The sequence below is a fragment of the Actinorugispora endophytica genome (assembly GCF_004363075.1).
In the GTDB taxonomy this organism is placed as follows: domain Bacteria; phylum Actinomycetota; class Actinomycetes; order Streptosporangiales; family Streptosporangiaceae; genus Actinorugispora; species Actinorugispora endophytica.
Map to the genome: position 1 here is coordinate 114,007 of NZ_SNYN01000001.1, position 56,941 is coordinate 170,947.

The following is a 56,941-nucleotide window of genomic DNA, read 5'->3' on the forward strand; positions in this document are numbered from 1 at the left end:
TGTTCCTCAAGCAGCTGCGAGGCGCGCTCGGCCCGCGCGATGTCCTCGGCGTCCGGGGTCTTAAACTGCCGACCCTGCACCTGGCCGTAGCAGTGGACGCAGCGGTACTCGATGCCGTACATGCGGTGCTTCGGCGGCTTCGCCAGCAGCGGGGCGAACTTGAACTTGTCGCCGCAGTAACGGCAGGTCGCCGTGCCGCGGTAGGTCGAGCGCTCCTTGAGGTCGTGATCGCACTCAGGACAGCGAGGTGCGGAGCTCTTGTCGACCTCGCGCAGGGCATTGCACCCCGGGCAGTGGTATACCTCGCGGGGGTGGCGCACAGCCTCGGCCAAGCGCAGTCCGGGGAACAGGTCGACGTTCTCACCGCAGGACGGGCAGGCGCACGTCTTCACGAGGTGGGCATACTTCACGTCAGCCGGCTCCGAACAGATCGTGCAACTAGTGCGGTAGAGATCGCCGATCTGGTTGCGCACGTCATCCATGACCTTCTCGGCCTCACGCTGGAAGCGGTCAAGGCCGAGCGGCGAGACTGCCTGGCGCACGGTCCAGTAGGCCATGGGATTCACGTCGCCGCCGACAACGCTCAGACCCAGGCGAGCCGCTTCGAAGACCGTGGTGCCACCGCCCATGAACGGGTCGGCGATGATGCCTCGCACGTCGTGACCGCTGAAGTAGTCAGCGGACAGGGACTGGTCACCGAACTCGGAGAGCAGGAGCGAGCGGAAGACCGAGCCCGGGCGTCGGGCGAACCACTTGTGGATCTGGATGATTGGGCGATAGGACTGCTGGACCTGCTTCTCGCGCAGTGCGAGGCGTGCCACGAAAGTCGGATCATAGCGGCTCTCCAGGCGGTCAACCGGCTCAGTGGGGTTCTCGGTGGTCAGAGCAACTTCGATCGTCATGCTCGAATCCTAGGCAGGGCCTCCAACAGTCGGGGTGTCACTTCTTGTTGCTCCCAGAGGTTGGTGCGTGCCGGAACTCCACCACGTCGCCGTCTGCCATCACGTACTCCTTGCCTTCGATGCGGACCTTCCCGACGGCTTTCGCCGCCTGCATCGAGCCGGCTTCGACCAGGTCGTCGAAGGAGACGACCTCGGCCTTGATGAAGCCGCGCTGGAAGTCGGTGTGGATGACACCGGCCGCCTCGGGGGCCGTGTCGCCCTTGTGGATGGTCCAGGCGCGCGCCTCCTTCGGCCCGGCCGTCAGGTAGGTCTGCAGGCCCAGGGTGGCGAACCCGACGCGCGCCAATTGGGCCAGACCGGATTCGGTCTGCCCCATCGACTCCAGGAGCTCGGCCGCCTCGTCGTCCTCCAGCTCGGCGAGCTCGGACTCGATCTTGGCGTCGAGGAAGATGGCCTCGGCCGGGGCCACCAGGTCGGACAGCTTGGCGCGCAGCGCCTCGTCGCCGAGCTCGTCGGTGTCCAGGTTGAACACGTAGATGAACGGCTTGACGGTGAGCAGGTTGAGCTCTCGCAGGTGGGCCAGGTCGATCCCGGCGGCGGGGCCGCCCGACGACAGCGGCTTCCCCTCGTCCAGGACCCGCTGGGCGGCCTCGGCCGCGGCCAGGAGCTGCTGCCGGTCCTTGTCCTTGGCGTTGGTCCTGGCCTCCTTGGCCAGCCGCGGCAGCGCCTTCTCCAGGGTCTGGAGGTCGGCCAGGATCAGCTCGGTGTTGATGGTCTCGATGTCCCGCGAGGCGTCGATCTCCCCGTCGACGTGCGTCACGTCCGGGTCCTCGAACTCCCGGATGACCTGGCAGATCGCGTCGGTCTCGCGGATGTTGGCGAGGAACTTGTTGCCCAGCCCCTCGCCTTCGGAGGCGCCGCGGACGATTCCCGCGATGTCCACGAAGGTGACGGTGGCGGGCAGGATCTTGGCGGAACCGAAGATCCCGGCCAGGGTGTCGAGTCGGGGGTCGGGGACACCGACCACACCGACGTTGGGCTCGATGGTGGCGAACGGGTAGTTCGCCGCCAGAGCGTCGTTCTTGGTCAGGGCGTTGAACAGGGTGGACTTGCCGACGTTCGGCAGGCCGACGATCCCAATAGACAGACTCACGGAGTTCGAGTGTAGGCGGTCGCGCCCCCGGTCCACCCCCGTTGCTCCCGCGACCGGGGGAAGATCCCCCTTTGTCCCCCTTCGCCTGCGCGTCGGACCAGGTCAGGAGTAACGTCCTGGAGAGTGGTTCGGCCGCGGGCCGCGCCGCTCTCACCCGACCGGCAGGGGCCGGGCGGCCACTTGGGGGGTAAGGGTGGTTCATGATCCTGTGCGGGCGTTCGTACATCGCCATCCGAACGTTCGCTATGCAACAAGACAGATCCGTTCGCGTCTTCCACAGTTCCTGGGTGGAATCGATCCGGAACTCATTCCGCCCCGGGTCCGCTCCTTCGACCTGCCGCTCCCCCGGCGCGCGGGCGGCGACGCGCTGGGCCCCGGGTCGGTCGCCGTCCGCGTGCCGGGCGACCTGTCCGTGCCGCGCCGCCTCCACGAGGCGGGGGTCGCGGGGTACGAGCCGCGGGCCCTCGCCTGCTTCCTGGCCGTCCTGGAGCACGCCCCGGCGGGGGCCGTCCTGGACGTCGGCGCGCACGTCGGCCTGTACGCGCTGCTGGCCGCCGCGCGGAGCCGCCGCCGGGTCTACGCCTTCGAGCCGACGGCCGAGGTCGCGGCCGCCGCGCGCCATCGCCGAGGAGAACGGGCTGCGGGTGCGGGTGGAGGAGGCCGCCCTGAGCAACCACACCGGCACGGGGACGCTGCGGCTGTCCGCGACCGGCGAGGCGTCCAACTCGCTCGCGGCGGGCTTCCGGCCCGAACTCGGACGCGTCCCGGTCCGGGTGGACACCGCGTCGCGGTGGCGTGAGCGGGACAACATCGTTCCGGCCGTCCTGAAGATCGACACGGGGCCGACGGGCCCGGACGTGGTGGCGGGCGCCCTGGAGGTCATGCGCCGCTTCCGCCCGTGGGTCCTGTGCGAGGTGCCGCCCGACCGGGGGCTGGAGGAGCGGCTGATGGCGCTGCTGGAGCCGCTCGACTACACCTGGCACCGCGTCGACGGCGATCCGCCGTACCCGCCCCGCGCCCGCATCCGGGAGCCCGGCACCGGCGACCCCTTGTGGCTGTTCGCCCCCGGCCTTCCCGACGAGGGGTTCTGGGAGACCGCCCGGCTCTGGAACGAGGCGGTCCTCGGCTGCCGCCCGCCGGCCGGCGACGCGGGACCGGCCGGCGGGAACGTCCCGCGCGCCCGGGCCGGACGCGGCCGGAGCCGGTGACGCGGGCCTCCCGCGTGGCGCGGAAGACCTCCGCCCTCCGGGCTTGAGAGCATGGCCGACTATGGCTATGGACGGGTTTTACGTGTTCCTCGCACTACTGGTGGGTCTGGCCGTCGGCGCGGCGCTGGGGTGGTCGCTGGCACGGGCGCGCTACGCGGGGGCGGAGGCGCGGGCCCAGGCCGCCGACGAGCGGGCCGCCTACGTCGAGGAGCAGCTCGCCGAGCGCTTCCGGTCGCTGTCGGCGCAGGCCCTGGACGCCACCAACCAGCGCTTCATGGAGCTCGCCGAAGGGCGCCTGCGCGCGGTGAACCAGGCGGCGGGCAACGACCTGGACCAGCGCCGCCAGGCCATCGAGCACCTGGTCGCGCCGCTCAGGGACACGCTGGCGCGGGTGGAGAGCCGGCTGCGCGAGGCCGACGCGGGGCGACGCGCCGCGCACGCCGAGCTCGCCAAGCAGGTCGAGATGGTCCGCGAGGGGTCGGACCGGCTGCGCGACGAGACCAGCGCGCTGGTCACCGCGCTGCGGCGGCCCGAGGCCCGGGGCCGCTGGGGCGAGCTGCAACTGCGCCGGGTCGCCGAGCTGGCCGGCATGGCGGCCCACTGCGACTTCGAGGAGCAGGTCGGCGCCGCGACCGACGACGGCCTGCAGCGCCCCGACATGGTGGTGCGCCTGGCCGGTGGCAAGAGCATCGTCGTGGACTCCAAGGTGTCGCTGGCCGCCTACCTGGAGGCGGTGGGGAGCGACGACCCCGCCGTGCGCGCGGACCGGCTCGGCGCGCACGCGCGGCACGTGCGCGCGCACGTGGACCGGCTCGCGGCCAAGGCGTACTGGGCGGCGTTCGCCCCGGCTCCCGAGTTCGTGGTGCTGTTCATCCCCGGGGAGGCGTTCCTGGCCCCCGCTCTGGAGCGCGACCCCGGGCTGCTGGAGCACGCGATGGCCAGGCGGGTGCACATCGCCACGCCCACCACCCTTATCTCACTGCTACGCACCGCCCAGTACGCATGGCAGCAGGAGGCGCTCAGCGAGAACGCCCGGGAGGTGTTCGAACTGGGGAAGCGACTGCACGGCAGGCTCTCGACGCTCGGCGGGCACATGGACGGGCTCGGCAGGGCGCTGTCCCGGACCGTCACCGCCTACAACCAGACCGTGGGGTCCCTGGAGAGCCGGGTCCTGGTGACGGCCCGCCGGTTCGAGGAGCTCGGGCTGGTGGAGGAGGAGCTGGCCGCGCCGCGCGGCGTGCACGAGCAGGCGCGGGTCCTGACCGCCGCGGAACTGGCCGGAACCGCCGCGGCGGAGGCCGGCGGCCGCGACGGTGACAGGTCTCACACACCGGTTGACCTGGGCGACGGGGTGCCGGATCGCGATCGGACGGGCCTCGACCGCGACACGACGTCCGAGAAAGAGCAGATTTTTCACATGAAGTGACATAGTCGGTGCTGTGAGCCACACGAGGGAGTATGCGGTGATGACGACACGTGACGCGCGCGGTGCCCGCGCGCCGCACCGGTCGGGGCCGCCGCGCCGCCGCGGCGGCGGCAGCGCACCCGTCCACACCGGGCCGCCGCTGCGCCTCACCGCGCGCGGCGCGATCGTCGGCGTCACCCTGGCCAGTTTCGCCTCGACGATGCTGGCCGACGCCGTGGAGCGCCCTATCGTGAGCGGGATCGGCTTCGTGGCCGCCTGCGTTCTGGCGGCCCTGCTGGTACGCGCCGCCGACCTGCTGACCCTGAGCGTGAGTCCGCCGCTGGCCTACTTCGTCGCGGCGCTGACCGCCGAGATCGTCCTGACCCTGGGGACCGACGGCTTCGCCCGTGGCGTGTCCATCGGCATCGCCACCCGCCTCGCCGACATCGCGCCCTGGCTGTTCGCCGGGACCGCGCTGGTCCTGGTCGTCGTCATCCCGCGCGGGCTGGCCCGCAACGTCCGCGCCCTGGGCGACGAACTCAACGGCCGCAACCGCCGCCGCCCGTAGGAAGGCTTTCCCCGCCGATCTTGACGTTTCCGGGGTCTCAACCGTCTCCGAGACCCCGGAAACGTCAAGATCGGCAGGGAAACCTCTACTAGGCCGGGGAGAGCGGCAGCAGCTTGTGGGCGATGGAGCCGTCCTTGCCGCGGCGGGCGCGCAGCTCCTTGGGGAGGGCGAAGGTGAGCTTCTCCCGCTCGGTCTCGATCTCCTCGACGTCGCCGAAACCGTGGCCGGCGAGACGCTCCAGGAGCTCCTTCACGAGGATCTCGGGCACCGACGCGCCGCTGCTGACGCCGACGGTGCGCACGCCCTCCAGCCACTCGTCCTTGAGGAAGGTGGCGTTGTCGACCAGGTACGAGGCGTTGGCCCCCGCGTCGAGGGCGACCTCCACCAGGCGGACCGAGTTGGAGGAGTTGGCCGACCCCACCACGACGAACAGGTCGCACTCGGGGGCGATCTCCTTGACCGCGGCCTGGCGGTTGGAGGTGGCGTAGCAGATGTCGTCGCTGGGCGGGTCGATCAGGTTGGGGAACCTGGCCCGCAGCGCCTCGACGGCGGCGTTCGTCTCGTCCACCGACAGCGTCGTCTGGGACAGCCAGGAGACCCGGTCGGGGTCCCGGACCTGGATGTTCGCGACCTCGTCGGGACCGTCCACGATCTGGATGTGCTCGGGCGCGTGTCCGCTGGTGCCCTCGACCTCCTCGTGACCGGTGTGTCCGATCAGGATGATGTCCAGGTCCTCGGCGGCGAAGCGCTGCGCCTCCTTGTGCACCTTGGTGACCAGCGGGCAGGCGGCGTCGATGGTCTTGAGCCCGCGCTCGGCGGCCTCGGAATGCACCATGGGCGAGACGCCGTGTGCGGAGAAGACCACCGTCGCGCCCTCGGGGACCTCGGAGGTCTCCTCGACGAAGACGGCGCCGCGCTCCTCCAGGGTGCGCACGACGTGCGTGTTGTGCACGATCTGCTTGCGCACGTAGATCGGTGCGCCGTACTGCTCAAGGGCCTTCTCGACCGTGATGACAGCGCGGTCGACCCCGGCGCAGTAACCTCGGGGCTTGGCGAGCAGGACACGGCGGCGATTCGTCGCAGTCATGCCACCATCCTATGGGCCGTGCGCCCCACCCCGCCCAAAGCGGGTCGAACGGACCCCGGCCGCGGTGCGCGGACCGGTCCGCGCACCGCGGCCGTCCCGGGAAGGGCCGCAGGTAACGCCGGGAACTCACCCCGGTCCCGAGGTGGCGAATTCGGGGCGGCGGCACCTGCTCCGAGGAGTCAAACTCCCCTATTCTGGCTATCTCTCAATCGAAGCGCCGTCGCCGTTCCCGGCAGTCCACTTCCCCGGGCCCGCAGGATGCGTCCGCACCACGTCCCAGACCGTGAACCTCAGGAGCCTCCGAGTCATATGTCCAAGCCCTCGATCGCCAGTAAGCTCACCGGCGCGTTCAAGCGCGTCTTCGGCAAGACCACCCGGCCGGTGGCCTCCAGCAAACCGGAGGACATGGCCGCCGGTGACGCCGTGGTGCACGACCCCGACGCCCCGACCGAGACGACCCCGGCGGACGCCTCCGCCGCGGACGCCGCCGGGGAGTTCGCCACCGAGGCCGCGTCCGCCCAGGAGCAGCAGCCGTTGGAGACCCCGGCGTCCCCGGAGGCCGCCGAGGCCGTCCGGACCGAGCCCGTCGAGACCTCCGAGACCGCCGCCGAGGAGCCCGTCCAGGACGAGGCCGACCTGGTGAGGCCCGAGGAGAAGGCGGAGATCGCCGAGACCCTGAACGTCGCCGAGGCCGAGACCGTCGCGGCCCCGACCAAGGCGTTCGTCGAGGCGCGGGCCGCCGCCGAGGGCGGCTCCTCCCCCGAGGGCGGCGCGCCGCCCCTGCCCAACTACGACACCCTGACGCTCCCCTCCGTCCGGGCGCGGCTGCGCAAGCTCACCATCGAGCAGGTGCGCGAACTGCGCGCGTACGAGTCGGCCAACGCCAACCGTCCCGAGTTCGTGCGCATGTACGACAACCGGGTGGCCAAGCTGGAGGCGGAGGCCGCCGAGTAGCGGTTCCCGGCACGGGCGCGACGGCGCGGGGCCGGGCGCGCGCACGGGGGCGGGATCGCGGCCGTGACCGCCCGCTGGCCGGCGACGGCCCGCCCCGGCGGCTCGCCGGCACCATGTTCGAGGGCCGGTCCTGCCCCCGCTCGGGATGGTCTTGAGCTTTCCGCCCTTCCAGGCCCCGAAACGGGCGGAAGGCTCAAGACCGTCAACGAAACCCTCGCGCGGCGGACATCATGGGCGCGGCCTCGTCAGGCCTCTCCCCGGAGCAGGAGGATCATCCGGCCGACCCACCGAAACACCTCCGCCCCGGAGACTCCCTCCGGCCGGGCACTAGGCTCGGCTGTCATGGGGATGGAGAGCACGCCCGAGTCGCCGCAGCCGGTACGCGTGGTCCTGCAGGCGGTCGGCGGGTGGGTCGGCCGCCTCGGCCGGATCTGGGTCGAGGGGCAGATCGCGGAGCTGAACCGGCGCGGCGGCATGGCCTACATCACGCTGCGCGACCCGGTGGCGAACGTGTCCGCGCGGGTGACCTGCCCGGTCCGGGTCCTGGAGGCCGCGGCCCCCGCGCCCCAGGCCGGCGCCCGGGTGGTGGTCCACGCCAAACCCGACTTCTACGTGCCGCGCGGCACCTTCGCGCTGCAGGCGCTGGAGATCCGCCACGTGGGCCTCGGCGAGCTGCTGGCACGGCTGGAGCAGCTGCGCCGGACCCTGGCCGCCGAAGGGGTGTTCTCCGACGCGCGCAAGCGGCGGCTTCCGTTCCTGCCCGGCACGGTCGGGCTGATCTGCGGCCGCGACTCCGCCGCCGAACGGGACGTGCTGGAGAACGGGCGGCGGCGCTGGCCCGCGGTGCGCTTCGAGGTGCGCGAGGTCGCCGTCCAGGGCGACCGCGCGGTGGGCGAGGTGCTGGCCGCGCTCGAGGAGCTGGACGCGCGCGAGGAGGTCGACGTCATCGTCATCGCGCGCGGCGGCGGCTCCATGGAGGACCTGCTGCCGTTCTCGGACGAGGCCCTGGTGCGCGCCGTCGCGGCGACGCGCACACCGGTGGTCAGCGCGATCGGGCACGAGCAGGACGTCCCGCTGCTGGACCATGTCGCGGACGTGCGGGCCTCCACGCCCACGGACGCGGCCAAGAAGGTCGTGCCGGACGTCGGCGAGCAGACGCGGCTGGTCCGCCAGCTGCGGGACCGGGCCCGCCGGGTGGTCCGGGGCGGGATCGCGCGCGAGGAGGCGTGGCTGGCGGGGATGCGCTCGCGCCCGGTGCTGGCCAGCCCGCTGCGCGAGCTGGACCGCCAGGCCGAGCAGGTGCTGGGCCTGCGCGACCGGGGCCGCCGGGCGCTGGCGACGGCGCTGGACCGGGCCGGCGACGACCTGACGCACACCCGCGCCCGGTTGCACGCCCTGTCCCCCGCGACGACGCTGGCGCGGGGCTACGCGATCGTGCAGCGCGGCGACGGGGCGGTGGTGCGCTCGGCCGCCGAGGTGGCGGCGGGAGAGGAGCTGCGGGTGCGGTTCGCCGAGGACGGCCTGACCGTGACCGCCGGAGACAGGACCGATGAGCAGGGGGAACGATGAGCGACGCCACTGACACCACGGGCACCGCGGCGCCCGAGCCCGAACTGGGCTACGAGGAGGCCCGGGAGGAGCTGAACACGGTCGTGCGCAGGCTGGAGTCGGGCGGCCTGACCCTCAAGGAGTCCCTGGCGCTGTGGGAGCGCGGCGAGGAGCTGGCCAGGACCTGCGAGTCCTGGCTGGAGGGCGCCCGCGCCAGGCTCGCGGTGGCCCTGGCCGAGGACGCCCCCGAGACCGGGAACGGGAACGACACGCCGTTCTGACGACGGGCCTCTGTCCGCGGTGCCCGCTTTTCCCGCTGATCTTGACCTTTCCGGGGTCTCGACCACCTCTGAGACCCCGGAAAGGTCAAGATCAGCGAAGAAACCACCGTCCTCCGCGGTCCTGGGCCCCGACCACCGCGCTCACTCCTGGGGCGGCTCCTGGGGCTCCAGCGCCGCCGCCAGCGTCTCCAGCTCCTCGTACGAGGCCCCGCCGCTGACGACGAGGGTGGCGTCGTCGGCGCGCAGCACGAGGGACCGCTCGTTCTCGGCCTCGTTGTACCGGCGCTCCCACGTCCGGCCGTCCACGGCCGACTCGCCGTCGGGTTCGCCGTTCATCCCGACCTCGGCGACGAACTCGTCGGGGTCGGCGTCGCTGATGCTGAAGGCCGCGTGGCGGTCCTCCGGGGTCGCGAACCCCAGGGTCCAGCGGATCGGCTCCGTCGGCTCCTCGCCCGGCAGCGTGCCGCCGGTCTCCAGGCGCGAGCTCGTGGGGGTCCACCCCTCGGGCAGCCCTTCGGGCGCGTAGGAACGGTACGGCGCGATCTCGCTGAGCGAGAGCGCGTCGGCGGTGTAGTCGACGCTCGGGATGTGCTCCTGCCTGCGCGCGTCCACCACCAGCGCCATCGCGCCGACGATCAGCGCGATCGCTCCCAGCACGATCGCGTATCCGGTGAGGGTGCTGTTGGCGCGGCCGCCACCACTGCTCATGCGGCTTTCCCCGCTTCGTCACTGCGTCCGGTCATGATGGACCCAGCTTGCCCGATGCGCGCGGGTCACTCCGACCGGGGTGGGGTCAGGCGGCTCAGGCGGTCCACGACCTCGTCGGCCAGGGCGCGGGCGTCGTCGGGGTCCTCGCGGCACACGACCTCGCTCACGGCGAGCGAGATCGACCCGCTGACGACCAGCAGCAGCGCCTCGTCCACCGGTTCGTCGGCCTTGCGGAACAGGGCGACGTTGCGGTCGGTCCACTCGCGCAGCCGGGTGCGCATGGTGGCCTCGAACCCGGGAGGGCTGTCGCCGCTGAAGAAGAGCCAGGTGATCTCCCGCTCCTCGATACACCCCTCCAGGTAGGCCCGGGCCGCGGTGTTCATGAGCCGGTTGGGGTCGGTCTCGCCCTCGGCGCGCGCCCGCGCGACCGCCTCGCGGGTGCGGTCCTGCTGGCGCTGCTGGAAATCCTCGTACAGGGCGATGAAGAGGTCGGCCTTGCCGGTGAAGTGGTGGTAGAGGCTGCCCACGCTGGCTCCGGCGTGGGCGACGACCTGGCTGACCCCGGCCCTGTCGAAGCCGACCGTGCGGAACACGTGCGACGCGGCCTCCAGCAGCGCGCTGCGCGTCGCCGCGCCCCGCGGCGACACCCGCACCGGCTTTTCCAGCTTCTCCACAGTCAACCCAATCGTCCTCAATCGCGCGTGAAGGGCTCGCCTAGGGTTGAAAGCGTACGCCAGCGGGTTCCGGACAACCCAGTGACCGGTGAAGCTGAGAGGATCAGTGAATCCCTCACATTGATCGGACACCCGAGCCGAATCCGAAAGGGCCCATCATGACCACTGCGAACGCTCCCGTCCCGATCCCCGACGACGCCCCGGACCGCAACCTCGCCCTGGAGCTGGTGCGGGTCACCGAGGCCGCCGCGCTGGCCGCCGCGCGCTGGGTGGGCCGCGGTGACAAGAACGGGGCGGACGGCGCCGCGGTGCGTGGGATGCGTCACCTCATCAGCACCGTGTCCATGGACGGCACGGTCGTCATCGGCGAGGGCGAGAAGGACAACGCGCCCATGCTGTACAACGGCGAGCGGGTGGGCGACGGCTCCGGCCCCGAGTGCGACGTCGCCGTGGACCCCGTCGACGGCACCCGCCTGACCGCGATGGGGATGCCCAACGCGGTGGCGGTGATCGCGGTGAGCCCGCGCGGCTCGATGTTCGACCCGTCCGCCGTGTTCTACATGGAGAAGCTCGTCACCGGTCCGGCGGCGGCGGGCGCGGTGGACATCAACGCCCCCGTCGCCGACAACATCCGCGCGGTGGCCGCGGCCAAGGGCGGCGGTCCGCAGGACGTCACGGTCGTCATCCTGGACCGGCCCCGGCACGAGCGGCTCGTCCACGAGGTGCGCGAGACCGGCGCCCGGATCAAGTTCATCATGGACGGCGACGTGGCGGGCGCGATCATGGCGGCGCGCGCCGGGACCGGCGTGGACCTGCTGCTGGGCGTCGGCGGCACCCCCGAGGGCATCATCACCGCGTGCGCCATCAAGTGCCTGGGCGGCGTGATCCAAGGCCGGTTGTGGCCAACCGGCGACGACGAGCGGCGCAAGGCCGAGGCCGCCGGGCACGACCTGTCCAGGGTGCTGACCACCGACGACCTCGTCTCCTCGGAGGACGTCTTCTTCGCGGCGACGGGCATCACCGACGGCGAGCTGATCAACGGCGTGCGCTACGCCGACGGCGGCGCCACCACGGACTCCCTGGTCATGCGGGGACGCAGCGGGACCATCCGCCGGGTGGCGAGCGAGCACCGGTTGAGCAAACTCGCCACGTACAGCGGCGTCGACTTCAAGAACGCCAACTGACGCCCCGCGTCGGCACGGGTCCCGCCTCGGCGGGGCCCGGTCACTTTTCGGGAACGAAGACGGGCCCCGGGGAACCCGGAAGCTGCGGATTCGGTCGAATCCGCATTGATAGCGTCTAAAGGAACTCCCCCCGCACGCCCGGAGGATCGATGTCCTACCCCGACCAGCCGAACCAGCCGCCCCAGTGGGGGCAGCCGCCCTCGCAGGGGCAGCCCGTGTACGGGTACCCGCCCCAGGGGCCTCCAGGCACCCCGTACCCGCCGCAGCCGGCGCAGGCCGGGCCGCCACCGCGCAGGAGCCGGGTCTGGATGATCCCCGTCGCCGTCGTCGCGGCGCTGGCCCTGATGGCGACGATGGTGTGGGCGTCGACCTCCGTGGTCGACCGGCTGTTCGGCGGTCCGCAGCCCGAGACGGTGCTTCCGGGCTCCGCGCTGGTGTTCGCCAAGGTCGACCTCAAGCCCACGGGCGGGCAGTGGGCCTCCTACACGCAGTTCTACGACCGGCTCCCCGACACCGTCAAGGACGAGCTCGGCGGCGAGGAGGAGGACTTCGCCAAGACCCTGGTGGAGGAGGAGTTCGACTACCTGGACTACGAGACCGACGTGGAGCCGTGGCTCGGCCAGCGCTTCGGTGTCGCGGCGTGGGAGAGCACCGACGGCGAGCCCGCCTTCGCGATCGCCATCGCGGCCGAGGACGAGGACCGGGCCGCCGAGACCCTGGCCCGGGCGCAGTCCCAGGAGGAGGAGCTCTACTACGTCGTCGAGGACGGGTTCGCGGTGATCACCGACACCCAGGCCTCGCTCAACGACCTGGACTCCCAGGTGGCCCGGTACGGGACGCTGGACAAGAACGAGACCTTCGCCGCCGACATCGACGAGATCGGCTCCGGGATCGCCAACATGTGGATGGACGTCGGCGCGTTCGCGCAGTCGTCGATGGCCTCCTCCAGCGGTGAGTTCGGCAGCGACTTCGACGACATCGAGGGAGTGGGCGAGGTCACCGGACGGGTCGCCGCGGTCCTGCGGGTGGAGAGCGAGTACCTGGAGTTCCGGGCCGACAGCTACGACATGAGCGTCGACGGCGTCACCACGTTCGCCGAGGACGTCCCCGAGGGGGGCATCTCCGCGCTGGGCGACCTCCCGGACAACTCCGTCATCGCCGTCGGCGGCGACGGGCTGGACGGCGTCGCCCAGTCGCTGTGGGACGCCAACCGCGAGAGCATCGAGGGCGCGCCCGACTACGCGGACTTCGACGGGGTGATGCGGGAGATGGGCGTCACCCTGCCGCGCGACTTCCACAAGCTGATCGGGACCAGGACCGCGGTCGGGTTCACCGACTTCGAGAGCCTCGACTTCTTCGGCACCGGCGACGTGTCCTTCGAACTCCGGTTGGACGGCGCCGACCAGGCCCTGTGGTCCGACTTCTCGAACGAGATGGGCGCCGACGGCTACGGCGGCGGTCCGGCCGTCACCACCGACGGCGACACCACGGTGCTCTCCATGGGCACCGCCGGGACGGGCCTGCTCGGCGACGACGCCGTGTTCCAGCAGACCATGAGCGGGCTGGAGAGCTCGCACCTGGGCTTCTACATGGACCTGCGGTTCGCCGCCGAGGAGGGCGGGGAGGCGTACCCCGAGCAGTGGGGCGGCCTGGGCGGCGCCATCGAGTTCAGCGAGAACGGCGGCTCCTCGACCGTCCTGCGCTGGGTGCCCAACCCCAGCTAGGCGGTGTCGGACCACCGATGGGCGGACCCCCCGGGGGTCCGCCCATCGGCGTTCTCCGGCGGCCGCCGGAAGGACCACCGCGTCAGTCGATCAGGCGCCGCCGCATCTGGAGGACCGCCAGGAACCACACGACGGCGGTGAACAGCGCGATCGCGGCGAAGTGCCCGAGGGCCGGGAGCAGCCCGATCCCGAAGGCCAGCCCCCGCACCAGCTCCACGCAGTGGTAGAGCGGGTTTGCCGCGGCCGCCGTCTGCGCCCAGGACGGCAGCTGCTCGATCGGGAAGAAGGTCCCCGCGACCAGGAACAGCGGGGTGATGATCCCGGAGATGATGTAGTCCATCATCCGGATCGACGGGATCAGCGCCGAGAGCAGGATGCCCAGCAGGGCGAACCCGAACCCGGTGACCAGGCCGATGAACGGCACGAGCAGCATCGCCGGAACGGGCTGCAACCCGAAGGCGAACGCCACCAGGAGCGGCGCGCAGCCGTAGACCCCGGACTTCAGCGCGATCCAGAGCGCCTCGGCGGTGACCAGTTCCCGCACGTCGACCGGTGCGGCCAGCATGCCCTCGTAGGAGTGCTGGAACTCGCGCCGCACGAACGTGTTGATCAGTCCGGGGAACATGGACGAGAACAGCACCGACATCGCGACGATGCCGGTGCCCAGGAACTCGATGTAGCTGTAGCCGCCGATGCCGCCGATCAGCGCCCCCATGCCCAGCCCGAAGGCGAGCAGGTACAGGACCGGTTCGACGACCGCGGAGAAGGTGATGGGCGCCCAGGTCCGCCGGTACAGCGCCCACTCCCGGGCCAGCACACCGGTGATCGGGGCGAGTTCGAAGCGTCCGGGGCGGGCGTACCGGTCGGACCTCCGGGCCGTCGCCACGTTCTCACTCATCGTCGTCATTCGACCTTCTCCCCCGTCAGCGTCACGAAGACGTCCTCCAGATTGCCGGCCCGGCGCGTCCCCGTGCCGAGCCGGTCGCGCAGCGAGTCGGGGAGCTCCTCGGCGCGCAGCACCGACAGCGCCGAGCCGGTGCGCCGCGTGGTGAACCCCTCGGCGTGCACGGTCCTCTCCAGCTCCTCGATCCCGTCGGGGCCCGCCGCGTACTCCTCGACCGTCTTTCCGGCGAACTCGGCGATCAGGTCGGCCGGGGCCCCGCGGTTGACGATTCGTCCCTTGGCCATGAGCGCCACCTCGTCGGAGAGCCGTTCCGCCTCCTCGATGTAGTGCGTGGACATCAGGACCGTGACTCCGTCGGCGCGCAGCGCGGTGATCAGGCCCCACAGTTCCTGGCGCACCTGCGGGTCCAGGCCGACGGTCGGCTCGTCCAGCAGCACCACCTGGGGGCGGTGCACCAGGCCGCGGGCGATGAGCAGGCGGCGGCGCATGCCCCCGGACAGCTTTCCGGTGAAGGCGGTGCGGCGGTCCCTGAGGTGCGCGAGGTCCAGGGCCCGCTCCACGGCGGCGGCGCGCTCCCCGCGCGGCACCCGGTACAGGTGGGTGAAGACCCGCAGGTTCTCCTCGACGGTGAGCTCCTCGTCGAGGTTGTCGTGCTGGGGGACCACGCCCATGAGGGAGCGCGCCCACTTGGACTCCTGCGGGATGCGGTGGCCCAGGATGCTGATCTGCCCGGAGTCGGCGCGGCTCTGGGCGGTGAGCATGCGCATGGTGGTCGACTTCCCCGCGCCGTTGGGGCCGAGCAGACCGAGCACGATCCCCTCGGGGACGTCGAGGTCGAGTCCGTCCACCGCGGTCAGGGAACCGAAGCGCTTGACCACTCCACGCAGGGAGATCGCGGGCGGGGACTGGCTCCGCGACGGCTCTGATGTCGACTGGTTCAGCCGTGGCGACGAAGTCATGGACCCCACCGTAGACGCGGGGTCCGGCAGTTTTCCAGCGGTTTTACGGCGGGCCGGGCACCAGGGCGGGACACCGCCGGGTTCTGCGTCGAATCCTTCGATGATCTCGACGCCGGCGTTCTACACAACGGACATCGTGGAACGCCGGCGTCGAGATCATCGAAGGCGGCGGGGCGGCCGCGGTCCCGAAGGCTCGGCCCTACTGTCCGCCCCCGGCAAGAAGTACCTTTGGTCGTGTGAACGAGCGAGTACCACCCGCCCGGCTGCGCGCCTCGGACGCGGACCGCGAGCGTGTGCTCAGGGCGCTGCGCGAGGCGGCCGAGGACGGCCGCCTGGACCTGGAGGAGTTCAGCGAGCGAAGCGACCGGGTGCACGAGGCGCGCACGCTCGGCGAACTGCCGGAGGTCACCAGGGACCTGCTGCCGCCCGAGCGGCAGCCGCTGCGCCTGGACACCGCGCCCGTCTCCGCGCTGTTCCGCAACGACGGGCGCGCCGGGCGGTGGGTGGTGCACGGCGATCAGGTCGTGTACGCGCTCTTCGGGTCGGCCGAGGTCGACCTGTGCGACGCGTTGCTGACGCGCAACACGGTGCGGATGACCGCGTCGGCCCTTTTCGGCCGGATCGAGATCCGGGTGCCCGAGGGGATGGAGGTCCGGGTGCGCGGCTGGTCCTTCCTGGGCCTGCGCACGACCTCGACCCGCCCCTCCCCCGTTCCCGACGCACCGGTCCTGGAGATCGAGGGGTTCTCCCTGTTCGGCTCCCTGCGCGTCAGCGCCCCCAGACGCCGGCGCCGCTGGCTCCGCCGCTCCCCGAAACCGCGGGAGCTCGGCTAGTGTCCCGGGTCCGTTCTTCTCGCCGATCTTGACGTTTTCGGGGTCTCAACCGGCTCCGAGACCCCGGAAAGGTCAAGATCGGCGGAGAGAGCACATCGTTGTCAGACCAGTTCCCAGCCGTAGAGCACGCCCCCCGCCGGGACCGCTCCGACCAGGAGGAGGGTCCCCGCGAGTGCGACGGCCGCCAGGACGGTCCCCGCGATCGCGAGCCCGGCGGGGTGGCCGAGGTTCATGGTCTGCCCGATGCCCATGGAGCGCTTGGGGACCCACAGGGCGGGGTCCTCGCGGTTGACGTAGACCGTCCCCGCCAGGCGCCAGAAGCGGTCGTCGTCGCGCTGGACGTAACCGGTGGCCTCGTCGGCGGGCACTCCGCTCCGCAGCCGCCAGCCGCTCTGGCCGGCGGCCAGGAGGACTCCGAGGAGGCCCAGCGCTCCGAGGACTCCGGGGGCCAGCACGAGGCCGGCCAGCACGCCGTCGGTCATCGTCCCCGTCCACACCAGCGCCGCGAGGCCCGCGAGCGACGTGTTCAGGGCGAGGACCGCGGCCGCCAGACAGCGGGCGGAGATCCGCAGGTAGCGACGGTACTGCTCCGAGGACCGGTGCGGGGCCGCGGCGTCGATGTCGGCGCGCGAGCGCAGGAGCAGCCGGAGCAGTCCCGGGAGTCCCACGCTCAGCAGCGCCTGCGCGAAGACCATGGGAAACGCTGTCCACACCGACGTCGCGGCGGTCTCGATCCGCGTCTCCCCGGCGGTGTGGCGCACGGCGACGACCAGCTCGGGCGGCAGCTCCGGGTACAGCACGGCCCCCGCGACCGCGGTTCCGGCGGCGACCAGCGCCGACGGCAGTATCCACGGCCACGGCAGCCGGACCGGATCGGTGCGCAGCCCGATGTCCGAGGCGACGGCCTGGCGCTTGCCCTCGTACCACCGGCCCCGCTCCTTGGCGGCGCGCAGCGCCCGGAAGGCGCGCACGTGCAGGGCGGTGTGGCCGACGGCGAGCAGGACCGAGGCCGGCACCAGGGCGATGTCCGGCGACAGCACCAGGGACAGCAGCACCACGGCGGCCAGAACCCCCGCGCCGAGCACCAGGACCGCCCTGCGGTACCCGTCCGCGACGTGCGCGACGGCGGGGTCGCCCGCGCGGTCCGGTGGGATCCGGACCCCGAACGGGACGGTCGGCCGCCCCAGGGCCGGCGCGGACCACGCCGCGGCGGTGACGGTGGCCACCAGCAGTGTCGAGGCGAGCACCCAGACGTAGTTCACGGCTTCTCTCCTTGTTCTGTTCCCTGGAACGTTGTCAGACGGTCCCGGCAGAGCCCGACGACCTCCTCCGCGGTGACCCCGTGCGCCACCGCCTCGGCGAGCAGGGTGCCCAGCCGCGCCTCCCAGTCGGGGAGGAACGCCGTCCCGGGCGGCCCGGAGCGGGGGTCACGCTGGATGACCGCTCCCGTCTTGCGGTTCAGCCGCAGGAGCCCCTCGCGCCGCAGCAGGTCGTAGGCCTTGTTCACGGTGTGGAAGTTGATCCCCAGATCCGCGCCGAGCTGGCGCGTCGCGGGGAGGGTGCTGCCCTCCCGCAGCTCGCCCGAGGCGATGGCCTCCACCACCCGGTCCCGCAGCTGCTGGTAGATCGGTACCTCGCTGTCGAGGTCGATGCTGAGGATCACCCGGTACCCCTCGTCGTGTCTCTCGAGTCGTTTCCGGCTCGCGGCCGCCGAGACGATTGTCGCGAACCATCCCGCCGGTCCCGTCCCGGACGGCCGCGGGCCGCCCGGTCACACCACGTCCCGCCGCACGGGCAGCACCACCGCGACCGCGACGGCCGCCAGGGCGTAGCCCGCGAGCACCGCGGCTCCCGCTCCCGGCGAGAGCAGGTCCGGCATCGCCAGGCCCGTCTCGCTTCCGGCCTGCTCCGCGAGCAGCGTGAAGTTGGTCAGGGCCGCGGTGGCCCCTCCGGGCAGATAGGGGTAGACGGTGTTCACCCCGGGAACGACCAGCAGGACCTGGTCGAGGAAGTACAGGGCCCCGCCCAGGACCGCGATCGCGGTGAGCTGGTGGCGCACCAGCGCTCCGACGCCCACTCCGATCATGGTGTAGACGGTCATCGCCATGACGACCCGCAACAGCATCCCGGCGATCTCCGGCGCTCCGGCCCCCAGGGGAACGTCGAGGACGAGCGCGGACCCGGCCAGCGACGCCGCGACCATGGCGGCGGCGACCACCCCGTACCCCGCGCCGATGACGGCGTAGGCGACGACCTTGGCCACGACCACCGGAGAGCGCCGGGGGACGGCCAGGAACGCGGGGGTGATCGTCTGATGCTGGTACTCCGACGTCATCCCGACCACCCCGACCAGGGCCGGGACGGCGGCCAGGAGGGCCGTCACGCCGACGGCGGCCCGGACCCCCTGGTCCGTGTCGATCCCGGGCAGCGGGGGGTCGCTGTAGGGGGCGGCCAGTCCCATCACGGCGACCGCGCCCGCGGCCACGACCGCGAGCAGCAGCGCCGTCCAGAACCAGGCGCGGGTGCTGAAGAACTTCTCGATCTCCACGACCACGAGTCTCGGCGTCATCGGTCTTCCCTCCCGGAGGTCCGCGCCGCCGGTTCGGCGGGGGTGTCACTGGTCAGGCGGAGGAAGACCCGTTCCAGCCCCTCGCCTTCGGGGTCGAGTTCGCCGAGCGTCCCCTCGGCCACCCCGCGCCCCCGGTAGACGACCACGACCCGGTCGACGGTCTGCTGCACCTCGCTGAGGATGTGGCTGGAGACCAGCACGGTGCGCCCCTCGTCGGCGAGTCTGCGCAGGAATCCCCGGAGCCAGGCGATCCCGGCGGGGTCGAGCCCGTTGGAGGGCTCGTCCAGGACCAGCACCGAGGGGTCGCCCAGCAGGGCCGTCGCCAGGTTGAGGCGTTGGCGCATCCCCAGGGAGTATCCGCGTGTCGCCCGGTTCGCGGCGTCGGTCAGGCCGGTCAGTTCGAGCACGTCGTCGACCCGGCTCTGGGGGATGCCCGCGGTCCGGCACTGGATCCGCAGGTGGGCGCGGCCGCTGCGCGCCGGGTGGAAGTTCGACGCCTCCAGCGACGCCCCCGCGGTCCTCAGCGGATCGGCCAGGCGCGCGTAGGGCCGCCCGCCGATCACGGCCTCGCCCCCGGTGGGCCGGACCAGTCCCAGCAGGCAGCGCAGTGTCGTGGTCTTGCCGGAGCCGTTGGGGCCCAGGAATCCGGTGATCACACCGGGCCCGGCGGTGAAGCTCAGGTCCTGGACAGCAGCGACCTTTCCGAAGTGCTTGGTCAGTCCTTCGACGCGGATGGTGACACCCGTGCGTTCCATCGTCCCCTCCTTCTTCTATCTTCTATATTTGTTATACCTCAGATAGAACAAAGAGGGCAAGCGGGCGCCGCTCCAACGCGGTCGGACGCCGGCCCCGTTCCCGGTCCGCGCCGGTGAGGTGTGAATCTCTGTGCCTGGCGGCGGGGCCCGGGCACCGGCTCACAAGAGGGTCTGGCAGTCTTTTGCTCTGAGGTCTCCCTGGAGGTGTCTTTCCCAATGAGTGAATTCCGCATCGAGCACGACTCGATGGGCGAGGTCAAGGTCCCCGTCGACGCCAAGTGGCGGGCGCAGACCCAGCGCGCGGTCGAGAACTTCCCCATCTCGGGGCAGGGTCTCGAGCACGCGCACATCGCCGCGCTGGGCCATATCAAGGCCGCGGCCGCCACCGTCAACGCGGAGCTCGGCGTGATCAAGCCGGACCTCGCCGAGGCGATCCGCGAGGCCGCCCTCGAGGTCGCCGAGGGCCGGTGGAACGACCAGTTCCCGATCGACGTGTTCCAGACCGGTTCCGGCACGTCGAGCAACATGAACACCAACGAGGTCGTCGCGACCCTGGCCACCGCCCGCCTGGGCGCGCCGGTGCACCCGAACGACCACGTCAACGCGTCGCAGTCGTCCAACGACGTCTTCCCGTCCTCGATCCACATCGCGGCGACCGCGGCGATCGTCAACGAGCTGGTCCCGGCACTGCGGCACCTGGAGGCGGCCCTGTCCGCCAAGGCGGACGAGTTCGCCACGGTGGTCAAGAGCGGCCGCACCCACCTGATGGACGCCACCCCCGTCACCCTCGGACAGGAGTTCGCCGGGTACGCCGCGCAGGTGCGCTACGGCGTGGAGCGGGTGGAGGCCAGCCTGCCGCGCGTGGCCGAGCTGCCGCTGGGCGGCACCGCCGTGGGCACCGGCATCAACACCCCCGAGGGCTTCTCCCCCAAGGTGATCGCCGAGATCGCCCGGGTCACCGGACTGCCGCTGACCGAGGCGCGCGACCACTTCGAGGCCCAGGGGGCCCGGGACGGCCTGGTGGAGCTGTCCGGCCAGCTGCGCACGATCGCGGTGGGCTTCTGCAAGATCGCCAACGACATCCGGTGGATGGGCTCGGGGCCGCGCACCGGCCTGACCGAGATCTTCCTGCCCGACCTGCAGCCGGGGTCCTCGATCATGCCGGGCAAGGTCAACCCGGTGCTGTGCGAGGCGATGCTCCAGGTGGCGTCGCAGGTCGTCGGCAACGACGCGGCGGTGGCGTTCGGCGGCTCGACCGGCAACTTCGAGCTGAACGTGCAGCTGCCGCTGATCGCCCGCAACGTGCTGGAGTCGATCCGGCTGCTGGCGAACGTCTCCCGGGTGTTCGCCGACCGCTGCGTGGCGGGCATCACGGCCAACGAGGAGCGGTGCCGCGAGTACGCCGAGTCCTCGCCCTCCATCGTCACACCGCTCAACCGCTACATCGGGTACGAGGAGGCCTCCAAGGTCGCCAAGCAGGCCTTGGCCGAGCGCAAGACGATCCGCCAGGTCGTCATCGAGCGCGGTTACGTCGACGCGGGCAGGCTGACCGAGGCCCAGCTGGACGAGGCCCTCGACGTGCTGTCGATGACCAACTCGCGCTAGCCCCGGGGAGGCGGCGTCCCGGCGTTCCGGGACGCCCCCGGACGGCGGCGGGACACCGCCGTCCGGGCCCCGCGCCGGGCTTGGGGCGCGGAAGCGGCGCGGAGGCCGGCCCCCGAAGGGGCCGGCCTCCGCGCCGACGGCTCAGGGCGTCAGTACCAGCCGACGCTCTGGGAGTGCGCCCATGCCTCGCAGGGGCTGCCGTAGCGGTCCTGGATGTAGCCCAGGCCCCACTTGATCTGGGTGGCGGGGTTGGTCTGCCAGTCCGAACCGGCGCTGGCCATCTTGTCGCCGGGAAGCGACTGCGGGATGCCGTACGCGCCGGAGCTGGGGTTCTCGGCGAGGTGGTTCCAGTTGCTCTCCTTCTCCCACAGGGGTTCGAGGCAGCCGCTGAACTGGTCCTCGCCCCAGCCGTAGTCGGGCAGCATCTGGAGGGCGATCTCCTTGGAGCTTCCGGCGGGCACCGCCGCGCCGCCACCGCCCGAAGAAGTCTCCTCCTCTTCCTCTTCTTCCTCCTCCTTCTCCTGCTCCAGTGAGCCCTCGGTCGAGACCGAGCCGCTTCCGACGACCTGGTCGCGCCTGGAGCCCGCGTCCTGGAGGAGGGTCTGGCGCGACTCCGCGTCGTCGGCTTCGGGTTCGGGGAAGAACGGCGTCTCCTCCGCCTCGGGCACGCCCGGCAGCACCGCGACGGAGGCCGTCTGGTCGGGGCCGGCCCCAACGTCGGCGAAGGCGGAGACTCCGAACGCCGTGCCCGCGACGACGACCGCCGCCGCCCCGGCCGCCGTGGCGACTCGCAGCGAGATTCGGTTTTTCAGCAAGGGTTGGCCTTTCGACGGTCGCACACCCGGTGGTCCACATGCGATCGAACGCGCCCCGGATCTCGTGTCGGGGGTCTCACGGAGGCGGTGACGGGCGGGGTTGGGCAGGTACCACCGGCCGCCCGTGTCACCGGAGATCATCGCGCGCTCGCTGAAGGGGGTTCCCGCATCCAGCACGCGGTCCGCGCGACTCTCGGGGCTCTTAGGGAACGGCACCCACCCTGCCGCATGATCACAGGCACATAACACCGAAATCGATATGAGGTGGATCACAACACGATAAGTGACCATTCACCGTCTCTCCGTACCGTCGAATCGCGGCGCGCTCCCGGGCGGCAACAGCGGGTGCCGGTCGAGACCGCGCCCACGATGACCGTTCCGCGCGGCTTCCGTTGGCGATCGTGCTGTCATCCCCCCGAAACCGAGGATTTCGGGGGGATGACAGCACGATCACCGGACAGGGGCCTGTGGGGACCGTGAACCGGGTCGCTCCGCGCGGCCCCGACCCCCGCCCGTCGTCGCCGCCCCGTCGCCGCGCCGGACACCCAGTACTCACGACGCCCCTCCGCTACTCACCGCGGGTTGAGTACGAGAAGTGATGGCCCGTGGTCCCGACGACTGCGAGTGTGGCGGTCATGAATCCGTACGGCCCAGCCCCCCAGTGCCCGGACTGCTCGGCCCCCCTCGCCCCCGGGACCCCGTTCTGCCACGCGTGCGGGCTTCCGCTGACCGGTCCCGCGGCGAGCCGGCTGGGACAGGTCATGACGCGGATCCAGCGGCTGGAGTACGAGCGCCACGCGCTCTACACCCAACGGGACGCCCTCGTCCGCGAGCTGCGCGCCGTGCGCGACGCGATGCTCGCCGCCCGGCGGCGCCCGGCACCGCCCTTCCCCGGCCCGGCACCCGCCCCGGTCGGCGCCTCCCCGCCCCCCGCCCTCGCGGGGACGGCGACGGGCGCCGGCGCGCCCCTCCCCTCCGCCCCGGCCGCACCGGCCGCGCGCCCCGCGCCCGCTCCGAGGGCCCCGCGGCGCCCTCGGCGGGAGCTGTCCGCGCGGTCGGTGCAGAACATCCTGCTCGGTCTCGGCGGCCTGCTCGTCGCCGTGGCGGCCCTGGTGTTCACCGTCGTCACCTGGAGCGACCTGGGCGTCGGCACGCGCGCGCTGATCCTGGGCGGGTCCACCGCGCTCACCGCGTACGCGGCCCGCCCCCTGCACCGGCGCGGCATGGGGGCCACCGCCGAGACGGTCGGCGCGCTGGCGGCCGCGCTGGTGTGCCTGGACGGGGTCGCGCTGTGGCTGGTCGTCGACGTCCCGGTTCCGCTCCCGGGGTACGCGGCGGGCGTACTGGCGGTGGCGTGCGCCCTGCTGGCGGCCTATCCGAGGCTGGCGCCGCTGCGCGGCCCGCGCGTGCTGGCGCTGCTGCTGGCCCAGCCCGTCCCGGTGCTGGCGGGCCTGGCGCTCCCGTTCGGCGCGGACTCCGTCCCGGTCGCCCTGGCGGTGACGGCGCTGGGGAACGCGGCGCTGCGCTCCGTGCCGGGGGCCGGCCCGGCCCGCCTGGTCCGGGGCCTGGCGGTGACGGCCTGGGCCGGCTCGGCGGCGGCCTCGGCGCTGCTCACTCTGGCCTCGCTCACGCTGCCCGCGCTGTTCGGCGGGGCCGGCGGGATCTGGGCGGCGGCCGCGCTGGCGCTGGCGGGATCCGTGGCGCTGCTGGACGCGCGCTCGTCCTCCGACCCCGTGTCCTCCCTGTCCGGCGGAGGCGCGGCGCTGGCCTGGCTGGCGGCGGTTCCGGCACTGGCGGGAGGCGTCGGCGCCGCCCCGGCGGGGATGGTCGCGGTGTTCGCGGCGGGCGCGGCCGCCGCCGCGGTGGTCATGGGCCGCCGGCCCTCCGCACGGGGCGGCGGAACACTGTGGGTGGTGTCGGCCGCGCTCGCGGTGTCCGGACTGGCCGGGGCGGTGGCGACGGCTCCGCTGCTCGGCCTGGTCGGACAGGCGGCACGGCCCTGGCGGGGACCGTTCACGCTGGTGGAACTGTCCGACGCGTGGCTGCTGGGGCTGGCCGCGGCCCTGGCCGCGACCGGGATCGGGACGAGCGCGCTGACCACGGCCCTGAACCGGTCCTGGACCACGGTGTCGGCGCTGGCGACGGCCTCGCTCGTCGCGGTGGTGTCGGGGCTGCTGGCGGGGCGCGCCGTGTCGGTGGCGGTGCTCGCGGCGGTCTCCGTCCTGCTGATGGCCGTGGCGCTGGCGCCCCGGTCCTCCGGCGGGGGGACCGGCGGCTGGTGGGGCGCGGCGGCGCGGCGGCGCACCGCGACGACCGCCCTTTCGCTGGGTCTGCTGGCGGGGGCGCTGGCGGTGTGCGGTTCGCTGGCCGCGCCGCTGCCGGCGGTGGCGACCGTGGGGACGCTGGCCGTCGCCGCCGTGGCGGGCGCCGCGGCGTCCGCGCCGCTGGGCTCGGCCCCGGTGGCGCGGGTGACGTACTCGGCGGCGGCCGTGGTGCTGGTCTCGGGTGCGGTCGCCGCGTCCGGGGCGGTGTGGCGGGTACCGGCTCCCGTGGTGGTCGCCGCCCTGCTGGGGACGGCCCTGCTGGTGGCCGGGACGGCGACCGCGCTGGACCGCTGGGGCGGCCGCCGCGACCAGGTGGCGGCGCTGGACTCGGCGCTCGCGGTGCCGCTGCTCCTCGCGGCGGGCTGGGCGCTGGGCGTCGGAACCGTGGCGGCGGGGGTCTCCTCCGCTGTCTCGGTGCTCGCGCTCCTGGCCGTGGCCGGGCACCGGCGCTCGCTTCCGGTCCCCGCCCGGCGCGCCGCGAGCGCGGCAGCGGGGTTCGCGCTGGCCGGTGCCGGGGTGGTCGCGGCGCCGCTGCTCGCGCAGGCGCTCCTCGGTCCGCTCGGGCAGGCCTCGGGGACGGCGGTCGCGGGCGAGCCGTCCGCCGGGACCACCGCGGTGGCGGGACTGGCCCTCCTCGCCTCGGCCGCCTGGTGCGTCCGGGGACGCGCCCGGCGCGGTACGGCCGCCGCCTTGGTGGCGGTCTCCACCACGGCCGCGCTGGTCGGCGCGGCATGGCTGTCCGGCGCGCTGCTCGCGGCCGCGCTGACCGCGACCGCCGCGATCCTGCTCACTCTGTCCGTACTGGCCGACCGCCGCGCCGGCGTTGTCGACAAATCGACCGGAGTCCCGTTGCCTCCGGGCCCGGGACGGCTGGACCGCCGGATCCCCCGGAGACCCGAGCAGTGGGTCGTCACCGGAAGGGCCCGCGCACCGGGGACTCCGGCCCCGATCCCCTCGGGAGCGCCCGGCGCGCCTCCCCTGTCCGCCGGGCCCTCCCGGATGGTGGCGGGCGCCGCGCTGGGGTGTGCCGGGTTCACGGGTGTACTGGCCGTCTCGGCCTCGCTGACCGGGCCGGGGGCCACGATCGCGGTGCTGTGCGTGCTCACGGTGTGCGCCGGGGCCGCGACGGTGCTCGCCGCCTCCGCCGCGGTCCGCGCGGCGACCGCGGCGTCGGGGGTCTTCGCGCTGACCGGGCTGACGGCCGCCGTGCTGGCGGTCGGAGACGCCCCTCCGGTCGCGTCGGCCCTGGCGATGGCGGTCGTGGCCGCGGCCGCGGTGGGATGCGCGACGGTTCCCGCGCGCCTGGGCGGGCGCGTTCCCCAGGTCGTCGCGCTGGACGCGGCGGCGACCGCGCCGACGGCGGCCGCTGTCACGTGGGCCGCCTGGGCCGGTACCGCCCCGGCCTCGCTGGCCGTCGCGCTGGGCGCGCTGCTGGCGCTCGTGGCGGCCACGCACACGTACGCTCCTGGCGCCGCCCCGGCCGCGACAGGGTCGCGCGCCGACGCGCGCCAGGCGCTGACCGTGCTGTCGGGGGTGCTCGCAGCGGGGTCCCTGCTGCTGGTCGGGGACCGGATCCTGGCCGTGCTGCTGGGCCCGCTGCTGGCGGCCCGGCACACGTGGCTTCCCGAGGCCGCGGCGTGGACGGCGCTCCCACTGGTGGGACGCCCCTCCGGCGACGACCCCGTGGTGTTCCTCGCGGCCTGCGCGGTGGCGCTGACCGCGTTGTCGCTGTGCGCCGGGCTGGGACGGGGCCGCGGCTCGGTGCTGTCGGCGGCCTCCGTCGCGGGCGGGCTGCTCGTCCCGCTGGCACTGGCCCACCTGGAGGTGCGGTACGACCTCGCGCTGGCGGTCGCGGTGGGCACCGCGGGGCTTCTTCTGTGGCGGTCGGCGCGCGGGACCGGACGGGTCGCGCACGCCGCGCTGTGGTCGGGGGTCTTCGTGGCGGTGACGACGGCCGGCTGGGCGTTGTCCGCACCGCTGCGCACGGTCCTGGTGCTGGCCGTGCTGGGCGCCGCGGCCCTGGTGGCGGCGTCCGGCGTCTCGGACCGCACCCGGGCGGAGGCGCCGACGGTGTCGCGGGTCCTCGCCATGGTCGCGGGGCTCGCCCTGGCGCTCGCGGTGTCCGCCGGATACGCCGCGCTGCCGTTCGCCGGGGTGGCCGCCGACCAGCGCTGGCTGCCGTTCGTGGGTCTGGCCACGGCCGCCGGGCTGGCGCTGGCGGCGCGGCTGCGGGCGGGGTCCGGCCGGTGGGCGGGCGGGCGGCTGCGGATCGCGTTGGCGCCCAGCGCCTCGGCGGCCCGGGAGTGGGCGGCGCGAGGGCCCGCGTCCCCGCCGCCACCGGACCGCCCCGAGCAGAGGAGCGGTCTGATCGGCGCCTCGCTGGCCATGGTGCTGGCCGCTTCGCTGTCGACGGCCGTCGTGCCGGAGTCCCTGGGGCTGGTCGCCGCGCTGGCGGCGCTGCTGCTGTTCGCGCTCGCGGCGGCGCTCCCGCGCGCGGCGGGCCGGGTGGTGGCCGCCGCGGGCGGGACCGCGCTGCTGGTGGCGGGGGGAACGGCGGCCGGGCGGCTCGGGGCGGTCCTGTTCGCCCCCTACGCCTGGGCGGGGGCGGCGTGGACCGGAACCGGCCCCGCCGGCCTGTCGGCCCCCTCCGGGGGCGTGCTGGCGCCGTGGGGCGGCGTCGGCGCCGACCCGCTGCTGCTGCCGGTGGTCACCGCGGGCGCGCTGGCGGTGCTGGTCGCGGTGCGGGCGCGGGCGGCCGGGGCTCTCGCGCCCACCGCGATCATGCTGGTCACGCCGGTTCTGGTTCCGTACGCGACCGCCACGGGCATGTCGTACGGGGTGGCGCTGGGCTGGGTGATGCTGGTGGCGACCTCCTTGGCGGGGGTGGCCGCGCTGGCGCGCGACCCCCGCGTGTCGGCGTGGGCCGGGGCCGCGTCGCTGTGGCCCGCGAGCCTGGCGGTGGCCTGGGGGCTCGCCGAGCCCATCGCCACGCTGGTGGTGCTCGGCCTGTCGGCGGTCGTCGCCGCGACCTGCCTGATGGCGGCCGCGCCGTCGGGCTCCGCCGGGACCGGGCGGACCTCGGTCTTCCCGCGCGGCGCGGCCGTGGTCGCGGTGCTGGCCACCGGGGGCTTCGCGATGGCGCTGCCGCTGGCGCTGGGACAGCCCGCGCAGGTGGCCGCGCTGGCGGTGCTCGTCGTCGTGGCGGGTGTGGTGCTGGTTCCGTACCTGGGCCGGATGGACGCCCCCGTGCTGCTGGCCGCCGAGTGCGCGGCCGGTGCTCTGGGGGCGGCCTCGGTGCTGCTGACGTTGACCGGTGGCGGGCGGCCGGAGCTGACCAGCGCCGCGCTGGCCTGCCTCGGCGTCATCGCGGCGGCCGGCGCGCCCCGGCCCGGGCGGTCCTGGCTCGGCGCCGTGGGCGCGGTGCTGCTGCTGGCCGCCGGGTGGGTGTTCCTGGGCTGGATGCGGGTCGCCGAGCCGGAGCCGTACACGGTGGTGCCCGCGCTCGCGGCGCTGGCCGCGGGAAGCGTGCTGCGGCGCGGCCGCCCCGGGACGAGCACCTGGCTGGTCTACGGTCCCGGACTGGCGCTGCTGTTCGCCCCGGGCCTGGTGGTGGCCCTCACGTCGGCGGCCGAGCCGTGGCGGATCGCGGTGCTGGGCGCGGGGTCGCTCGCGGCGACGCTGGCGGGGGCCCGGTGGCGGCTCCAGGCGCCGCTCCTGGTGGGCGCGCTGGTCCTGCTGCTGACCACGGCCAGGGCGTTCGGACCGCCGCTCTGGGACATCATGCTGGTCCTGCCGAACTGGATCCCGGTGGGCGCGGCGGGCCTGCTCCTCCTGGTGGCGGGCGCCCGCTACGAGCACCGCCTGCGCGACGCGCGCCGGCTGGGCCGGGCCCTGCGCGCGATGGAGTGACGACGGGGCTTCCGCACGTCGACGGGGGTCCGCGACCGGGCGGGCGTGGTTCGCGGGAACCACGCCCGCGTGCGGGCGGTCGGGGTGTCAGCCCTCCAGCATCTCGGTGACCAGCGCGGCGATCTGGGACCGCTCGGAGCGGGTCAGGGTGACGTGTGCGAACAGGGGGTGCCCCTTGAGCTTCTCGATCACGGCCACCACGCCGTCGTAGCGGCCCACCCGGAGGTTGTCCCGCTGGGCGACGTCGTGGGTGAGGACCACACGGGAGTTCTCCCCGAGGCGGGACAGCACCGTCAGCAGCACGCCGCGCTCCAGGGACTGCGCCTCGTCCACGATCACGAAGGAGTCGTGCAGGGAGCGACCCCGGATGTGGGTGAGCGGCAGGACCTCCAGCATGCCGCGGTCCACGATCTCGTCGATGACGTCCTGCGTGGTGAGCGCCGAGAGGGTGTCGTGCACGGCCTGCGACCAGGGCGACATCTTCTCGTACTCGCTGCCCGGCAGGTAGCCCAGCTCCTGGCCGCCGACCGCGTACAGCGGCCGGAACACCACGACCTTGCGGTGCTGGCGGCGCTCCAGCACCGCGTCCAGGCCCGCGCACAGCGCGAGCGCGGACTTGCCCGTGCCCGCTCTGCCGCCCAGGGACACGATGCCCACGTCGGGGTCGGTGAGCAGGTCGAGCGCGATGCGCTGCTCGGCGCTGCGCCCGTGCAGGCCGAACACGTCGCGGTCGCCGCGGACCACCTTCACCGACTTGTCGGGGAGCACCCGCCCGAGGGCCTTGCCCCGCTCGGAGACGAGCACCAGGCCCGTGTGGCAGGGCAGGTCCCGCGCGGTCTCGACCTCGGCCGTCCCCTCGTCGAAGAGCTCCTGGATCTCGTGCGCCGGAACCTCCAGCTCCGCCATGCCGGTCCAGCCGTGCTCGATGGCGAGCTCGGCGCGGTACTCGTCCGCTGCCAGGCCGACCGACGCCGCCTTGATCCGCAGGGGGAGGTCCTTGCTGACCAGGACGACATCGCTGCCCTCCGCGGCGAGGCTGCGCGCCACCGTCAGGATCCGGGTGTCGTTGTCCCCGAGCCGGAAACCGGCCGGGAGGATGCCCGGATCGCTGTGGTTGAGCTCCACCCGCAGGGTGCCGCCCTGCTCGTTGACGTCCACCGGGGCGTCGAGGCCGCCGAAGGCGACCCGGAGGTCGTCGAGCCTGCGCAGCGCCTCGCGGGCGAAGTAGCCCAGTTCGGGGTGGTGGCGTTTGCTCTCGAGTTCGGTGATGACGACGATCGGCAGGACCACTTCGTGCTCGGCGAAGCGGGTGATCGACATCGGGTCCGCGAGAAGGACGCTGGTGTCGAGCACGTAGGTGCGCCGCGTGCCGTCCTCGGTCGAGGAGGTGGGGCCGGCAGGGCTGCGGCGGACGGTCGAGGAACTAGCCACTCGTTCTCCCCCTGGGCGCGTCGGAGCGCCCTAGAATCACGGGAATCCAAGGACCGGGACCAGCCCCGCGAGGACCGGGGCCGGCCCTCGTCGTGAAGAGTTCCTGATCGTTCAGGACCGTCAATGGGTCGGGGCCTCCCGAGTGGAAGGATGTACACCTTCCACCGATACCGACGGTACCCGGCTCGCCTGAAAGAACAAGACCCCGACGTGGCCCGCTTCGTGAACAGCGGGTTACGCGTGTCGCTTCCTGTCCGGGGGTGGGGAGGGGGTCGCGCTCACGAGCCGAAGCGCCGGTTCCGCGCGCCGTAGGACCGGAGCGCGCGCAGGAAGTCCACCTTGCGGAAGGCAGGCCAGAAGACCTCGCAGAAGTAGAACTCCGAGTGCGCGCTCTGCCAGAGCAGGAAGCCTGAGAGGCGCTGCTCCCCCGACGTCCGGATGAGGAGGTCGGGGTCGGGCTGACCGCGGGTGTAGAGATGCTCGGCGATGTGCTCCAGGTCGAGGCGCTCCGCGAGCTCCTCGATCGTGGTGCCCTTGGCCGCCTCGGCCAGGAGGAGCGACCGAACCGCGTCAGCGATCTCACGCCTTCCCCCATACCCAACGGCCACGTTCACAATCAGGCCGGGATTGCCGGATGTGGCCGTACCCGCCTCTTTCATGACACGGGCGGTCTCATCGGGCAGGAGGTCCAGGGACCCCATGGGGTTGACCCGCCAGCCCTCGCTGCGGAGCCGCTTGACGGTGTTCTCGATGATGGCGAGGAGGGGTTCGAGCTCCTCGGGCGGGCGGGTGAGGTTGTCCGTGGACAGCAGCCACAGCGTGACCACCTGCACACCGACCTCGTCGCACCAGTTGAGTAGTTCGAAGATCTTGTCGGCGCCCGCCTGGTGCCCCTCCTTGACGTTGGCGAGTCCGCTGGTCTTGGCCCACCGGCGGTTCCCGTCGAGGATGACGCCCACGTGCCTGGGCGTCTCGAACGTGCCGAGCGCGCGCTCGAGGCGCCGCTCGTACAGCCGGTAGAGGGGGTCGCGCAGCAGACCCATGGGACGGATACCTCTCTCGCTACTCCGGTGCTCCTCAGAGCACCGGTCCAAAAGGTCTCTCGACGGACCCGCGGAGGACCGCCTCCGCGGCCACCGCCCTGTCTCCGCCCTCCCGGAGCGCTCGCTCCCGCGCCTTTCGCGTGACCTGGTCCACGGACGCGGCGGGGAGGGGGCGAAGGCCGGACCCCGCCGCGGTCACGGCGCGACCGGCGGACGTGCCGTGGAAACGGTCGTCCGACGGCGCGGCGTCGGCGGTCCACTCAACGTTAGCCAAGAAACCGGCCCCCGGACGACATCCCCGGCACTCCGGCCCGCGAATCGCCCGCTCAGCTCACGGCGAGCGACTTGCGCACCCGCTTGCGCCCCTCGTGGATCCGGGACTTGACCGTTCCCAGCGCCAGGTCGAGCTCCGAGGCGATCTCCCCGTACTCCATCTGGCACAGGTCCCGCAGCACCAGCGGCGCCACCAGGTTGGGGCGGTCGCGCTCCAGCTGGTCGAGGGCCTCCAGCAGGTCGATCCGCGATCCGGCGATGACGCTGGTGGTGCGCGGGTCGCTCTGGTGCGGGATGCGGTCGGCCTCGGTCGGCATCTCCGCGGCGCGGCGCTTCATGGACCGGTAGGTCTGCCGCGCGGAGTTGGAGACCACCGTGTACAGCCACGTCGTGAAGAGCGACTCCCCCCGGAACCGCTCTATGCTGGCGGCGACCCGCATGAGCGCGTCCTGGCACGCCTCCTCGGCGTCCTGGCGGTAGGGCAGGAACCGGGCGCAGCGGCGCAGGACCTCGGGCTGGATCCGGCGCAGGAGTTCTTCGAGGGCCGGCTTGTCCCCGGCTTTGGCCCTGCGGGCCAGGTCTTCGAGGGATTCCTCTTCGCCAGGGCTGGCATGGGTTGATCCGTAAGGCTGGTCTGCGTTACGCACGACGGGCAACTCCCCACTGACGACGGTCATCCTTTTATTACACGCACAACCCCGGTCAAAGGGTTGACGCGCCTCTTAGATGGGCGCTCCGCTTCACCGGCTCCCCCGGGACCGAGACAAAACGTGACGTTTGGCGGCTGAGGACATGGTAAAAGCTGTAGCTGTGGCACAACCGGAGCGTTTTGGGCGCTATCGCGTTCTCCGACGGCTGGGCTCGGGCTCGTTCGCCACCGTTTGGCTGGGGCATGACGATCTGCTCGACACCCCGGTCGCCATTAAAGTGCTGGCCGAGAACTGGTCACATCAACTCGACATCCACCATCGTTTCGTCGAAGAAGCACGGATCCTACGCCAGGCCGACTCTGAATGGCTGGTAAGGGTCCACGATATCGGAACACTGCCTGATGAGCGCCCGTACTTCGTGATGACGTACGCGGACCGCGGCAGCGTCGCCGACCGAATCGCCGCAGGGCCTCTGCCTATGGACGAGGCGCTGCGCCTGCTGACCGAAATCGGCCAGGGCGTCACCGTCCTGCACCGGCACGGCACGATCCACCGCGACATCAAGCCATCGAACGTGCTGCTGCAGTCGAGTCCGGTCGGCGAGCGGGTGCTCGTGGCGGACCTGGGCTTCGCCAAGAGCATCGACGAGGCGTCCGGGTTCACCGCGGCCGCGGGCACCCCGGGGTACATGTCGCCGGAGCAGAGCGTCGTCGGCGGTGACATCGACGTGCGCGCCGACGTGTACTCGCTGGGCGCGGTCGCCTACGAGCTGCTCACCGGCAGACGCCCGCCCCGCCCGCCGGCGCGGGTCCCGCCCAGCCGGGTCCGCCCGGGCCTGCCGCCCGCCCTGGACGAGCTGATCATGTCCGCGCTGTCGCCGAACCGGGCCGACCGGCCCCCGGACGCGGCCACCTTCACCTCCCGTATCCGGGCGATCCGCATGTCGCCCGACCTGGAGGTCGCCGTGCCGTGGTGGCGGCGCCACCGGGCCGCCTGGACCCGGATCGCGGTGACGACGGCGACGGCGCTGGCGGTGCTGTCCGGGAGCACGGCGGCGGCCGCCTCCCCCGGGGTGTCGCTGGTGGACGTCTACGACTCCAGCGGCGAGATCCACGTGCTGGTCCCGCTGCCGTGGGCGCGCCAGGTGCAGGCCAACGGCTGGTCGCCGCGCGAGCTGGGGATGGTCGGCGGCCACGAACCCGGGCTGCTGGTGGCCACCGACGTCCCGTCCTGGCCCGACCCCGACGCGGAGGTGTCCGGGGTCTTCGCCGGGCTGCTCGACTCCGACGAGCGGGGGCCGCGCCTTGACGGACTGGTCGACTCCGTCCCCTGCGCGGGGACCCCCCAGCAGCGCCCGTTCTCCGACGCCCGCTGGGAGGGCGAGGTCTGGCAGTGGCTGGACTGCCCCGAAGGGGGGACGTTCACCGCCGCGGCGCTGCGGCACCGCGAGCACGACCGGACCCTGTACCTGGAGATCCGCCAGCCCGACCAGCAGCCCGAGGTCGTGGACCGGCTCCTGTCGGGAATCCGGCTGACCAGCTGAGTCACGGTCATCGGTCGGTCCCCTCCTCCCGACGCCGAATCACCCCGCGCCCATACCGTCCGTTGCGAGGGTCTCGTTGGCGGTCTTGGGCTTTCCGCCCGTTTCGGGGCCTGGCAGGGCGGAAAGCCCGTGATCATTCCGGGTGGGGGCGGAGCTTCCCTAGTCGGCGGTCTTGTGGCGGGAGAGGTCGATGGAGCGGACGATCTCGGTGTAGCCGTCCGCGGCGTCCTCCAGCAGGACCGGGACGTCGAACTCCAGGCCGGCCTCCGCGACGAACCAGGCGCGCGTGCGGAAGCCGGCGCCTCCCGTGCAGGCGACGGTCCACTCGCTGAACTCCACCCGCTCCCCGCTGACCAGGAAGAAGTTCCCCCGGTCGGTGATCTCGGCGGACTCGGCCTTGATCGGGTCGGTCAGCTCGGGGGCCTTCGGGCAGGCCGCCCAGGGGCGCTGCCACTTCTCCGGGTCGTCGAGGTCCTCGCCCTCGGCGTCGATGAAGCCGCCCTCGACCGCGTTCGGCCGGATGCGCAGCGCCGAGTGGGGGCAGTCACCTCCGGGCGAGGGCTCGGCCCCCGGCGGTGAGAGGCAGTCGTCGGTGACGCCGACCTGCCAACCGGGCGGCAGCACCAGGTTGATCCCGTTGTAGTCGTGCAGGGTGGCCCCTTCCGGCATCCGGTGCCCGGAGGCGGCCGAGGCCGCCGGGTGCGCCAGGCCGGGCAGCACCCGCGAGGGGCCGTCCATCCCGCATCCCGAGGCCGCCACGAGCACGGCCGCCAGTGGGAGCGTCGCGGCCGCGGATACCCGCATGCACTCCTCCTCTCAGTCTCCCGCCGGGCCGTCGGTGCCCACGCGGGAAACGGCCCTGATTCATCGTCCCCATTCGCGAACCGTTCGGGAACCCCCTGCATCCCATCAGAAGGGGACGCGCGAGGGCGAGAGCATATCCACCCTGACCGCGAACCTCACGGCCGCACCCTTTCGGAGCCCGCGTGGGGGCTTGCTCCGGAAGGGTGCCCGGCCCCGATGCCCGGGACCGCCGCCCCGGCAGGGCGGCCGAGCGGCCCGTCAGGCCAGCTCCAGCTCCGCGACCAGGGCGTCGACGGTGGTGACGGGCAGCCGACAGGTGAAACCCCGGCAGACGTACGCCGCGGGGCGCCCGCCGACCAGCGGGCGGTCGCGCAGCAGTCCTATGCCGCCGTCGTCGACGCCGTTCCCCCTGGTCACCACGGCTCCGGGAGCGGTGGCCAGGAGCGCGGCCCGGTGCAGGGAATCGGTGTCGGGGTCCGACTCGGGGCCGACCACGGCGATCTCCAGCGGCCCCGCCAGATACGCCTCGGCCACGGCCAGCCCCCAGCCCGCGAACCGGGGGGCCTTCTCCGCGAGCACGGCGGCCAGGGACAGCGCGGCCCCGGCGGCCTCCCGGTGCCTGGTCGAACCGGTGAGCGCCGCGTAGCCCAACAGCGCGCCCGCCGCAGCGAACCGCCCCGACGGGGCGGCGTTGTCGGTGGGGTCCTGGGGCCGGTTGAAGAGGGCCTCGGCATCGTCCGCGGTGTCGTAGAACCCGCCCTGGCCGTCGGGGAAGCGGTCCAGGACGGTCTCCAGCAGCTCCCCGGCGACCGCGACCCACTCCGGTTCGCCGGTGACGGCGTGCAGGGCGAGCAGCCCCTCCGCGACGTCGGCGTAGTCCTCCAGGACGCCCGTGCTGGTGCCCGCCACCCCGTCGCGGGAGGTGCGCGCGAGCCGCCCCCGCGAGTAGTGCGTCCCGGTCAGCAGCCGCGCGGCCTCCCGCGCGCGGTCCACCAGGTCGGGGCGCTCCAGCAGCGCCCCCGCCTCCGCGAGCCCGGCGACCGCCAGGCCGTTCCAGGCCGCGACGACCTTGTCGTCGCGGGCGGGCGGCACCCGCAGCGCCCTCGCCTGCCGCAGGCGGGCGCGGACACGGGCGTGCCTCGGGGCGTCATCGGGGTCGGCGCGCAGCTGGAGCACGGAGGAGCCGTGCTCGAAGGTGCCGTCCTCGGTGACGCCGAACAGCTCCGCGGCCCAGTCGCCGTCCTCCTCGCCCAGCGCCTCGCGCAGCTGCGGGCGCGTCCACACGTAGAAGAGGCCCTCCTCGCCCTCGCTGTCGGCGTCCAGCGCCGAGGCGAATCCGCCCTCCTCGGTGCGCAGGTCCGCGACCATCCAGTCAGCGGTCTCCAGGGCGATCCTGCGGGCCAGGGGATCCCCGGTCCGGCGCCACAGGTGGGTGTAGGCGCGCAGCAGCAAGGCGTTGTCGTACAGCATCTTCTCGAAGTGCGGCACCACCCATCCGGCGTCCACCGAGTAGCGGGCGAAGCCGCCGCCGACCTGGTCGTACATGCCTCCGCGGGCCATCTCCGCGGCGGTGTGCCGGACCATCTCCAGGGCGGTCCGCCCGGTGCCCCCGTCGCCGACGCGGGCGTGGTGGCGCAGCAGGAACTCCATGATCATGGACGGCGGGAACTTGGGGGCGTCGCCGTAGCCGCCCCGCTCGTGGTCGTAGCCCTCGAAGAGCCGCCCGACGGCGGAGGCGAGGGTGGCCGCGTCCGGGGGTTCGCCGCCGGGCGGGACGCGCGGTCCGCTCAGCGCGTCGACCACCCGCCCTCCCTGCTCCAGGATTCCGGCGCGGTCGGCGTGCCACGCCTGGGAGACGCCCATCAGCAGCCGCTGGAAGTGCTCGCGGGGGAAGTAGGTCCCGCAGTAGAAGGGCGCGCCGTCGGGGGTCATGAAGACGGTCATCGGCCAGCCCCCCTGGCCGGTCATCGCCTGGGTCGCCTCCATGTACACCGAGTCCACGTCGGGCCGCTCCTCGCGGTCGACCTTGACGTTGACGAACCCGGCGTTCATGAGCTGGGCGGTGGGCTCGTCCTCGAAGGACTCGTGCGCCATGACGTGGCACCAGTGGCAGGCGGCGTAGCCGATGGACAGCAGCACGGGCACGTCGCGCCGCCGGGCCTCGGCGAACGCCTCGTCCCCCCAGGGGAACCAGTCCACCGGGTTCCCGGCGTGCTGGATCAGGTAGGGGCTGGTGGCTTGGGCGAGACGGTTGGGCATGTACTCAACTCTGCCCGAGCCGAGGCGTCGGACACGCGCCGGGGTGGAACACACCGCGGCCCCGCGCGGCCGGTCCGGCCGCGCGGGGCCGTGGTCAGGTTCTGACCTGGTTGTCTCTCCCGGATCATCCGGGCTCGCGCCCGCCAGGACGGCGCCCGCTCATCCGAAGGCGTCCGGGAGGGCTCTCCCTAGTCGTCCTCCGCGCTCTTCTCGGCAGGGACGGTGGCCCCGGCGGCGCGCTGGTCGAAGTCGCCCGAGCGCGCCACGTCCAGGTGTCCCTTCATGGAGCGCATGAGCAGGAACAGGGCCCCGCCGATGAGCGCGATGACGGTGAAGCCCAGGATGCCTGGGGAGGCCAGGTCGGCCACGGGGTTGCTGGAGGCTGCGAGCTGGAGCGCGGGGTGGTTCATACCGACCATTCTCACACCGTGTCGCGCAGGCCCGCGAAGAGGTCGTCCTCCGGGAGCTCCGTGTCGACCATGGAGCGCGCCAGGTGGTACTCCTCGGTGGGCCACACCTCGCGCTGGATGTCCATGGGGACCGCGAACCAGAAGCCGTTGGGGTCGATCTGGGTGGCGTGCGCGATGAGGGCGCGGTCCCGGGTCTCGAAGTACTCCTCGCACCTGACCCGCGTGGTGACCTCCCACTGCGGGTAGTCGCGCTCCTCCATCCGCTCCATCCACTCGGCGAACGGGTTTTCCAGGCCGCGCTCGCTGAGGGCCTTGGCGATGGCCTCGAAGCGCTCGCGCGGGAAGGACACGTGGTAGTAGAGCTTGAGCGGCTGCCACGGCTCGCCGGTGCCCGGGTAGCGGTCGGGGTCGCCCGCGGCGTCGAACGCCTCGACCGAGACCTTGTGGCACATGATGTGGTCGGGGTGCGGGTAGCCGCCCTGCTCGTCGTAGGTGAGCAGGACGTGCGGGCGGAACTCGCGGACCGAGCGCACGAGGGGCTCGGCCGCGACCTCCAGCGGCTGGAGGGCGAAGCAGCCCTCGGGGAGCGGGGGCAGCGGGTCGCCTTCGGGCAGCCCGGAGTCGACGAAGCCGGAGAACTCCTGGCGGACGCCGAGGATGCGCCGGGCCTCCTCCATCTCCTGGCGGCGCACCTCGCCGATGTTCTCCAGGACCTCGGGGCGGTCCATGGCCGGGTTGAGGATCGAACCGCGTTCGCCACCGGTGAGGGTGACGACCAGCACCTCCGCACCTTCGCTCACGTAGCGCGCCATGGTGGCCGCGCCCTTGCTTGACTCGTCGTCTGGGTGGGCATGTACGGCCATGAGCCGCAAGCGCTCGGACAATGGAGAAGACACCTCGGATGGTCGTGATGGGCCGACATGCGCCGCTCCGGTACCGGATATCCGCAGTACGGGACCGCCGCGCGGGACAAGGCGGGGGTGGATCAGAACCCTGTCGGGACAGGGTTATCTTAGACAACGTAGCCCCCACGTTCGGAGATTCCCGCATGCCGTCCAAGCCCGACGAAGCCGTGTCCCACGACGCCGGCCCGGCCACCGGCGCGCGACGACGACTCGGCAACCGGCCGGTCTTCTTCGTCCTGGGCGTCATCGCCGCCGTCGTCTTCACGATCGGCTGGGGCTTCGCGCTCCTGAGCTACAGCGGCAGCATGCCGGGACAGGTCCACTTCCAGACCGCCACCTGGGACGTCGTCTCCGACTCCGAGGCGCGGATCACCTTCCAGACGAACAGCCGCGACGGGGCGCTGTGTCTGATCAGCGCCGTCGACGAGCAGCACGTGCAGGTGGGCCAGTCGGAGGTCCCCGTCGAGAGCGGGGTCCGCGACGTCGAGGCCACGATCGACACAGTTCGCCGCGCTTCGGCGGTACAAGTCGTCTCCTGCAGGGAACAAGCTTCCACAGGCGAGTCGACCGAGTAGTCCCCGACCCTTCCGACAAGAGCACCGACCGCGCCGATCCGCACCGGGCGGACCCTGGTTCCTCCGTCCCCGCGGCCTGCCTCCGGAGGCGGCCGCACCCCGTCCCGGGAGCGGTTTTCCATGGTCGCGCCGCCTGGAGCGCTCGGTGCTAATCTCGTAAGTTCATCTACCGCGCCCACGCGGCGCGGTACCTAGACGCACCAAGGGAGTTCCCGTGACCGAGACCCGTGATGACAACGTCACCTGGCTCACCCAGGAGGCGTACGACCGGCTCACAGCGGAGCTGGAGCACTTGTCTGGGCCTGGTCGCATCGAGATCGCCGACCGGATCGAAGCCGCTCGGGAGGAAGGCGACCTCAAGGAGAACGGCGGCTACCACGCCGCCAAGGAGGAGCAGGGCAAGATCGAGGCCCGGATCGTGCAGCTCCAGTCGATCCTGAACAACGCCCAGGTGGGCGAGGCCCCGCGCAGCGAGGGCGTCGTCGGCCCCGGTATGACGGTGACGATCAAGTTCGAGGGTGACGACGAGGAGGTCACCTTCCTGCTCGCCTCCCGTGAGGAGAGCGGCGCACCGATCGACGTGTACTCGCCGAAGTCCCCGCTGGGCAGTGCCATCAACGGCAAGAAGCCCGGGGAGAAGGCCACGTACACGCTCCCCAACGGCAGGAACAGTACGGTGGAGATCATCGACGCCGTCCCCTACGGCGGGTTCTGACCCCTTAGGCGATACGCGGAAGGGGTGGCCACGAGCCACCCCTTCCGCGTTGCGGGGTTCTCCACCCCCGCGGGGCGACCGGATGCGGCCACGGCGCCGCCCGGATTGGACGTGTCGGGGGGAAGCCGCCAGAATCGACGGGCTCCACCGTCTCGCCGAGGAGTCCGCCTCCCGTGTACACCCCCCAGTACCCCCAGTACCCCGCCCCCCACGCCTCCCCGTACGGCGGTCCGTACGGCGGTCCGTACGGCGGTCCGTACGGCGATCCGTACGGCGGCCCACCGGCCCCGGTGTACGGCCCCGAACCCGCGAGCTGGGGTTCTCGCGCGGTCGCCTCCCTGATCGACTCGGTGCTGGCGATGCTGCTCTTCTACGGCACGCTGCTCGCCGGCTTCGGCGCCGCCATCGGCCTGGAGATGCTGTTCAACCCCGACCGGCGGTACGGCGACCCCAGCTGGTTCGCCGGCCTCACCATCGGGGTCTCCCTCGTCGCCGCCGTCGTCCTCACGGTGCGCTACTGGTACATCCCCGTCGCCAGGTCCGGCAAGACCGTGGGCAAGCGCCTCCTGGGCATCAAGATCGTCGCGCTGGCCACTGGCGAGCCCCCGTCCAAGGGCCGGGCCCTGGGCCGGTACGGCGCCATGGTGCTGCTCTCCCTGGTCTCGATGGTCGGCCTCCTGGACGTCCTCTGGCCGCTGTGGGACCAGCCCTACAAGCAGTCCCTGCACGACAAGATGGCGGCCACCTACGTCGTCCGGGGCTGATCCGACCGCGCTCCGACCAGGCCCGCGGGTGCGGGCGCCCGCGGTCGTGGCGATAATGCTTGGGTGAACACTCCCCCGTGGCCAGGCCAGCAGCCGCCGTACGGAATGCCGCAGGGCCCGCCCCCCGTAGGACCCGGTGGGCCCTACGGCGCGCAGCGGTTTCCCGGATCGGACGTCGACCCCGGAACGGGGCTGCCCCTTGCCGGTTTCGGCCGCCGGCTGTCCGCCAGGCTCATCGACTACACGTTCCTGGTCTCCCTGCTGTTCGTCTTCTTCGTCGTCGTGACGGTCTTCCAGACCATGACGAACCCCGACCTGGAGGAGATGCCGGACGCGGTCGCCGAGGTCTGGGCCTACCTCTTCCTCTTCGGCTGGGGCCTCGCCCAGTTCCTGTACGACTGGCTGTTCCTGGCCGCCTCGGGGCGCACCCCGGGCAAGCGGCTGGTGTCGATCAAGGTGGTCGGCACCGACGGCGGTCTCCTGTCCCAGGGCCGGTCCGCGGCGCGCAGCGCGCTCTTCGGCCTCCCGCACTCGGTCCTGTGCCTGGGCCACCTCTTCCTGGTCATCGACTGCCTGTGGCCTGCCGCGGACACCCCGCGGCGTCAGGCCGTCCACGACAAGGCCGTCCGGTCCATGGTCATCCGCGGCTAGGGAAGCCCCGGCGCGGGGGTGGTTCGCGCACGGGTGCTTCGGGTGGGGCTTTCGGCCTCATGTCGTGCGGATCGCGGGGCCACGGCGGGCGGCGACGGCGGGTGCGGGGCGGGGCCGCGCCCATGATGTCCGTCGCGTGAGGATTCCGTTGACGGTCGTGGGCTTTCTGCCCTTCCCGGCCCCGAAACGGGCGGAAAGCCCACGACCGTCAACAAAACCACCGGTGCCCGAATCCACCCCCGCGCCGGAGGTTCCCCAGCGTCCGGGGTCCGGAGTCCGCCGGACGGGCCCGTCAGGTCCCACACCACGGAGCGGTGTCGCCGCCGTCCGCGTTCTCCGCCGGGATGTAGTGCCCCTCGCCGATGTGGTACCAGACGCCGTCGGCCCCGTCCCGGTCCGTGCGGCACAGCACGTCCACGTTCGCGTTGTGCGCGGCCAGGCCCGTCTCGGCCGACCGGGCCCCCGGTCCCGAGCGCACGGCCACCGGGGCCTCGCCGTCGGCCGAGCGCACCCGGGCGAGGTGCGTGTAGGAGCCCGTCCACAGGTAGTCCACCTGGACCCAGGCGTTGGTGGGGAGCCTGAGGGCATGCCGGAAGGTGCCGTCGGCGAGGTCGATCCCGGCGGGGTTGCGGACCTCGCGGCCGAACCCGTCCAGACCGTCGTTGTACCCGTCCAGGTAGGCGGCCTCGGCCTGGGGCGTGCCCTGCGGCAGGTCGGTCCACATCTGGCGGTCGGTGTTCCAGTGGTCGTCCTTGGTGTTCCACGGGCCCACGTCCCACACGGGCGCGTACGCGCACCTCCGGGGCTCGGCGTCGGTCGTGCAGACCCGCACCGTGTACTCGCCGCCGCCCTTGGCGGACAGGCCCCGGCGGGAGGGCAGGGCGACGAAGTGCGCGTCGGGGCGGATCGTCCCGCCGTTGGCGGTGCGGTGGCCGACCAGTCCGACCCTGGTGGCGAACAGCCGCGCGGAGTACGGCTCGCCGGCCGGTCCGAGGCTCTCGGCGGCGCCCTCGACCGGGCGGGTGCGCACGCCGCCGACCCGCGCCCCGGGGTCGGCCCCCATGCCCACCCGCACCTGGACCCGGTCGACCTCGGCGGGGAGCGCGACGCGGCCGCCCCCCTCCGACCCGGGGTCGGCGGCCTCCCGCCACTCGGTCCACGCCCCGTCGGCACGCGTCCCGCGCGCCTCCACGACGAGGTCCCCGTCCGCTCCGGTGGCGTCCACCGCGACCTCGACGGCCCCGGTGGAGCGGTCGAGCCGGTGCGACGGGAAGAGGGCCAGGGCGGCAGAGCTCCCGGTGTCCCCGCTCCGCCGCTCCGCACCGGCCCCGATCCCGTCGGGGTGCAGGACCGCGCCCCAGCGGTCCGCCGCGGCCAGGTCCTCCCGGATCCAGCCCTCCTCGGCGCGGTGGTCCCCCGCGTCCGCGCCGGCCTCCCCGTTCTGCGGTGGTGCCGCGAGGACCGCGGCGACGACCGCGGCCGCGGTTCCCACTCTCATCCAGGCGTACGGCGCGTGCGGCATGTGGCGGTCTCCCCCGTGACGTTCGGGGCGCCCCTCCGGATCGTTCCGGGTCCGCGCCCCAGGCCGCGTCCAGTAAGCACCGCGGCGGCCCGAAGGCGCGGGAACGGCGCGCCGGACATGACCCGGACCGGGGACGGAGCCGGTCAGCTCTTGAAGGCCAGCACGCAGGCGGTGAGCCCGTGCAGGTGGTTGTGCCCGCCGACGGGGCCGATCTCGCCCGCGGCGAAGAAGCCGCCGACGGCGTCGATGCCCAGGGCCTGCTGGACGCAGCGCACGTCGTGGTCGGAGGAGGGGAACATGCTGGTCCCCCGGCCGTTGCAGGAGAACAGCAGGGCGGCCTCGGCGGCGCCGCCCGTGTCGTCGGCGAACGCGCGCAGGCGCTCCACGAGGTCGCCGTCCGCGGTGTCGTGGTCGCTGACCTGGAAGCGGACCGTCTGGCCGACCTCGACCACGTCACCGATGGTGAGCGCGCCCTGGTCCGGGTCGGCCGCGAGGACGCCGCGGATCAGGAAGTCGCCCCGCTCGTGGCGGTCGGCGTACTCGTCCATGGCGATGCCGATGTGCAATCCCCCCGCGGCCAGATCCTGCTCCTGCGGGGAGATCGCGTTGACGATGTCCTCGAGCTTGTCGTAGGCGGGGGCCCCGGCGAGTTCGAGGAGGATGTTGTCCTCGGCCTTCGTCACGGCCATGGAGGGGCCTATGGGGCGGCAGCCCTGGCTGACCATCGTCCCGATCACGCCCTCCCCGCCGAGCACGAGTCCGACGGCGCCCGACCGGACGGTCTCGCCCTGGAGGAACAGCCGGACGTCCTCGCCGCCGTGCTTGCCGTCGGCGAGGCCCCCCACGATGGGCAGGCCGCCCAGCGCGGGCTCGCTCCGCCGCACGAACGAGTGGGCCGGGAAGATGTACGGGTCGGCCAGCAGCAGGACCGCCGTGTCCGAGGGGCCGGGTTCGGCCATCCCGATGATCGCGAGGTGGTCGCCCTCGGGGATCGCGTGGAGGTCGAAGGGGGTCGCGGTGACGCCGGGCAGCATCGCCGCCCACACGCTCACCGCCCCCTGGTCCTCGGCTCCGCGCCCGCCTCCGATGACGCCGTCGGCGCTGCACCCGATGGTGGTGGCGTCCCCGGCCAGGGCCATGGCGCGCTCCCCCGCGAGCTCCACCTCCTCGGGGTCGGAGCCGCTGACGAACACGCAGACGAGGTCGGCCGGGCCGTCGAGCCGCGCCAGTGCCTTCAGGGCCGCGCGTTCGGCCGCGCTCACCAGATCGGCACCGGTCGCCAGGGCATCGCCGAACCGCGCCACTCGTCGCCTCCTCGCCGCTCACCGCGAGCGTCGCCCGCGGACACCGCTATTCTCCCCGCCGGGAGGGCGTCTCTGAGACAGAGCATTCCCACCTGGGTCCCTGATTCGCATGCGCGGGCCGAGAAAAACCCGGCGCGGCGAAAGCCCGGCGCGGTCGGCGGCCCGCGCCCCGGGACACGCGGCGGCCCCGGCCCCGGCAGGGCGGGAGCCGCGCGAGGGGCGGGACCGGGACCGGCAGCGCGCGCGGGCGTATATGTGACGGAGGCTCCCCACGGGCCGGGGTTGGTGAATAGACTCCCCCGTGTGTCCGATCACGCCGCTCTTCCCCAGACCCTGGGCGCGCTGCGCGCTGCGGGGCATGTCCACCGATCAGTCAAAGACGAGATCCGCGAGAACCTGCTGCGGCGCATGCGGTCCGGGCAGGAGCGCTTCCCCGGCATCGTGGGGTTCGACGAGACCGTGCTGCCGCAACTGGAGCGGTCGCTGCTCGCCGGGCACGACGTGGTGCTCCTGGGCGAGCGCGGCCAGGGCAAGACGCGGCTGATCCGCACCATCGCGGGCCTGCTGGACGAGTGGAGCCCCGCCGTCGCCGGGTGCGCGCTCAACGACCACCCCTACGCCCCGGTCTCCCCCGAGGCGCGCCGCCTGGCCGCCGAGTACGGCGACGACCTGCCCGTCGTGTGGCGGCACCGGAGCGAGCGCTACGGCGAGAAGCTCGCCACCCCCGACACCAGCGTCGGCGACCTCGTCGGCGACGTCGACCCGGTCCGGTTGGCCGAGGGCCGCAGCCTGGGCGACCCCGAGACCGTGCACTACGGGCTGGTTCCGCGCTCCAACCGAGGCGTGTTCTGCCTCAACGAGCTCCCCGACCTGGCCGCGCGCATCCAGGTGGCGCTGCTGAACGTGCTGGAGGAGCGGGACGTGCAGATCCGCGGCTACCGGCTGCGGCTGCCGCTGGACATGCTGGTGGTGGCCAGCGCCAACCCCGAGGACTACACGAACCGGGGGCGGATCATCACACCGCTCAAGGACCGGTTCGGCGCGGAGGTGCGCACCCACTACCCGCCCGAGCTCGCCGACGAGGTCGCCCTGGTCGAGCAGGAGAGCGGCTTCGCCGACGGCGTCCTCGTGCCGCCGCACCTGGCGGAGATCGTGGCCCGGTTCACCCGGCTGGTCCGCGAGTCCCCGTCCGTGGACGAGCGCTCGGGCGTCTCGGCCCGGTTCGCGATCGCGGCGCTGGAGACGGCCGCGGCCTCGGCCGAGCGCCGGGCCGCGCTGGTGGGCGAGGAACGGCCGGTCGCGCGGGTCTGCGACCTGCCCGGCGTGGTGCACACACTGCGCGGCAAGGTCGAGTTCGAGGTGAGCGAGGAGGGTCGCGAGGCCGAGGTGCTGCGGCACCTGCTGCGCCGCGCCACCTACGACGCGTTCCGGAGCGTGCTGGGCGGCGTGGACCTGGGACCGCTGGTGGAGCGCTTCTCCACCGGGGAGACCGTGGAGTCCGGGGAGCTGGTGTCCGCGACCGAGCTGCTGGACCGGGTCGGCCCCTTCCCGGGACTGGCCGAACTGGTCAAGCGGGTCGCGCCCGACTCGGACGGGGCCCCGGAGGCGACGCCGGGCTACGCGGCGGCGGGTCTGGAGTTCGCGCTGGAGGGTCTGTACCTGAACCGGCGCCTGTCCAAGGACACGGTGCCCGGCGGGGCCCGCTACCGGACGTGACCGGGCCTGACCGGAGGAGGCGTTGACGATGAGCGGGTTTCGGTACGGGGAGTACGACGACGGTCCTGATCCGCTGCGCGCCCCCTACGACGCGCGGGCCGCGCTGGACGAGCTGGGCCGCTCGGTGATGTCGGGGGCGCGGCCGTCGCAGGCACTGCGTGACCTGCTGCGACGCGGAACCCGCGGGCTGGCCGGGCTGGACGGCCTCCGGGAGCGGATCCGCGAGCGCGGGCGGCGGCTGCGCTCCCAGGGCCGCCTGGACGGCACCCTGTCCGAGGCGCGGCGGCTGCTGGACCAGGCCGTCGGGCAGGAGCGCGCGGCACTGTTCCCCGACCCGGGCGACGAGGCGCGGCTGCGCGAGCGGGAACTCGACGAGCTCCCGTCGGACGCCTCCGCGGCGATCCGGCGCCTGGCCGGCTACCAGTGGCGCTCGGACGCGGCGCGCGCGACCTTCGACCAGCTGCGCGACCTGCTGCGGCGCGAGGTCCTGGACTCGCGGTTCCTGGGCATGAAGCAGGCCCTGGAGAACGGCTCGCCCGAGGACCTCCGGCGGGTGGCCGCGATGCTGGACGCGTTGAACGCGATGCTGGAGGCCGACGACCGGGGCGAGCACACCCCCGCCGACTTCGACCGGTTCATGGCCGAGTACGGCGACCTCTTCCCGGACCGCCCGCGCGACCTCGCCGAGCTCGTGGACTCGCTGGCGCGCCGCTCCGCCGCCGCGCAGCGGGTGCTGGACTCGCTCACCCCCGAGCAGCGCGCCGAACTGGACGCGCTGGGCCGCCAGGCCATGGAGGAGGCCGGGCTGTCCGAGTCGATGGAGCGGCTCGGGCGGGCCCTGCGCGCGCGGCGGCCCGACCTCGCCTGGTCGGGCGGGCAGCCCATGACCGGCGATCAGGGCCTGGGCATGGGCGACGCCACCACGGCGGTGGCGGAGCTCGCCGAACTGGCCGAGCTGGAGGCGGCGCTGGGCCAGGACTACGCGGGCGCCGGACTGGACGACGTCGACCCCGAGGCGGTGCGCCGGGCGCTCGGGCAGTCGGCCGTGGACGACGTGGAGCGGCTGCGCGAACTCGAGCGGCAGCTGCGCGACCAGGGCTACCTGTCGGGTTCGCGCACCGGCCTGGAGCTCACCCCCAAGGCGGTGCGCAGGCTGGGGGAGACGGCGCTGCGCGAGGTCTTCCCCGCTCCCTCCCGCGGCCGTCCGGGCGGCCACGAGAGCACCGCGGTCGGCGCGGCCGGGGAGCCCACCGGGTCGTCGCGGCCGTGGCGGTTCGGGGACGAGCAGCCGCTGGACGTCGTGCGCACGCTCGCCAACGCCGCGTCCCGCGGCGGCGGGCCCGGCGGCCGGACGCGGCTGCGCCCGGAGGACTTCGAGGTCGCCGAGACCGAGCGGCGCGACGCCGCGGCGGTGTGCCTGCTGGTGGACCTGTCCTACTCGATGGTGCTGCGGGGCCTGTGGGAGCCGGCCAAGCGGACCGCGATGGCCCTGCACGCGCTGGCGACCACCCGGTTCCCCCAGGACGCGGTGCGGGTCATCGGCTTCAACGACTACGCGCGCGAGCTGAAGCCGGGCGAGCTGGCGGGGCTGTCCCTGGAGCGGGTCCAGGGCACCAACCTGCAGCACGCGCTGGTGCTGGCCGGACGGCACCTGGACCGGCACCCCGAGTTCGAGCCGATCGTCCTGGTCATCACCGACGGTGAGCCGACCGCGCACCTGGAGCGCGACGGCACCTCCCGGTTCGAGTACCCGCCGACGCGGCGGACCACCGAGTCGACGCTGGCCGAGGTGGACCGGATGACGCGGCGCGGGGCCCGGCTGAACGTGTTCATGCTGGCCGACGACCCCCGGCTGGAGGAGTTCGTCTCGGCCCTGGTCGGCCGCAACGGCGGCCGGACCCTGCGTCCGTCCCCCGACCGCCTGGGCGCGTTCGTGGTCGACGAATTCCTGTCCAGACGCCGGACGCGGTGATCCCCCCGCTGATCTTGACCTTTCCGGGGTCTCAAAGGCGGTTGAGACCCCGGAAAGGTCAAGATCAGCGGGGGAAGGGCCGTCCGGGTCCTCAGGGCTCCAGGGCCTGGCGGAGGTCCTCGACCAGGTCGTCGGCCGACTCGATGCCGACGGAGATCCGGACCAGGTCGTTCGGCACCTCCAGGGCCGAACCGGCCGTGGAGGCGTGCGTCATCCTCCCGGGGTGCTCGATCAGCGACTCGACCCCGCCCAGCGACTCGGCCAGGGTGAACACCCTGGCGCGGTCGCACACGCGCAGCGCGGCCTCCTCGCCGCCGCGCAGCCGGAAGGAGACCATCCCGCCGAACCCGCTCATCTGTTCGGAGGCGGTCTTGTGCCCGGGGTGCTCGGGCATCCCCGGGTACAGGACCGCGGAGACCTCCGGGTGCCGCTCGAGTTCGGCCACGACGCGCTCGGCGTTGGCGCAGTGCCGGTCCATCCGGACCGCGAGCGTCTTGATGCCGCGCAGGGTCAGCCAGGCGTCGAACGGGCCCGCGACCGCGCCCATGGTGTTCTGGTGGAAGGCCAGGCGCTCGCCCAGCTCCGGGTCGGCCACGACCAGCGCGCCGCCGACGACGTCGGAGTGCCCGCCCAGGTACTTGGTGGTGGAGTGGACCACCACGTCGGCGCCCAGCCGGATCGGCCGCTGCAGGTAGGGCGAGGCGAAGGTGTTGTCGACCACCAGGAGCGCGCCCGAGGCGTGCGCGACCTCGCCCAGCGCGGCGATGTCGGCGATGTTGAGCAGCGGGTTGGTGGGCGTCTCCACCCAGATCGCGACCGTCTCGGGCCGCACCCTGGCGCGCACGGCGTCCGGGTCCGACAGGTCCACCGCGTCCCAGGCCACCCCCCAGCGCTCCAGGACCTTGGAGACCAGCCGGAACGTGCCGCCGTAGGCGTCGCCCGGGATGATCAGGTGGTCGCCCGGCTTCGCGATGGTGCGCAGCAGGGTGTCCTCGGCGGCCATCCCCGACGCGAACGCCAGCCCCCGCACACCCCCCTCCAGCGCCGCCACGCACTCCTCCAGCGCGGCCCGGGTGGGATTGCCGGTGCGGGTGTACTCGTATCCGCCGCGCAGCCCGCCCACGCCGTCCTGGCGGTAGGTGCTCGTCTGGTAGATGGGAACCGCGACCGCCCCGGTCGCGGCGTCCGCCTCCTGACCGGCGTGGATGGCCAGCGTCTCAAACCCCTCGTAAGTCATGCGGCCCAGGGTAGTACCGCGTCGTCCCCGTTCCTCACACCTCGGGCGGGGTGGACTCGGGCGGGCTCGCGGAGGTCGTGTGCGGGGAGCCGCCCCCGCGCAGGGGCGGGAGCCACCCGGCCTCGGGGTCGTAGCGGCGCACGACGCGGCCCGGGACCCCGGCGATGACGCTGTGGTCGGGGTACTCGCCCGGGCGCACCACGGAGCTCGCGGCCACCACGCAGTTGCGGCCCAGGGTCACGCCGGGCAGGATCACCGCGTTCGCGCCGATCCAGGTGCCCGAGCCGACGCGGACCGGGTCGTCGGTGGGCCACTGGCCGCCGACGGGGGTCTCGGGGTCGGTGTAGACGTGGTTCTGGTCGGTGATGTAGACGTAGGGCCCCATGAAGACGTGGTCGCCCACCACGATGGACTTGTGCGCCACCACGTGCGAGCCCCGGCCGATGGCGCAGCCCCCGCCGATCCGGATCAGCGGTTCGGGCCCCAGGTCCAGGCCCGGCACGAACCCCGCCGTGAGCGTGATGTCCCCGCCCAGCAGGGTGTGCGCGCCGATCTCGATCCACGCCTCGCCGAAGATCGTGGCGGGCGGGAACGCGATGGAGGTCCCCTCGCCGTAGGCGGCGAACCGGGCCGCGGCGCGCGAACCGTACCGGATGTCCGCCTTGCGCCTGGCCCACGACCAGGCCGTCCGCACCATCCAGGAAGTCAGTCGCGACACCCGATCCCCGTTCCTACTCGCCGGTAGCGCCGAGGAGAACACTAGCCTCCCGCCGCGGTCCGGTGGTCTCCCCGGGCTGCCACCGGAGGAGCCTCGGGACCGCGGCGGGGGGCTCTCAGTTGGTGAGGTGGGTCAGCAGGTCCTGGCGCGTCAGCACGCCCGCGGGCTTGCCGTCGACCAGCACCACCACGGCCCCGGCCTTCTGGAGCAGCTCCACGCAGCGGCTCACCGGCTCCCCCGAGCCGACCTGCGGCAGCGGGGCGCTCATGCGCGTGTCCACCGGGTCGTCCAGCTGGGCCCGGCCGTTGAACAGCGCGTCGAGCAGGTCGCGCTCGGCGATGGCCCCGACCACCTCGGCGGCCATGACCGGCGGCTCCTCCTTCATCACCGGGAGCTGCGAGACGCCGTACTCGCGCATGACGGCCACCGCCGTGCCCACCGTCTCGTGCGGGTGGACGTGCACGAACTCGGGCATCGCCGTGCCCTTGCCCGCCAGCACCTGCCCGGCGGTGGCCTCCTCGGTCTCCGCGGACAGGAAGCCGTAGTCGGCCATCCACTCGTCGTTGAAGATCTTGCCGAGGTAGCCGCGGCCGCCGTCGGGCAGCAGCACCACGACGACGTCGTCGGGTCCGGCGGTCTCCGCCACCCTGAGCGCGGCCACGACCGCGAGCCCGCAGGAGCCGCCGACCAGCAGCGCCTCCTCCTTGGCGAGGCGGCGGGTCATGAGGAAGGAGTCCTTGTCGCTGACCGCGACGACCTCGTCGCAGACGCTCGTGTCGTAGGTGTCCGGCCAGATGTCCTCGCCGACGCCCTCGACCAGGTAGGGCCGCCCGGTCCCGCCCGAGTAGACCGAGCCCTCGGGGTCGGCGCCGATGACCTTGACCCTGCCGCCGGAGACCTCCTTGAGGTAGCGGCCGGTGCCGGTGATCGTGCCGCCGGTGCCGATGCCCGCGACGAAGTGGGTGATCCGGCCCTCGGTCTGCTCCCACAGCTCGGGGCCGGTGCCGTGGTAGTGCGACTCGGGGTTGCGGGGGTTGGCGTACTGGTCGGGCTTCCACGCGCCGGGGATGGTCGCGGCCAGGCGGTCGGACACCGAGTAGTAGGACTCGGGGTGGTCGGGGGCGACCGTGGTCGGGCAGACCACGACCTCGGCCCCGTAGGCGCGCAGCACCGAGAGCTTGTCGACGCCGACCTTGTCGGGGCAGACGAATACGCAGCGGTACCCCTTCTCCACGGCCACGATCGCCAGGCCCACCCCTGTGTTGCCCGAGGTCGGCTCGACGATGGTGCCGCCCGGCTTGAGCAGCCCCCTCTTCTCGGCGTCCTCGACCATGCGCAGCGCGATCCGGTCCTTGACCGAACCGCCCGGGTTGAAGTACTCGACCTTGGCGAGCACGGTCGGCGCGAGCCCCGAGGCGACCTTGTTCAACCGCACCAGCGGGGTGTCGCCGACCAGTTCGATCAGAGAGTTGTAGGCCCGCATCAGCGGCTCCCCCTTTTTTCTTCGTCTTTCCGTGCCGCGCGACCGCGGACTCCGCGGCGCGGCCGTGAACGGCGTCCGGCCGACCGGACCGGTATCCGTCCGACCTTAACGCGGCGTCCGCTCCGCCCGGCCACCCCGGGACCGGCGTTGCCCTCCTGTGTCGTGCCGGGGGCCGACTTGCCCCGGCGGCCCGGGTATCCCAAGGAGGGAAGGGGAGTATCCACGCGTCCACAGACGGACAGGAGGCCGGAACATGGTGCTGCGTGCGACGCGGGCCCGTCGGATCGCCACCGCGACGGCGTTCGGCGGCGGCGGGTTGACGTTGCTGGGGGCGAGCACTGTCGCGCTCCTGTACCTCCAGACCAGGATCGCGGCCAGGACGATCGGGCTCACCACGTGGAAGCGGCCCAGGGTCAACGGGGTCTACGGCTCGGGCGAGGGCGCCCCCGTCCGGCTCGTGATGATGGGCGACTCCACCGCCGCCGGGTTCGCGGTGTCCGACCCCCTGCAGACCCCGGCCTGCCTGATCGCCTCCGGGCTGTCCGCCGCCGCGGACCGGCCGGTGCGGCTGCGCGACGTGGCCAGGGTCGGGGCCACCTCCGGGGACCTGCACGCCCAACTGGACAAGGTCCGCGAGCGGCCCGTGGACGTGGCGGTCGTCTTCATCGGGGCCAACGACGTCATCCGCCGGGTGCGTCCCGCCGACTCGGTCCAGCACCTGCGGGAGGTGGTGCGCGCCCTCTCCCTGGCGGGCGCGGCCGTGGTAGTCGCCACCTGCCCCGACCTGGGCACGGTGCAGCCGATCCCGCAGCCGCTGCGCTCCATCGCGCGCCGCGCCTCGCGCCAGCTGGCCGCCGCCCAGACGATCGCGGTGGTCGAGGAGGGCGGGCGCACGGTGGCGTTGAGCGACCTGTTCGCGGACGACCTCGAACTCCGTCCCGACGAGATGTTCGGCCCCGACCGTTTCCATCCCTCGGCCCGCGGGTACGCGCAGGCCGCCACGGCGGTGCTGCCGTCGGTGTGCGCGGCGCTGGGGCTGCTGCCCGATTCGATCGGGTGGAGGCATCCGGACGAGGACGTGCTCCCGGTCGACCGCGCCGCGGTCGAGGCCGCCGAGCAGGCCGGGAGCACGGTCAGCCCGGCCGGGGTGGTCGAAGGCGGGCGCGGCGGTCCGCGCGGTCTCCTGGCCCGGCTGCTGCGCCGCGGCCCCGAGTCGGCGTCCGACGAGGCCGACAGTGAAACCGATTCTGATTCGGTCAACGCCACCCCGGATACGGGAGTCCGGAACCCGACCGGTTAACGTTCGGATCACGACGTTCCGTGTGAGCAGTTTCCTCCAGAGAAAGGCCGCGAACATGCCTGAAGCCGTCATCGTCGCCACGGCGCGCTCTCCGATCGGACGGGCCTTCAAGGGTTCGCTCAAGGACCTGCGGCCGGACGACATCGCCGCGCAGATCATCTCCGCCGCCCTGGCCAAGGTCCCGCAGCTGGACCCCGCCACCATCGACGACCTGCTCCTCGGCTGCGGCCTGCCCGGCGGCGAGCAGGGCAACAACCTGGCCCGCGTGGTCGCGGTCCAGCTGGGGCTGGACACCGTGCCCGGCGCCACCGTCACCCGCTACTGCTCCTCGTCGCTGCAGACCACCCGGATGGCCTACCACGCGATCAAGGCCGGCGAGGGCGACGTCTTCGTCTCCGCCGGGGTGGAGATGGTCAGCCGCTTCGTCAAGGGCAACAGCGACTCGCTGCCCGACACCCAGAACCCGCTGTTCGACCAGGCGCAGGCGCGCACCGCCAAGCGCGCCGAGGGCGGCGCCGACACGTGGGCGGACCCGCGTGGGAGCGACGGGCTCCCCGACGTCTACATCGCGATGGGCCAGACCGCCGAGAACGTGGTGCAGCTGCGCGGACTGTCCCGGCAGCGCCAGGACGAGTTCGGGGTGCGTTCGCAGAACCTGGCCGAGAAGTCCATGGACAACGGCTTCTGGGAGCGCGAGATCACGCCGGTGACGCTGCCCGACGGCACCGTGGTCTCCACCGACGACGGCCCCCGGCGCGGCACCACGTACGAGAAGGTCTCCCAGCTCAAGCCGGTGTTCCGCCCCGACGGCACCGTGACCGCGGGCAACTGCTGCCCGCTGAACGACGGCGCGGCCGCACTGGTCGTCATGAGCGACCTCAAGGCCGCCCAGCTGGGCATCACCCCGCTGGCCCGGATCGTCTCGACCGGTGTGAGCGGGCTGTCGCCCGAGATCATGGGCCTGGGTCCGGTCGAGGCCTCCCGCCAGGCGCTGGCGCGGGCGAACATGGCGATCGGCGACATCGACCTGGTGGAGATCAACGAGGCGTTCGCCGCGCAGGTACTGCCCTCGGCCGACGACCTGGGCATCGACATCGACACCCAGCTGAACGTGAACGGCGGCGCGATCGCGGTGGGCCACCCGTTCGGCATGACGGGCGCGCGGATCACCACGACCCTGCTCAACGGCCTGCGGTTCCACGACAAGACCTTCGGCCTGGAGACCATGTGCGTGGGCGGCGGGCAGGGCATGGCCGCCGTCTTCGAGCGGCTGAGCTGACCCGGGCCGGTTCGACCCGTCTGGTCGTCTTCACCACGAAGCGGGGCATTCCTTGCGGATGCCCCGCTTTGCCATCTTCTGACCGCCTTTTCCCACGCCTGGCGGCGGTGGCGGTCGGGGCGTCGCAGCAGGGCAAAGGCGATCTACGGAATCCAGCGTAAAAGCTGGTACCCAGCCCTTGTCCAAACCGGGATCGTGTTGCAGTGTCCTTGATAAGTGCCGTTCACTCTCGGAGGTGCCAATGTCGGTAACCCACTCGCCGGAGACACACGCGCTGCTCATCGCCCGAATCCCGACCGTCACAGGACGCGAACTCCACGAGTGGTTCGACACCTTGGCGAAGGGCCCCGGGTTGTCCAGCTGCGCCGAACGGGCCCACTGGTTGGCCGACGAGCACAACCTGAGCCACGGTTACGCCCAGGCGATCGTCCAGGAGTTCGACCGCCGCCGCCGCAACCCCGCGGTCCCGTTCCCGCGCACCTGAGCCCGTGCCGGACGACACGACGACCAGGAGAAGAGAGCGCCCCGCCCCGTGACGACGGGACGGGGCGCTCTCGGCCGCCGCGCACTCGGCGCTAATCGCTGAAGATCGACTGGATCATCCAGAGCAGGCGCAGGATCTCGATGTAGAGCCAGACCAGCGTGACGGTCAGGCCGAACGCGAGCTGCCAGGAGAACTTCTCCGGCAGGCCCATCGCGATGGCGTCGTCCACGCCCTTGAAGTCGATGGCCAGCACCAGCGCGGCCAGGATGATGGCGATGGCGCTGACGGCCAGACCCAGCGGGCCGGCGGTGCGCAGGCCCAGGCCGCCGTCGATGAAGAAGCTCAGCACGAAGTTGACCAGGATCAGCGCGACGAACCCGATGAGGGCCGCGGTCACGACCTTCACGAAGGTGTTGGTGACCCGGATGATCTGGAACTTGTACAGCGCGAGCATGCCGCCCGCCACGAACAGCGTGCCGAACACCGCGGGCACCACGAGGCCCCCGGCCGCGGAGCCGATCGAGCGCTCCAGCACGAAGCTGAAGCCGCCGACCAGCAGGCCCTCGAACACCGCGTAGGTGAGGATCAGGCCCGGGTTCGTGGACTGCTTGAACGAGATGACCAGGCCCAGGACCAGGCCGCCGATCGCGCCCAGGGCCAGCAGGCCGATCCCGAGGCCGGGGTTGACCATCGCGGCCAGGAAGTAGGTGACGACCGCGCCCAGCACCACGGTGCCGAGCGTGAACCCGGTCCGCATGACGACGTCGTCGATGGTGATCGGACGGTAGTCGGGGGCCCGGTGCACGGGACCGCCGTGGCCGTAGCCCTGCTGGGGGGCGTACTGGCCGGGTCCGTACCCCTGCGGGGGGTATCCGGGCTGCTGCGGGTAGGGCTGCCCGTACCCCTGCTGGTACGGGCCCTGACCATAGGGGCCTTGATGGGTCTGTGCGCCCGCGCCTCCCGGGCCAGACGCCATAGCCCGCTTGAGAACGGGGTTTGAACTGCGCATCCGCATTTTTCGCTCCGCACCTTTCAGGGGCGTGACACTACTGCCATTAACGTAACGGATGCCCTCACGGACGGGTTCCCACGACTCTGTCACAGTGTGGGCACGGGTCTCCCTCTCTTTCACTGCCCCTTTTCGCGCTGATCTCGACCTTTCCGGGGTCTCAACCGCCTGGGAGACCCCGGAAAGGTCGAGATCAGCGGGAGGACCACAGGGAGCGCGCGAAGAACGCCAGGTTGGCGGGGCGCTCGGCAAGGCGGCGCATGTAGTAGCCGTACCACTCCTGCCCGTAGGGCACGTACACCCGCATCCGCCTGCCCCCGGCCGCCAGCGCGGTCTGCTCCTCGGTCCGGATCCCGTACAGCATCTGGTACTCGTAGGAGTCCGCGGAGCGGTTCGCGGCGGCCGCCAGGTGCCCGGCGATCTCGATCACGCGCGGGTCGTGGGAGGCGACCATCGGGTATCCGGCGCCGTTCATCAGCGTCTTCAGGCAGCGCACGTAGGAGCGGTCCACCTCGCCCTTGTCGCGGTAGGCGACCGACGCCGGCTCGTCGTAGGCGCCCTTGCACAGCCGCACCCGCGAGCCCTCGCGGGCCAGGTCCCGGCAGTCGGCCTCGGTCCGGCGCAGGTAGGCCTGCAGGACCGCGCCGACCCAGGGGAAGTCGACCCGCAGCTCGCGCAGGACCTCCAGGGTCGAGTCGGTGGTGGTGTGGTCCTCCATGTCCAGGGTGACCGTGGTGCCGACCGCCTCCGCCGCCTCGCAGATCCGCCGGGCGTTGTCCAGCGCGGTCTTCCGCCCGTCCACGGGCAGGGCCTGGCCGACCGCGGACAGCTTCACCGACACCTCGACCCGCTCGGCGAGGCCCCGCCCGCCGAGCTCGGCCAGCAGCCGGGTGTACACGTCGGCGGTCTCCCGGGCCTGGGCCTCGTCGGCGACGTCCTCGCCCAGGTGGTCCAGGGTGACCAGCCGGTCGGCGGTGATCCCGCCGACGACCGGGAGGGCCTCCTCCAGCGTGGTCCCGGCGACGAACCGGGTCACCAGGTCGCGGGTGAAGGGAGCACGCTCGACGAACTTTCGGCAGGCCGTCGACCGTCCGGCGATCAGTAGCGGTGTACGGAGCATGGGGACCTCGCGGTGTTCACTACGTGGGGGGCGGCCCCGGGCCGGATCGATCCGGCCCGGGGCCCTGGCCTGGTGTCAGCCCTGGTGGGGGTAGCGGTAGTCCGTCGGCGGGACGAACGTCTCCTTGATGGACCGGGGACTGCTCCAGCGCGCCAGGTTCGCCGCCGATCCGGCCTTGTCGTTGGTGCCGCTGGCGCGCGCGCCGCCGAACGGCTGCTGGCCCACGACCGCGCCGGTGGGCTTGTCGTTGACGTAGAAGTTCCCGGCGGCGAAGCGCAGCGCCCGGGACGCCCGGGTGACGGCCGCGCGGTCGGTGGCGATGACCGCGCCGGTCAGGCCGTAGGGCGCGCCGGTGTCGACGGTCTCCAGGACCTCGTCGAAGGCGTCGTCCTCGTACACGTTGACCGCCAGGACCGGGCCGAAGTACTCGGTGGAGAACACCTCGTGGCCGGGGTCCGAGCCGAGCAGGACGGTGGGCCGGACGAAGTAGCCGGTGCTGTCGTCGGCGGTGCCGCCCGCGAGGACCTCCAGGGAGGGGTCCGTGCGGGCCGCGTCGAGCACCCCGGAGAGGCGGTCGTAGGAGCGGCGGTCGATGACGGCGCCCATGAAGTTGCCGAAGTCGGTGACGTCGCCGACGGCCAGCGACTCGACCTCGCCGACGAGGTCGTCCCTCATCCTGTTCCACACCGAGCGGGCGACGAAGGCGCGCGAGGCCGCCGAGCACTTCTGCCCCTGGTACTCGAACGCGCCGCGCAGCATCGCGGTGCGCAGGATGTCGGGGTCCGCGGAGGCGTGCGCGACGATGAAGTCCTTGCCGCCGGTCTCGCCGACGACGCGCGGGTAGGAGCGGTAGCCGGAGATGTTCTCGCCGACCGTGCGCCACAGGTGCTGGAAGGTGCGGGTGGAGCCGGTGAAGTGGATGCCGGCCAGGTCCGGGTCGGTCAGGGCCACGTCGGAGACCGCCAGGCCGTCGCCGGTGACGAGGTTGATGACGCCCGGGGGCAGCCCGGCCTCCTCCAGCAGGCTCATGGTCAGGTGCGCGGCGAAGGTCTGGGTGGGCGAGGGCTTCCACACCACGACGTTGCCCATGAGCGCGGGAGCGGTGGGCAGGTTCCCCGCGATGGCGGTGAAGTTGAACGGCGTGATCGCGTAGACGAAGCCCTCGAGCGGCCGGTGGTCGGTGCGGTTCCACACGCCCGGGGCGTTCGCCGGGGGCTGCTCGGCCATGATCTGGCGGGCGAAGCGGACGTTGAACCGCCAGAAGTCGACGAGCTCGCAGGCCGCGTCGATCTCGGCCTGGACCGCGGTCTTGGACTGGCCCAGCATGGTGGCGGCGTTGAGGCGCTGGCGCCACGGGCCGGACAGCAGGTCCGCGGCGCGCAGCAGGATCGCGGCGCGCTCGTCGAAGGGGGTCTCCCGCCAGGCGGGGGCGGCCCGCTTCGCGGCGGCGACGGCGGCGCGGGCGTCGTCGTGGGTGGCGTTGCCGAAGGTCCCCAGGACCGCGGCGTGGTTGTGCGGCTGCACGACGTCAACGCGGTCGCCGCCGCCCATCCGCCGCTCGCCCCCGATGGTCATCGTCAGGTCGACCGGCTCCTGGGCCAGCAACTTGAGCTGCTCGGCGAGAGCGGTCCGCTCGGCACTGCCCGGCGCGTAGGACAGGACCGGCTCGTTCACCGGCGCGGGAACGTTCGTCACGGCGTCCATG

Annotated in this window: 48 protein-coding genes (1 of these 48 cut by a window edge); 21 read left to right on the top strand and 27 right to left on the bottom strand. The window is 72.9% G+C overall.

Translation table 11 applies throughout. From position 1 onward, the window contains the following. Together EV190_RS00535 and ychF are read right to left on the bottom strand one after the other, a co-directional pair. Window positions 1-902 carry the 5' end (the start) of a DNA methylase gene (locus EV190_RS00535; RefSeq protein WP_133739418.1) on the bottom strand. Its footprint begins 1,219 nt before the window's first position, so 902 of the gene's 2,121 nt are visible here — the first part of the coding sequence; the start codon lies at window positions 900-902; its stop codon lies off the left edge, out of view. 37 nt (window positions 903-939) lie between these two features. Beyond that, window positions 940-2,055: a redox-regulated ATPase YchF gene (gene ychF / locus EV190_RS00540; RefSeq protein ID WP_133739419.1), complete on the bottom strand. Its 1,116-nt coding sequence runs from the start codon at window positions 2,053-2,055 to the stop codon at window positions 940-942. A gap of 644 nt (window positions 2,056-2,699) precedes the next feature. On the opposite strand from ychF, the gene EV190_RS24390 reads away from it, so the two are divergent. From EV190_RS24390 to EV190_RS00555, 3 genes are all read left to right on the top strand, one after another. Further along, window positions 2,700-3,263 carry a hypothetical protein gene (locus EV190_RS24390; protein WP_341770500.1) on the top strand — a complete coding sequence of 188 codons (564 nt, stop codon included), beginning with the start codon at window positions 2,700-2,702 and terminating at the stop codon, window positions 3,261-3,263. Window positions 3,264-3,330: 67 nt separating this feature from the next. Further along, complete coding sequence (locus EV190_RS00550) at window positions 3,331-4,689, top strand: DNA recombination protein RmuC (RefSeq protein ID WP_133739420.1); 1,359 nt, start codon at window positions 3,331-3,333, stop codon at window positions 4,687-4,689. Between the two features lie 40 nt (window positions 4,690-4,729). Next, a complete protein-coding gene (locus tag EV190_RS00555) occupies window positions 4,730-5,236 on the top strand; it encodes a DUF6542 domain-containing protein (RefSeq protein WP_243742251.1) in 507 nt (168 codons plus the stop codon). 88 nt (window positions 5,237-5,324) lie between these two features. Here EV190_RS00555 and EV190_RS00560 read toward each other — a convergent pair whose 3' ends face one another. Next, entirely contained in the window at window positions 5,325-6,323 is a 999-nt protein-coding gene (locus tag EV190_RS00560; protein ID WP_133739421.1) for a 4-hydroxy-3-methylbut-2-enyl diphosphate reductase, read from the bottom strand. A gap of 309 nt (window positions 6,324-6,632) precedes the next feature. Between EV190_RS00560 and EV190_RS00565 the strand changes: the two genes are divergently transcribed. The 3 genes from EV190_RS00565 to EV190_RS00575 all read left to right on the top strand — a co-directional run bounded on the left by EV190_RS00565 (window position 6,633) and on the right by EV190_RS00575 (window position 9,106). Next, window positions 6,633-7,277 (top strand): hypothetical protein, encoded by a 645-nt coding sequence (locus EV190_RS00565; protein WP_133739422.1) that lies wholly within the window; start codon window positions 6,633-6,635, stop codon window positions 7,275-7,277. A gap of 342 nt (window positions 7,278-7,619) precedes the next feature. Further along, window positions 7,620-8,846 carry an exodeoxyribonuclease VII large subunit gene (xseA, locus tag EV190_RS00570; protein WP_133739423.1) on the top strand — a complete coding sequence of 409 codons (1,227 nt, stop codon included), beginning with the start codon at window positions 7,620-7,622 and terminating at the stop codon, window positions 8,844-8,846. After that, entirely contained in the window at window positions 8,843-9,106 is a 264-nt protein-coding gene (locus EV190_RS00575; RefSeq protein ID WP_133739424.1) for an exodeoxyribonuclease VII small subunit, read from the top strand. Before xseA ends, EV190_RS00575 begins: the two co-directional genes overlap by 4 nt. Window positions 9,107-9,247: 141 nt before the next feature. Here the strand turns inward: EV190_RS00575 and EV190_RS00580 are convergent, their stop codons facing one another. Together EV190_RS00580 and EV190_RS00585 are read right to left on the bottom strand one after the other, a co-directional pair. Beyond that, a complete protein-coding gene (locus EV190_RS00580) occupies window positions 9,248-9,814 on the bottom strand; it encodes a DUF4245 domain-containing protein (RefSeq protein ID WP_133739425.1) in 567 nt (188 codons plus the stop codon). A gap of 65 nt (window positions 9,815-9,879) precedes the next feature. After that, window positions 9,880-10,488, bottom strand: coding sequence for a TetR/AcrR family transcriptional regulator (locus EV190_RS00585; RefSeq protein WP_208113020.1), 609 nt, complete (start codon window positions 10,486-10,488; stop codon window positions 9,880-9,882). Between the two features lie 158 nt (window positions 10,489-10,646). On the opposite strand from EV190_RS00585, the gene glpX reads away from it, so the two are divergent. Then, the gene (glpX, locus tag EV190_RS00590; protein ID WP_133739427.1) at window positions 10,647-11,672 is read left to right on the top strand and encodes a class II fructose-bisphosphatase; all 1,026 of its coding nucleotides are present in this window, start codon (window positions 10,647-10,649) and stop codon (window positions 11,670-11,672) included. Window positions 11,673-11,821: 149 nt separating this feature from the next. Further along, a complete protein-coding gene (locus EV190_RS00595) occupies window positions 11,822-13,396 on the top strand; it encodes a DUF3352 domain-containing protein (RefSeq protein WP_133739428.1) in 1,575 nt (524 codons plus the stop codon). An 82-nt stretch (window positions 13,397-13,478) separates the two neighbouring features. On the opposite strand, the gene EV190_RS00600 is transcribed toward EV190_RS00595, so the two are convergent. Together EV190_RS00600 and EV190_RS00605 are read right to left on the bottom strand one after the other, a co-directional pair. Then, window positions 13,479-14,303 (bottom strand): ABC transporter permease, encoded by an 825-nt coding sequence (locus EV190_RS00600; protein WP_394345473.1) that lies wholly within the window; start codon window positions 14,301-14,303, stop codon window positions 13,479-13,481. After that, on the bottom strand, window positions 14,300-15,259 hold the full coding sequence (locus EV190_RS00605; protein WP_208112975.1) for an ABC transporter ATP-binding protein: 960 nt from the start codon (window positions 15,257-15,259) through the stop codon (window positions 14,300-14,302). The genes EV190_RS00600 and EV190_RS00605 overlap by 4 nt, the downstream gene beginning before the upstream one ends. A gap of 236 nt (window positions 15,260-15,495) precedes the next feature. On the opposite strand from EV190_RS00605, the gene EV190_RS00610 reads away from it, so the two are divergent. Then, window positions 15,496-16,092 (top strand): DUF1707 SHOCT-like domain-containing protein, encoded by a 597-nt coding sequence (locus tag EV190_RS00610; RefSeq protein WP_133739429.1) that lies wholly within the window; start codon window positions 15,496-15,498, stop codon window positions 16,090-16,092. A 101-nt stretch (window positions 16,093-16,193) separates the two neighbouring features. Here EV190_RS00610 and EV190_RS00615 read toward each other — a convergent pair whose 3' ends face one another. From EV190_RS00615 to EV190_RS00630, 4 genes are all read right to left on the bottom strand, one after another. Further along, the gene (locus tag EV190_RS00615; protein ID WP_133739430.1) at window positions 16,194-17,354 is read right to left on the bottom strand and encodes a DUF1648 domain-containing protein; all 1,161 of its coding nucleotides are present in this window, start codon (window positions 17,352-17,354) and stop codon (window positions 16,194-16,196) included. After that, complete coding sequence (locus EV190_RS00620; protein WP_133739431.1) at window positions 17,351-17,755, bottom strand: GntR family transcriptional regulator; 405 nt, start codon at window positions 17,753-17,755, stop codon at window positions 17,351-17,353. The genes EV190_RS00615 and EV190_RS00620 overlap by 4 nt, the downstream gene beginning before the upstream one ends. Window positions 17,756-17,863: 108 nt before the next feature. Next, complete coding sequence (locus EV190_RS00625; protein ID WP_133739432.1) at window positions 17,864-18,661, bottom strand: ABC transporter permease; 798 nt, start codon at window positions 18,659-18,661, stop codon at window positions 17,864-17,866. Then, the gene (locus tag EV190_RS00630) at window positions 18,658-19,416 is read right to left on the bottom strand and encodes an ATP-binding cassette domain-containing protein (RefSeq protein WP_133739433.1); all 759 of its coding nucleotides are present in this window, start codon (window positions 19,414-19,416) and stop codon (window positions 18,658-18,660) included. The genes EV190_RS00625 and EV190_RS00630 overlap by 4 nt, the downstream gene beginning before the upstream one ends. 216 nt (window positions 19,417-19,632) lie before the next feature. Here EV190_RS00630 and EV190_RS00635 point away from each other — a divergent pair, with 216 nt between their 5' ends. After that, window positions 19,633-21,021, top strand: a complete 1,389-nt coding sequence (locus EV190_RS00635) for a class II fumarate hydratase (RefSeq protein ID WP_133739434.1) — start codon at window positions 19,633-19,635, stop codon at window positions 21,019-21,021. Window positions 21,022-21,170: 149 nt separating this feature from the next. Here the strand turns inward: EV190_RS00635 and EV190_RS00640 are convergent, their stop codons facing one another. Beyond that, on the bottom strand, window positions 21,171-21,836 hold the full coding sequence (locus EV190_RS00640; protein ID WP_133739435.1) for an aggregation-promoting factor C-terminal-like domain-containing protein: 666 nt from the start codon (window positions 21,834-21,836) through the stop codon (window positions 21,171-21,173). A gap of 635 nt (window positions 21,837-22,471) precedes the next feature. Between EV190_RS00640 and EV190_RS23215 the strand changes: the two genes are divergently transcribed. Continuing rightward, entirely contained in the window at window positions 22,472-28,069 is a 5,598-nt protein-coding gene (locus tag EV190_RS23215; RefSeq protein ID WP_166655345.1) for an SCO7613 C-terminal domain-containing membrane protein, read from the top strand. Window positions 28,070-28,156: 87 nt separating this feature from the next. Here the strand turns inward: EV190_RS23215 and EV190_RS00650 are convergent, their stop codons facing one another. From EV190_RS00650 to EV190_RS00660, 3 genes are all read right to left on the bottom strand, one after another. Next, on the bottom strand, window positions 28,157-29,422 hold the full coding sequence (locus tag EV190_RS00650; RefSeq protein ID WP_133740083.1) for a PhoH family protein: 1,266 nt from the start codon (window positions 29,420-29,422) through the stop codon (window positions 28,157-28,159). A gap of 356 nt (window positions 29,423-29,778) precedes the next feature. Continuing rightward, window positions 29,779-30,543 carry an isoprenyl transferase gene (locus tag EV190_RS00655; protein WP_133739436.1) on the bottom strand — a complete coding sequence of 255 codons (765 nt, stop codon included), beginning with the start codon at window positions 30,541-30,543 and terminating at the stop codon, window positions 29,779-29,781. A 326-nt stretch (window positions 30,544-30,869) separates the two neighbouring features. Next, a complete protein-coding gene (locus tag EV190_RS00660; RefSeq protein WP_243742252.1) occupies window positions 30,870-31,463 on the bottom strand; it encodes an RNA polymerase sigma factor in 594 nt (197 codons plus the stop codon). Window positions 31,464-31,626: 163 nt separating this feature from the next. Between EV190_RS00660 and EV190_RS00665 the strand changes: the two genes are divergently transcribed. Beyond that, window positions 31,627-33,009: a serine/threonine-protein kinase gene (locus EV190_RS00665; RefSeq protein ID WP_133739438.1), complete on the top strand. Its 1,383-nt coding sequence runs from the start codon at window positions 31,627-31,629 to the stop codon at window positions 33,007-33,009. A 159-nt stretch (window positions 33,010-33,168) separates the two neighbouring features. Here EV190_RS00665 and EV190_RS00670 read toward each other — a convergent pair whose 3' ends face one another. The 4 genes from EV190_RS00670 to mca form a co-directional block, all read right to left on the bottom strand. Continuing rightward, window positions 33,169-33,813, bottom strand: coding sequence for a hypothetical protein (locus EV190_RS00670; RefSeq protein WP_133739439.1), 645 nt, complete (start codon window positions 33,811-33,813; stop codon window positions 33,169-33,171). Window positions 33,814-34,071: 258 nt separating this feature from the next. Then, window positions 34,072-36,072 (bottom strand): thioredoxin domain-containing protein, encoded by a 2,001-nt coding sequence (locus EV190_RS00675; protein WP_133739440.1) that lies wholly within the window; start codon window positions 36,070-36,072, stop codon window positions 34,072-34,074. A 188-nt stretch (window positions 36,073-36,260) separates the two neighbouring features. Further along, a complete protein-coding gene (locus EV190_RS00680; RefSeq protein ID WP_133739441.1) occupies window positions 36,261-36,482 on the bottom strand; it encodes a hypothetical protein in 222 nt (73 codons plus the stop codon). A gap of 11 nt (window positions 36,483-36,493) precedes the next feature. Next, on the bottom strand, window positions 36,494-37,366 hold the full coding sequence (gene mca, locus EV190_RS00685; protein ID WP_133739442.1) for a mycothiol conjugate amidase Mca: 873 nt from the start codon (window positions 37,364-37,366) through the stop codon (window positions 36,494-36,496). Window positions 37,367-37,530: 164 nt separating this feature from the next. Here mca and EV190_RS00690 point away from each other — a divergent pair, with 164 nt between their 5' ends. The 4 genes from EV190_RS00690 to EV190_RS00705 all read left to right on the top strand — a co-directional run bounded on the left by EV190_RS00690 (window position 37,531) and on the right by EV190_RS00705 (window position 40,092). Continuing rightward, on the top strand, window positions 37,531-37,962 hold the full coding sequence (locus tag EV190_RS00690; protein ID WP_133739443.1) for a DUF4307 domain-containing protein: 432 nt from the start codon (window positions 37,531-37,533) through the stop codon (window positions 37,960-37,962). A gap of 214 nt (window positions 37,963-38,176) precedes the next feature. After that, window positions 38,177-38,677 (top strand): transcription elongation factor GreA, encoded by a 501-nt coding sequence (gene greA, locus EV190_RS00695; protein ID WP_133739444.1) that lies wholly within the window; start codon window positions 38,177-38,179, stop codon window positions 38,675-38,677. Window positions 38,678-38,850: 173 nt separating this feature from the next. Beyond that, window positions 38,851-39,441, top strand: coding sequence for an RDD family protein (locus tag EV190_RS00700; protein ID WP_166655346.1), 591 nt, complete (start codon window positions 38,851-38,853; stop codon window positions 39,439-39,441). Between the two features lie 63 nt (window positions 39,442-39,504). Then, entirely contained in the window at window positions 39,505-40,092 is a 588-nt protein-coding gene (locus tag EV190_RS00705; RefSeq protein WP_243742253.1) for an RDD family protein, read from the top strand. Window positions 40,093-40,384: 292 nt separating this feature from the next. Here EV190_RS00705 and EV190_RS00710 read toward each other — a convergent pair whose 3' ends face one another. Then, complete coding sequence (locus tag EV190_RS00710; protein ID WP_133739446.1) at window positions 40,385-41,614, bottom strand: hypothetical protein; 1,230 nt, start codon at window positions 41,612-41,614, stop codon at window positions 40,385-40,387. Window positions 41,615-41,757: 143 nt separating this feature from the next. Next, window positions 41,758-42,918 carry an FIST signal transduction protein gene (locus EV190_RS00715; RefSeq protein WP_133739447.1) on the bottom strand — a complete coding sequence of 387 codons (1,161 nt, stop codon included), beginning with the start codon at window positions 42,916-42,918 and terminating at the stop codon, window positions 41,758-41,760. 285 nt (window positions 42,919-43,203) lie between these two features. Here EV190_RS00715 and EV190_RS00720 point away from each other — a divergent pair, with 285 nt between their 5' ends. Both EV190_RS00720 and EV190_RS00725 read left to right on the top strand, forming a co-directional pair. Further along, a complete protein-coding gene (locus EV190_RS00720) occupies window positions 43,204-44,634 on the top strand; it encodes a sigma 54-interacting transcriptional regulator (RefSeq protein WP_394345474.1) in 1,431 nt (476 codons plus the stop codon). Window positions 44,635-44,662: 28 nt separating this feature from the next. Next, window positions 44,663-46,606, top strand: a complete 1,944-nt coding sequence (locus tag EV190_RS00725) for a vWA domain-containing protein (protein ID WP_133739449.1) — start codon at window positions 44,663-44,665, stop codon at window positions 46,604-46,606. Between the two features lie 91 nt (window positions 46,607-46,697). Here the strand turns inward: EV190_RS00725 and EV190_RS00730 are convergent, their stop codons facing one another. The 3 genes from EV190_RS00730 to EV190_RS00740 all read right to left on the bottom strand — a co-directional run bounded on the left by EV190_RS00730 (window position 46,698) and on the right by EV190_RS00740 (window position 50,044). Further along, complete coding sequence (locus EV190_RS00730) at window positions 46,698-47,843, bottom strand: cystathionine gamma-synthase (RefSeq protein WP_133739450.1); 1,146 nt, start codon at window positions 47,841-47,843, stop codon at window positions 46,698-46,700. Between the two features lie 34 nt (window positions 47,844-47,877). Beyond that, on the bottom strand, window positions 47,878-48,561 hold the full coding sequence (locus EV190_RS00735; RefSeq protein ID WP_133739451.1) for an acyltransferase: 684 nt from the start codon (window positions 48,559-48,561) through the stop codon (window positions 47,878-47,880). A 115-nt stretch (window positions 48,562-48,676) separates the two neighbouring features. Beyond that, the gene (locus EV190_RS00740) at window positions 48,677-50,044 is read right to left on the bottom strand and encodes a cystathionine beta-synthase (protein ID WP_133739452.1); all 1,368 of its coding nucleotides are present in this window, start codon (window positions 50,042-50,044) and stop codon (window positions 48,677-48,679) included. A gap of 256 nt (window positions 50,045-50,300) precedes the next feature. On the opposite strand from EV190_RS00740, the gene EV190_RS00745 reads away from it, so the two are divergent. From EV190_RS00745 to EV190_RS00755, 3 genes are all read left to right on the top strand, one after another. Continuing rightward, entirely contained in the window at window positions 50,301-51,344 is a 1,044-nt protein-coding gene (locus EV190_RS00745) for an SGNH/GDSL hydrolase family protein (protein ID WP_208113022.1), read from the top strand. A gap of 55 nt (window positions 51,345-51,399) precedes the next feature. Further along, window positions 51,400-52,623, top strand: coding sequence for an acetyl-CoA C-acetyltransferase (locus EV190_RS00750; RefSeq protein ID WP_133739454.1), 1,224 nt, complete (start codon window positions 51,400-51,402; stop codon window positions 52,621-52,623). A 241-nt stretch (window positions 52,624-52,864) separates the two neighbouring features. Then, window positions 52,865-53,107, top strand: coding sequence for a DUF4287 domain-containing protein (locus EV190_RS00755; protein WP_133740085.1), 243 nt, complete (start codon window positions 52,865-52,867; stop codon window positions 53,105-53,107). A gap of 91 nt (window positions 53,108-53,198) precedes the next feature. Here EV190_RS00755 and EV190_RS00760 read toward each other — a convergent pair whose 3' ends face one another. The 3 genes from EV190_RS00760 to pruA all read right to left on the bottom strand — a co-directional run bounded on the left by EV190_RS00760 (window position 53,199) and on the right by pruA (window position 56,940). Further along, window positions 53,199-54,122 carry a Bax inhibitor-1/YccA family protein gene (locus tag EV190_RS00760; protein ID WP_133739455.1) on the bottom strand — a complete coding sequence of 308 codons (924 nt, stop codon included), beginning with the start codon at window positions 54,120-54,122 and terminating at the stop codon, window positions 53,199-53,201. A 187-nt stretch (window positions 54,123-54,309) separates the two neighbouring features. Beyond that, complete coding sequence (locus EV190_RS00765; protein ID WP_133739456.1) at window positions 54,310-55,236, bottom strand: proline dehydrogenase family protein; 927 nt, start codon at window positions 55,234-55,236, stop codon at window positions 54,310-54,312. 75 nt (window positions 55,237-55,311) lie between these two features. Further along, window positions 55,312-56,940 carry an L-glutamate gamma-semialdehyde dehydrogenase gene (gene pruA / locus EV190_RS00770; RefSeq protein ID WP_133739457.1) on the bottom strand — a complete coding sequence of 543 codons (1,629 nt, stop codon included), beginning with the start codon at window positions 56,938-56,940 and terminating at the stop codon, window positions 55,312-55,314. Window position 56,941: the final 1 nt, after the last annotated feature.

Bases quoted from the DNA above. Each gene is read 5' to 3' on its own strand.
- EV190_RS00755 (WP_133740085.1), top strand. From the start codon at position 52,865: ATGTCGGTAACCCACTCGCCGGAGACACACGCGCTGCTCATCGCCCGA.
- EV190_RS00740 (WP_133739452.1), bottom strand. From the start codon at position 50,044: ATGCGGGCCTACAACTCTCTGATCGAACTGGTCGGCGACACCCCGCTG.
- EV190_RS00690 (WP_133739443.1), top strand. From the start codon at position 37,531: ATGCCGTCCAAGCCCGACGAAGCCGTGTCCCACGACGCCGGCCCGGCC.
- EV190_RS00725 (WP_133739449.1), top strand. From the start codon at position 44,663: ATGAGCGGGTTTCGGTACGGGGAGTACGACGACGGTCCTGATCCGCTG.
- EV190_RS00595 (WP_133739428.1), top strand. From the start codon at position 11,822: ATGTCCTACCCCGACCAGCCGAACCAGCCGCCCCAGTGGGGGCAGCCG.
- EV190_RS00605 (WP_208112975.1), bottom strand. From the start codon at position 15,259: ATGACTTCGTCGCCACGGCTGAACCAGTCGACATCAGAGCCGTCGCGG.
- EV190_RS00675 (WP_133739440.1), bottom strand. From the start codon at position 36,072: ATGCCCAACCGTCTCGCCCAAGCCACCAGCCCCTACCTGATCCAGCAC.
- EV190_RS00730 (WP_133739450.1), bottom strand. From the start codon at position 47,843: ATGACTTACGAGGGGTTTGAGACGCTGGCCATCCACGCCGGTCAGGAG.
- EV190_RS00560 (WP_133739421.1), bottom strand. From the start codon at position 6,323: ATGACTGCGACGAATCGCCGCCGTGTCCTGCTCGCCAAGCCCCGAGGT.
- EV190_RS00555 (WP_243742251.1), top strand. From the start codon at position 4,730: ATGACGACACGTGACGCGCGCGGTGCCCGCGCGCCGCACCGGTCGGGG.
- EV190_RS00550 (WP_133739420.1), top strand. From the start codon at position 3,331: ATGGACGGGTTTTACGTGTTCCTCGCACTACTGGTGGGTCTGGCCGTC.
- EV190_RS00575 (WP_133739424.1), top strand. From the start codon at position 8,843: ATGAGCGACGCCACTGACACCACGGGCACCGCGGCGCCCGAGCCCGAA.
- pruA (WP_133739457.1), bottom strand. From the start codon at position 56,940: ATGGACGCCGTGACGAACGTTCCCGCGCCGGTGAACGAGCCGGTCCTG.
- EV190_RS00710 (WP_133739446.1), bottom strand. From the start codon at position 41,614: ATGCCGCACGCGCCGTACGCCTGGATGAGAGTGGGAACCGCGGCCGCG.
- EV190_RS00680 (WP_133739441.1), bottom strand. From the start codon at position 36,482: ATGAACCACCCCGCGCTCCAGCTCGCAGCCTCCAGCAACCCCGTGGCC.
- EV190_RS00630 (WP_133739433.1), bottom strand. From the start codon at position 19,416: ATGGAACGCACGGGTGTCACCATCCGCGTCGAAGGACTGACCAAGCAC.
- EV190_RS00635 (WP_133739434.1), top strand. From the start codon at position 19,633: ATGAGTGAATTCCGCATCGAGCACGACTCGATGGGCGAGGTCAAGGTC.
- EV190_RS23215 (WP_166655345.1), top strand. From the start codon at position 22,472: ATGAATCCGTACGGCCCAGCCCCCCAGTGCCCGGACTGCTCGGCCCCC.
- EV190_RS00600 (WP_394345473.1), bottom strand. From the start codon at position 14,303: ATGACGACGATGAGTGAGAACGTGGCGACGGCCCGGAGGTCCGACCGG.
- EV190_RS00565 (WP_133739422.1), top strand. From the start codon at position 6,633: ATGTCCAAGCCCTCGATCGCCAGTAAGCTCACCGGCGCGTTCAAGCGC.
- xseA (WP_133739423.1), top strand. From the start codon at position 7,620: ATGGGGATGGAGAGCACGCCCGAGTCGCCGCAGCCGGTACGCGTGGTC.
- EV190_RS00670 (WP_133739439.1), bottom strand. From the start codon at position 33,813: ATGCGGGTATCCGCGGCCGCGACGCTCCCACTGGCGGCCGTGCTCGTG.
- EV190_RS00580 (WP_133739425.1), bottom strand. From the start codon at position 9,814: ATGAGCAGTGGTGGCGGCCGCGCCAACAGCACCCTCACCGGATACGCG.
- EV190_RS00750 (WP_133739454.1), top strand. From the start codon at position 51,400: ATGCCTGAAGCCGTCATCGTCGCCACGGCGCGCTCTCCGATCGGACGG.
- EV190_RS00655 (WP_133739436.1), bottom strand. From the start codon at position 30,543: ATGGGTCTGCTGCGCGACCCCCTCTACCGGCTGTACGAGCGGCGCCTC.
- EV190_RS00760 (WP_133739455.1), bottom strand. From the start codon at position 54,122: ATGCGGATGCGCAGTTCAAACCCCGTTCTCAAGCGGGCTATGGCGTCT.
- glpX (WP_133739427.1), top strand. From the start codon at position 10,647: ATGACCACTGCGAACGCTCCCGTCCCGATCCCCGACGACGCCCCGGAC.
- EV190_RS00625 (WP_133739432.1), bottom strand. From the start codon at position 18,661: ATGACGCCGAGACTCGTGGTCGTGGAGATCGAGAAGTTCTTCAGCACC.
- EV190_RS00765 (WP_133739456.1), bottom strand. From the start codon at position 55,236: ATGCTCCGTACACCGCTACTGATCGCCGGACGGTCGACGGCCTGCCGA.